This is a genomic window from Stieleria bergensis (genome assembly GCA_007745635.1).
GTDB classification, from domain to species: domain Bacteria; phylum Planctomycetota; class Planctomycetia; order Pirellulales; family Pirellulaceae; genus Stieleria; species Stieleria bergensis.
In genome coordinates this window covers 468,772-526,442 of the sequence record CP036272.1, presented here as the reverse complement: position 1 = coordinate 526,442, position 57,671 = coordinate 468,772, and the positions used below count along the sequence as shown (strand labels likewise).

At 55.2% G+C, this 57,671-nt stretch carries 42 protein-coding genes (1 of these 42 running past the window's edge); 23 read left to right on the top strand and 19 right to left on the bottom strand.

The features are described from left to right. On the top strand, positions 1–1,000 hold the 3' end of the coding sequence (locus tag SV7mr_RS01675; RefSeq protein WP_145268628.1) for a tetratricopeptide repeat protein. It extends 1,421 nt beyond the left edge of the window; 1,000 of the gene's 2,421 nt are visible here — the last part of the coding sequence; its start codon lies beyond the left edge, outside the window; the stop codon is at positions 998–1,000. 38 nt (positions 1,001–1,038) lie between these two features. Here the strand turns inward: SV7mr_RS01675 and SV7mr_RS01670 are convergent, their stop codons facing one another. Continuing rightward, positions 1,039–1,518: a Dps family protein gene (locus tag SV7mr_RS01670; RefSeq protein WP_145268626.1), complete on the bottom strand. Its 480-nt coding sequence runs from the start codon at positions 1,516–1,518 to the stop codon at positions 1,039–1,041. Positions 1,519–2,086: 568 nt separating this feature from the next. On the opposite strand from SV7mr_RS01670, the gene SV7mr_RS01665 reads away from it, so the two are divergent. Further along, positions 2,087–3,505: a sigma-54-dependent transcriptional regulator gene (locus SV7mr_RS01665; RefSeq protein WP_145268624.1), complete on the top strand. Its 1,419-nt coding sequence runs from the start codon at positions 2,087–2,089 to the stop codon at positions 3,503–3,505. A 72-nt stretch (positions 3,506–3,577) separates the two neighbouring features. Next, positions 3,578–4,342 carry a VIT1/CCC1 transporter family protein gene (locus tag SV7mr_RS01660; protein ID WP_145268622.1) on the top strand — a complete coding sequence of 255 codons (765 nt, stop codon included), beginning with the start codon at positions 3,578–3,580 and terminating at the stop codon, positions 4,340–4,342. An 18-nt stretch (positions 4,343–4,360) separates the two neighbouring features. Here SV7mr_RS01660 and SV7mr_RS01655 read toward each other — a convergent pair whose 3' ends face one another. Beyond that, positions 4,361–4,744 (bottom strand): group I truncated hemoglobin, encoded by a 384-nt coding sequence (locus tag SV7mr_RS01655; protein WP_145268620.1) that lies wholly within the window; start codon positions 4,742–4,744, stop codon positions 4,361–4,363. 516 nt (positions 4,745–5,260) lie between these two features. On the opposite strand from SV7mr_RS01655, the gene SV7mr_RS01650 reads away from it, so the two are divergent. From SV7mr_RS01650 to SV7mr_RS01640, 3 genes are all read left to right on the top strand, one after another. Next, positions 5,261–6,196, top strand: coding sequence for a universal stress protein (locus SV7mr_RS01650; RefSeq protein WP_145268618.1), 936 nt, complete (start codon positions 5,261–5,263; stop codon positions 6,194–6,196). 218 nt (positions 6,197–6,414) lie between these two features. After that, positions 6,415–7,503, top strand: a complete 1,089-nt coding sequence (locus SV7mr_RS01645) for a beta/alpha barrel domain-containing protein (RefSeq protein WP_145268616.1) — start codon at positions 6,415–6,417, stop codon at positions 7,501–7,503. A gap of 105 nt (positions 7,504–7,608) precedes the next feature. Further along, entirely contained in the window at positions 7,609–8,466 is an 858-nt protein-coding gene (locus tag SV7mr_RS01640) for a phytanoyl-CoA dioxygenase family protein (RefSeq protein WP_145268614.1), read from the top strand. 61 nt (positions 8,467–8,527) lie between these two features. On the opposite strand, the gene SV7mr_RS01635 is transcribed toward SV7mr_RS01640, so the two are convergent. After that, the gene (locus SV7mr_RS01635) at positions 8,528–9,157 is read right to left on the bottom strand and encodes a hypothetical protein (RefSeq protein ID WP_145268612.1); all 630 of its coding nucleotides are present in this window, start codon (positions 9,155–9,157) and stop codon (positions 8,528–8,530) included. 337 nt (positions 9,158–9,494) lie between these two features. On the opposite strand from SV7mr_RS01635, the gene SV7mr_RS01630 reads away from it, so the two are divergent. Further along, positions 9,495–10,355 carry an ABC transporter ATP-binding protein gene (locus tag SV7mr_RS01630; protein ID WP_145268610.1) on the top strand — a complete coding sequence of 287 codons (861 nt, stop codon included), beginning with the start codon at positions 9,495–9,497 and terminating at the stop codon, positions 10,353–10,355. Between the two features lie 125 nt (positions 10,356–10,480). After that, the gene (locus SV7mr_RS01625; RefSeq protein ID WP_419187966.1) at positions 10,481–12,160 is read left to right on the top strand and encodes a hypothetical protein; all 1,680 of its coding nucleotides are present in this window, start codon (positions 10,481–10,483) and stop codon (positions 12,158–12,160) included. Between the two features lie 1,626 nt (positions 12,161–13,786). On the opposite strand, the gene SV7mr_RS01620 is transcribed toward SV7mr_RS01625, so the two are convergent. Next, positions 13,787–14,644 (bottom strand): OmpA/MotB family protein, encoded by an 858-nt coding sequence (locus tag SV7mr_RS01620; RefSeq protein ID WP_419187965.1) that lies wholly within the window; start codon positions 14,642–14,644, stop codon positions 13,787–13,789. A gap of 393 nt (positions 14,645–15,037) precedes the next feature. On the opposite strand from SV7mr_RS01620, the gene SV7mr_RS01615 reads away from it, so the two are divergent. The 3 genes from SV7mr_RS01615 to SV7mr_RS01605 all read left to right on the top strand — a co-directional run bounded on the left by SV7mr_RS01615 (position 15,038) and on the right by SV7mr_RS01605 (position 18,793). Beyond that, a complete protein-coding gene (locus SV7mr_RS01615) occupies positions 15,038–16,534 on the top strand; it encodes a multiheme c-type cytochrome (protein ID WP_419187964.1) in 1,497 nt (498 codons plus the stop codon). 621 nt (positions 16,535–17,155) lie between these two features. After that, positions 17,156–18,388 carry a DUF1559 domain-containing protein gene (locus SV7mr_RS01610; protein WP_145268604.1) on the top strand — a complete coding sequence of 411 codons (1,233 nt, stop codon included), beginning with the start codon at positions 17,156–17,158 and terminating at the stop codon, positions 18,386–18,388. A 204-nt stretch (positions 18,389–18,592) separates the two neighbouring features. Then, a complete protein-coding gene (locus tag SV7mr_RS01605; RefSeq protein ID WP_145268602.1) occupies positions 18,593–18,793 on the top strand; it encodes a hypothetical protein in 201 nt (66 codons plus the stop codon). A 103-nt stretch (positions 18,794–18,896) separates the two neighbouring features. Here SV7mr_RS01605 and SV7mr_RS01600 read toward each other — a convergent pair whose 3' ends face one another. Further along, the gene (locus SV7mr_RS01600) at positions 18,897–20,702 is read right to left on the bottom strand and encodes a tetratricopeptide repeat protein (protein ID WP_419187963.1); all 1,806 of its coding nucleotides are present in this window, start codon (positions 20,700–20,702) and stop codon (positions 18,897–18,899) included. Between the two features lie 191 nt (positions 20,703–20,893). Further along, a complete protein-coding gene (gene yaaA, locus SV7mr_RS01595) occupies positions 20,894–21,658 on the bottom strand; it encodes a peroxide stress protein YaaA (RefSeq protein WP_145268598.1) in 765 nt (254 codons plus the stop codon). A gap of 202 nt (positions 21,659–21,860) precedes the next feature. Here yaaA and SV7mr_RS01590 point away from each other — a divergent pair, with 202 nt between their 5' ends. Together SV7mr_RS01590 and SV7mr_RS01585 are read left to right on the top strand one after the other, a co-directional pair. Beyond that, positions 21,861–22,649: a class I SAM-dependent methyltransferase gene (locus tag SV7mr_RS01590; RefSeq protein WP_145268596.1), complete on the top strand. Its 789-nt coding sequence runs from the start codon at positions 21,861–21,863 to the stop codon at positions 22,647–22,649. A gap of 528 nt (positions 22,650–23,177) precedes the next feature. Beyond that, entirely contained in the window at positions 23,178–24,509 is a 1,332-nt protein-coding gene (locus tag SV7mr_RS01585; protein WP_145268594.1) for a Gfo/Idh/MocA family protein, read from the top strand. 155 nt (positions 24,510–24,664) lie between these two features. On the opposite strand, the gene SV7mr_RS01580 is transcribed toward SV7mr_RS01585, so the two are convergent. Then, positions 24,665–25,381 carry a hypothetical protein gene (locus SV7mr_RS01580; protein WP_145268592.1) on the bottom strand — a complete coding sequence of 239 codons (717 nt, stop codon included), beginning with the start codon at positions 25,379–25,381 and terminating at the stop codon, positions 24,665–24,667. Positions 25,382–26,430: 1,049 nt separating this feature from the next. Further along, positions 26,431–27,480, bottom strand: coding sequence for a YybH family protein (locus SV7mr_RS01575; RefSeq protein WP_145268589.1), 1,050 nt, complete (start codon positions 27,478–27,480; stop codon positions 26,431–26,433). Between the two features lie 240 nt (positions 27,481–27,720). On the opposite strand from SV7mr_RS01575, the gene SV7mr_RS01570 reads away from it, so the two are divergent. Together SV7mr_RS01570 and SV7mr_RS01565 are read left to right on the top strand one after the other, a co-directional pair. Next, positions 27,721–30,477 (top strand): PSD1 and planctomycete cytochrome C domain-containing protein, encoded by a 2,757-nt coding sequence (locus SV7mr_RS01570; RefSeq protein WP_145268587.1) that lies wholly within the window; start codon positions 27,721–27,723, stop codon positions 30,475–30,477. Positions 30,478–30,479: 2 nt separating this feature from the next. After that, positions 30,480–31,931 carry a DUF1501 domain-containing protein gene (locus tag SV7mr_RS01565; RefSeq protein ID WP_145268585.1) on the top strand — a complete coding sequence of 484 codons (1,452 nt, stop codon included), beginning with the start codon at positions 30,480–30,482 and terminating at the stop codon, positions 31,929–31,931. A gap of 148 nt (positions 31,932–32,079) precedes the next feature. On the opposite strand, the gene SV7mr_RS01560 is transcribed toward SV7mr_RS01565, so the two are convergent. Continuing rightward, a complete protein-coding gene (locus tag SV7mr_RS01560; protein WP_419187962.1) occupies positions 32,080–32,799 on the bottom strand; it encodes a LuxR C-terminal-related transcriptional regulator in 720 nt (239 codons plus the stop codon). Positions 32,800–33,013: 214 nt separating this feature from the next. Here SV7mr_RS01560 and SV7mr_RS01555 point away from each other — a divergent pair, with 214 nt between their 5' ends. Continuing rightward, positions 33,014–34,348 carry a cytochrome-c peroxidase gene (locus SV7mr_RS01555; protein WP_419187961.1) on the top strand — a complete coding sequence of 445 codons (1,335 nt, stop codon included), beginning with the start codon at positions 33,014–33,016 and terminating at the stop codon, positions 34,346–34,348. A 96-nt stretch (positions 34,349–34,444) separates the two neighbouring features. Here SV7mr_RS01555 and SV7mr_RS01550 read toward each other — a convergent pair whose 3' ends face one another. The 3 genes from SV7mr_RS01550 to SV7mr_RS01540 form a co-directional block, all read right to left on the bottom strand. After that, positions 34,445–35,206, bottom strand: coding sequence for a hydroxypyruvate isomerase family protein (locus SV7mr_RS01550; protein ID WP_145268579.1), 762 nt, complete (start codon positions 35,204–35,206; stop codon positions 34,445–34,447). Positions 35,207–35,272: 66 nt separating this feature from the next. Continuing rightward, positions 35,273–36,457, bottom strand: coding sequence for an amino acid aminotransferase (locus tag SV7mr_RS01545; RefSeq protein ID WP_145277898.1), 1,185 nt, complete (start codon positions 36,455–36,457; stop codon positions 35,273–35,275). 246 nt (positions 36,458–36,703) lie between these two features. Next, on the bottom strand, positions 36,704–37,930 hold the full coding sequence (locus SV7mr_RS01540; protein WP_419187960.1) for a hypothetical protein: 1,227 nt from the start codon (positions 37,928–37,930) through the stop codon (positions 36,704–36,706). A gap of 316 nt (positions 37,931–38,246) precedes the next feature. On the opposite strand from SV7mr_RS01540, the gene SV7mr_RS01535 reads away from it, so the two are divergent. Beyond that, positions 38,247–39,617: a putative sugar nucleotidyl transferase gene (locus tag SV7mr_RS01535; RefSeq protein WP_145268575.1), complete on the top strand. Its 1,371-nt coding sequence runs from the start codon at positions 38,247–38,249 to the stop codon at positions 39,615–39,617. A gap of 340 nt (positions 39,618–39,957) precedes the next feature. Further along, positions 39,958–40,239, top strand: a complete 282-nt coding sequence (locus SV7mr_RS01530; RefSeq protein WP_145268573.1) for a hypothetical protein — start codon at positions 39,958–39,960, stop codon at positions 40,237–40,239. A 100-nt stretch (positions 40,240–40,339) separates the two neighbouring features. Here SV7mr_RS01530 and SV7mr_RS01525 read toward each other — a convergent pair whose 3' ends face one another. After that, positions 40,340–42,181, bottom strand: coding sequence for a mucoidy inhibitor MuiA family protein (locus SV7mr_RS01525; protein ID WP_145268570.1), 1,842 nt, complete (start codon positions 42,179–42,181; stop codon positions 40,340–40,342). Between the two features lie 191 nt (positions 42,182–42,372). Here SV7mr_RS01525 and SV7mr_RS01520 point away from each other — a divergent pair, with 191 nt between their 5' ends. Both SV7mr_RS01520 and SV7mr_RS01515 read left to right on the top strand, forming a co-directional pair. Then, positions 42,373–43,368: a hypothetical protein gene (locus tag SV7mr_RS01520; RefSeq protein WP_145268568.1), complete on the top strand. Its 996-nt coding sequence runs from the start codon at positions 42,373–42,375 to the stop codon at positions 43,366–43,368. A gap of 254 nt (positions 43,369–43,622) precedes the next feature. After that, positions 43,623–44,099 (top strand): 6-pyruvoyl trahydropterin synthase family protein, encoded by a 477-nt coding sequence (locus SV7mr_RS01515; RefSeq protein ID WP_145268566.1) that lies wholly within the window; start codon positions 43,623–43,625, stop codon positions 44,097–44,099. A gap of 99 nt (positions 44,100–44,198) precedes the next feature. Here SV7mr_RS01515 and SV7mr_RS01510 read toward each other — a convergent pair whose 3' ends face one another. From SV7mr_RS01510 to SV7mr_RS01495, 4 genes are all read right to left on the bottom strand, one after another. Then, positions 44,199–45,221, bottom strand: coding sequence for a serine/threonine protein kinase (locus SV7mr_RS01510; protein WP_145268564.1), 1,023 nt, complete (start codon positions 45,219–45,221; stop codon positions 44,199–44,201). After that, entirely contained in the window at positions 45,221–45,535 is a 315-nt protein-coding gene (gene rplU, locus SV7mr_RS01505) for a 50S ribosomal protein L21 (RefSeq protein ID WP_145268562.1), read from the bottom strand. The genes SV7mr_RS01510 and rplU overlap by 1 nt, the downstream gene beginning before the upstream one ends. A gap of 501 nt (positions 45,536–46,036) precedes the next feature. Continuing rightward, positions 46,037–47,464 (bottom strand): DUF1501 domain-containing protein, encoded by a 1,428-nt coding sequence (locus tag SV7mr_RS01500; protein WP_419187959.1) that lies wholly within the window; start codon positions 47,462–47,464, stop codon positions 46,037–46,039. A 145-nt stretch (positions 47,465–47,609) separates the two neighbouring features. Further along, on the bottom strand, positions 47,610–50,081 hold the full coding sequence (locus tag SV7mr_RS01495) for a PSD1 and planctomycete cytochrome C domain-containing protein (protein ID WP_419187958.1): 2,472 nt from the start codon (positions 50,079–50,081) through the stop codon (positions 47,610–47,612). Between the two features lie 156 nt (positions 50,082–50,237). Between SV7mr_RS01495 and pgi the strand changes: the two genes are divergently transcribed. Next, positions 50,238–51,863: a glucose-6-phosphate isomerase gene (gene pgi / locus SV7mr_RS01490; protein WP_145268560.1), complete on the top strand. Its 1,626-nt coding sequence runs from the start codon at positions 50,238–50,240 to the stop codon at positions 51,861–51,863. A 2-nt stretch (positions 51,864–51,865) separates the two neighbouring features. Continuing rightward, the gene (locus SV7mr_RS01485; protein ID WP_145268558.1) at positions 51,866–53,296 is read left to right on the top strand and encodes an aldehyde dehydrogenase family protein; all 1,431 of its coding nucleotides are present in this window, start codon (positions 51,866–51,868) and stop codon (positions 53,294–53,296) included. Between the two features lie 126 nt (positions 53,297–53,422). Here the strand turns inward: SV7mr_RS01485 and SV7mr_RS01480 are convergent, their stop codons facing one another. Further along, the gene (locus SV7mr_RS01480; protein ID WP_145268557.1) at positions 53,423–53,926 is read right to left on the bottom strand and encodes a GrpB family protein; all 504 of its coding nucleotides are present in this window, start codon (positions 53,924–53,926) and stop codon (positions 53,423–53,425) included. 189 nt (positions 53,927–54,115) lie between these two features. Continuing rightward, a complete protein-coding gene (locus SV7mr_RS25000) occupies positions 54,116–54,859 on the bottom strand; it encodes a hypothetical protein (protein WP_419187957.1) in 744 nt (247 codons plus the stop codon). Positions 54,860–55,624: 765 nt separating this feature from the next. On the opposite strand from SV7mr_RS25000, the gene SV7mr_RS01465 reads away from it, so the two are divergent. Then, positions 55,625–57,532 (top strand): sensor histidine kinase, encoded by a 1,908-nt coding sequence (locus SV7mr_RS01465; RefSeq protein WP_145268553.1) that lies wholly within the window; start codon positions 55,625–55,627, stop codon positions 57,530–57,532. Positions 57,533–57,671: the final 139 nt, after the last annotated feature.

Below are 57,671 nucleotides of genomic sequence, written 5' to 3'. Positions count from 1 at the left end.
AATGACCTTGGCTCAGATTTACTTGCGTCGCGATCAGGCCGACAAAGCCATCGAGTTATTGGACACCAAGACCGGATTGCTGAAAGACATCGCCGACGGAACAAAGATGTCCGAAGCCTTCGTCACTGCGGTGCAAGAAATGCTGCTCTCGGCTTATCACAGCAGCGGACAACTGAATGAGGTTCAAGCCACGCTGGCTGAACTTGAAAAGCAATACGGTCCAGAAGCGACGAAAAAACTCGCCAGCCGCTACAAGAGCTTAGCCAGCAACCTGACCACATCGCTGCAATCAGCTCCGATCGTTACTCTGACCGATGCCAAGAACCTTGATCGCATCCTGCAAGAGTCGCTTCAATCCAGTGGTGATCGCCCCTCGGTGCAGGCGTTGCTGCGAACCGCCGAGGCATGGCTGCCGCTGCTTAGCAAAGCAGAAGATGAAGCCTGCCGAAACTTCATGTTCAGTCAAGCCGACCAAGCGCTCGGGCAAGCGCTGAAGGACAAGTCACTCTCTGAAGGCGAACTGCTTAGCCTGCAACTAAAACGCATCGACCTTGCCATCAATACAGGAAACACCACCGAGGCGTTGGGTTCGATTGGCAAACTCTTGCAAGACAATCCAAACATCATTCAACTGCAACTCATCGCCGCTAAACTCCTGACGGACACGGCGCGAAAGAATCAAACCTTTGCGGATTGGTCCAAAGCCATCAATGGCATCCCCGATCAATCCATTTGGGGCTGGGGACGCCTGAATCAGTCACTCACGCGTTTACATTTAGACAGCGACGATCCAGACCGCTACTTCGAACGCATGATGCAATCAGCGGTCAGCCTAAATGAATGTCGCTTGGTCGCAGCTGGAAAAGCCAACGACTCGCAAACCCAACAGAAACTGGTCAATGATGCCCGCAAACATGTCAAGCAATTGACCAGCACGCTCTCCCGAGAAGGCAACCCCTTTGCGCCCGAACTCAAGTTACTGCAAGAACGATTGCAGTGATCGCAGTTGCCCGACGGGGAAATGGCTTCCTCGTTCGCTCACTCGCATTCTTGAGCCTGCAACATCCAGAGATGCTTTTCGAGGTCTGCAGAGATGCCAATGCAAAGGTCTTCACCGATCGGATCCAGGTCTCCTAACGCAGCGATCGCGAAGCGCAGCACGTCGATGGTGCACTTGACGGCATCGGACGTCAACTGAATCGTGGCCTCGCCACCTTGAAAGCCCTCTGGAAATGCTGCCAACTTACTGTCGCCGGCCACCGTCGCGGCACGTCCATCGGGCGACACGCCAAGCTGCACCAAACGCTCGGCGATCGAATCGCTGGCTTCCTGTACCGTGTCAACAATCTCGTCAAGCTGCTCGTGAATCGGATGAAAGTGCTTGCCCACGACGTTCCAGTGGGCCTGTTTGAGCACCAGGGCAAGATCGACCAACGTTGACAACGCAGGCGACAAAACACTGGCACAGCCGTCGGTTGCTTGCTGATCAAGAATGCTGCGTTTAAAGGGCGACGTCATTAGGGGACACTCCTCGGGGAACGATCAATTTAAGGAACAGACTGGTCATCACCTGCTAGCCATCATGGACCGGCAAGCGATGGAGCTCGTTGAAGGTTCTCAACGAGCTGGCTGCCCAACGCAGGCTGCCAAACGCAGGCCGCCCGTTTCCGGGTAGCCGCTGTTCGATTCCTGTGGGCGATCTCTCGTTGGGCCACAGGTGTTTTCATTGGGATGCATCTAGCTCACCACGGTCCGCCCGCCAGCAGGATTGCAGTCCTGGCAACGAAACTTGACCGGCATCCATCGCATCGGCGGGCACAGAATCAGACGCTTCAACACAATTCGCATGATCGAATGTGACTTGGCGCATGCTTTGCATCATCAGTGTTGTCGCAATGCGGGTTATCCCGATTCCGTCAGGCAATGGCGGCCTAATGACCGGGCACTGGCGGACTGATAACCAGATGCTGGCGGCAAAACCGCTGTATCGGACTGGATCTTTCGCCCCAACAGCGCGACAATCCGCCCACGCAGCGAGACCATTCGCACACCTCTGATTCCACACAATTATCCTCTAGGGTCAACGATGACCGTTTCTCCGATCCGTATTCTGCTTGTTGAAGACGAAGACGATTTCCGCGAGACCTCCGCGCGTTGGATGACTCGCAAGGGCCACCACGTGCTGACAGCAGCCAATGGCGCTGAGGCTCAGGAGTTACTGCGAGAGCACAGCTGCGACGTTGCCGTCTTTGATTTGAATCTGCCCGGCATGAGTGGCATTGAGTTACTGCAACGGGTTCGCCAAGACAAAATCGACATGGAAGTGATCATGTTGACGGGCCAAGGCACCATCGAATCGGCCGTGACAGCCATGAAATTGGGCGCCTGTGACTTCCTGACCAAGCCTTGTTCGCTGGGCGATTTAGAACACCACTGCGCGTTGGCAAGAGACCGTGGGAAACTGCGACGGGAGAATTCGCAGCTCAAAGCCATCATCTCACGTTCCCGGCCAACTGTGGAAATCGTTCATCAAAGCGAGCCTATGAAACAGGTCGTCAAGATGGTTCAAAAAGTCGCTCCAACCGACAAACCCGTCTTGATTCAGGGTGAGAGCGGAACCGGCAAAGAAGTCGTGGCACGAGCGATTCAACAGCACGGCAGTCTTGCTGACAAACCGTTTGTCACGATCAACTGCGCGGCGTTGCCGGAACAACTTGTCGAGAGCGAATTGTTCGGGCATCAAAAGGGGTCATTCACTGGTGCCACCGCCGACAAGCCCGGCTTGTTTGAAATCGCAGATGGCGGCACGCTGTTCATTGATGAAATTGGCGAGCTGCCACCGGCGCTGCAGCCGAAACTGCTGCGCGTGCTAGAAGACGGTTCGATGCGGAGGATCGGATCGCATAAAGAACAGGTTGTCAACGTGCGGATCATTGCCGCGACCAACCGCGACTTATCCAAGGAAGTCCAAGCGGGTCGGTTTCGAGAAGACCTCTACTACCGCATCAATGTTTTGACGTTGACGCTACCGCCTCTGCGTGAGCGCCACGGGGACCTGGATCTGTTGATTGATCATTTCCTGCCAGTGCCTTGGCATGTGGATGCCGCCGTCCGTCAAGCGCTCAATCAGTACTCTTGGCCGGGCAATGTCAGGCAACTGATCAATGTGGTGCAGCGAGCAACGATCCTCTCTGACGGCAATGACATCACGATGGATGATTTACCTCGTGAAATTGTTGACTTCGCTGACTCGGGTTCAGGTGGCACCGGTTCAACCGGCAGTGGCGGCGATCAACGCACCAGAGCCGGTCGTTCGTTGCGACTGGATGATGTCGCCAAATCGCATGTTCTGCATGTCCTGGAAAGCAATAAGGGAAACAAAGCCCAAACCGCTCGCGTGCTAGGAATTCACCGACGTAAACTGTATCGACTGCTGGAACGGTTTGCACAAAGCGATTCGCCTGAGCAAGACTCCGAGAGCCAACAAGAAGCCATCGTGGACTAGCCAGACAATCCCCACACACGCCAGCGTCAAAACCGATCAGGAACACAACACGCTAACACAGATCGTCGAGCCATGGCCGAGAAAGCTCCCACCCGAGAACAACTAGAGCGCCGGCACACACGTTCCAAGATTGCAGCGTGGCTCAATCGCCCGCGACACAGCGGTTACCTGTCTGACTTTGTCTATGGTGGCATTGATGGTGCCGTGACAACCTTTGCTGTGGTCTCCGGATCTGCGGGCGCCGGTCTATCGGCTGAGATCATCATCATTTTGGGATTTGCAAATCTGATCGGCGACGGCTTCAGCATGGCCGCAGGAAACTTCCTGGGCACTCGGGTCGACCAGCAAATCCAACATCGCATTCGCCAATCCGAAGGTCACGAAATCGATGTTTACCCGGAAGGGGAGCGTGAGGAGATCAGGCAGATCTTTGCCGCCAAGGGATTCTCGGGCGATGACCTTGAGCGAGCCGTTGAGATCATTACATCCAATCGCGAACGCTGGATTGAGACCATGCTGGTCGAAGAACACGGCTTGTCGATTGATAGCCGCAGCCCTCTGAAAGCCGCCGGGATGACGATGTTTGCCTTCGTCCTGATCGGCTTGATTCCGTTGCTGCCGTTTGTCGCAAGCGTAGCGCAATTGAGCCCAACGAACACGTCGTTTCAGCTGAGCACACTGTTCGCGGGAGTGGCCTTCTTTAGCGTGGGAGCCATCAAGTCACGTTTTGTCCAGCAACGGTGGCACTGGGCAGGCTTGGAAACCTTAGTCGTCGGCGGAGTGGCCGCGGCCCTGGCGTACCTGGTGGGCATCTACCTGGGACACCTGATCTCTTAACCCTAGCTTCTGGCTCGATCAGCCGTCCACGGTGGCATCGCCGGTGATCCGATCTTTGTACATGGCCAACCGCCCCAGGACGTCATCGACTTCACGCTGACCGACACTGTGATCCTCCAGAACGTCTGCAAACAGAGAACAGAACTTCGCGAAATGCGTGCTCTTGATGCCACGATGAGCATGAATCGCCGTCAGCTCTGCTCCCGAGTATTCAACGGGACCTCCAAAGGCGGATGCCATGAAGTGAAACTGCATGTTCCGCAATCGCTCCAAGGAAACCTCGGCAAAGAACGGTGCGAGTTCCGCGTCCTTTAAGACACGCAGGTAAAAGTCGTCCAAAATCGCTTTCAGACTGCTCGCGCCGCCCAAACGCTCAAACAAGGCTCGTGAATCATCGCTCATCGTGCAATCTCAGGCATGTAGAATCTCGGGCATCCAGTAATCAATGCTGCCTACGTTTTAACATGCAACGAGTCCGTTGTCAGCAATGATCCCTGCCCGGATCGAGCGTTGGCTAGCAAACCGTCATTATCGACAGCGAACGTCGCTGATGACCGTTTCTGCCACGCACATCAGCCCCACCGATGCCTAAGAATGCCTGGGCAACCCTTCGAGCAGAATCCGTCAAATTCCCAAGCTTTGATTACCATTCGGCACGCGCGCTGCAACAGTCACTCTGTAGACAACGTGCTAACATGCCTGAAACGCTGACGATCTTGACGCAGTGGCAAATTGTTCCGCCTAGGAATTTTTTTCCGCCACAAGCCTCAACGGAAAGACGCAATCATCGGCCAAGCAATACAGCTGCAACCACAGGTCTGTGGTGACACAACGGGTGACAACGCACTGCCTGTGACACCTTGACACATCCACTTTCCGTGCCCAGCATTACGGCTTCATCTGAAGGGAGCGACCGAGATGTTATCAATTAAAAAAATACTTGTCAGTGCTGAGGGCGAGCATTCCATCGCCGCAATCAATCGTGGCTTTGCCGTTGCAAAACGAGCAAAGGCAAAAGTCACTTTGATGAATGTCATTAAACCAATCCCATCGAGCCTGAGCTGGTGGACCGATGCGGCCAGCCCCGCTGAGATCCAAGATCTGCTGATTCAAGATCACGAGGCCAAGCTAAGGCACCAGATCATTGAGCATGGCGGAGATCCCGATGAGCATGAAGTGATCGTCAAGGTCGGCGACACGGCCGGTCTGCTGGCACGCGAAGTCGTTGAACATGACTATGACTTTGTCATCCGCTCAGGCACCGCTGGCAAAGAACGCAACTACCTGGACAGTGTCAGCCAATCGCTGATGCGGAATTGTCCATGCCCTGTCTGGATCATGAAGCCAGAAATCTTTGGCTCCTTCGATCGCGTGATGGTTGCCGTGGACGTGGAAGCCGGTGACAAAACCCACCAGTCGCTCAATCAAGAAATCCTCGAGTACGCCGCTGCGATCGCCGCCAACGACGATGCAGAACTCCACGTGGTCTGCGTTTGGGACATCTGGATGGAAGCGGCCCTCAGGCGGCGGAGCGGAGACCAAGAAGTCGATGAGATGCGAGCCAAGCATGCGGCGGACGCCAAAGCGAAACTGGAAAGTTTGGTCAAAGAACATGTTGACCCGGAAGTTCCCGTCATCCTCCATGTGGCTAACGGGACACCTGCCCCTCAAATCCTGGGGCTGGTTGAACACGTCCACGCAGATCTGCTCGTGATGGGCACGGTTTGCAGAACGGGAGTCGCTGGGTTCCTGATTGGCAACACTGCCGTCACTCTGCTTACCCAAGTCCCCTGCTCTGTGCTAGCTGCCAAACCCGAGGGATTTGTCTCCCCGATTCAGGCATCCTCACCGTGAAAATCGAGCTATGCTTGAGAGGTCACGCATGCGTGTTACAACGAGAAAGCCATGTAACATTAAGATGCATAGTTTTGTGGATTGACGCGGTTCAGGCGATATTTCCGGCGACGGTGAACCAGCATCGCGATACGATAGAGGGTACTGAAACACGATTCGATCATCATTGTCTGACCGATTGATGATTTTTGCGCCCAGTAAACAGGAGGGACCATCTAATGAGCGTCGACCTAAGCACCAATTACGGTGGCCTCCAACTCGCCTCGCCGATTGTTGTTGGTGCGAACCCGCTGACAAGTCGCGAAGCAATGCGACTGGCCATGGCTAACGCTGGCGCTGGCGCCCTGGTGTTGCCGTCTCTCTTTGAAGACGAAACGGTGCGTTGGTTTGAAGACTTAGGCATCGAGTTTAGCGTCTACGACCTGGCGGCTTCCAACAACAGTTCATCCAGCAGTGTGGCCAGCATCGAACACGACAGCGCGTTAATCTGCACCGACACACAAAGCTACTTGGACTTGATTGACCAAGCGGCATCGCGTTCGCCGATCCCAGTGATCGCCAGCCTGGGTGGCACACATGGGGAAAACTGGCCCGAAGCGGCCTGCCTGATCGAACAAGCTGGCGCTCAGGGCATTGAGCTGAACTTTAACTGGGCCGCCTGCTCCTTGAAACAAAGCGGCGAACAGATCGAACAGGCGATCATTGAAACCTGCCAACGTGTTCGCGCTTCCACCTCGCTCCCCTTGTTTGTCAAACTTCAGCGAGACTACACCAACATCGTCAACATGGCCGAACAGATCAGCCACTGCTGCGACGGCTTGGTGATGTTTGGCTATGGTCCAGAAGTCGACATCACTCTGGACGATTGCAAAATGCGAATCCACTGGGGCGGCGGTAACTCTGGGAGCACTCGACGATCCCTGGGACGAATCCTACGCGTGCGTGCAGCGCTGCCTCAGTTAGACATCGCTGCCAACGGTGGGATCTCCGAGGGTCAAGCGGTGATCAAAAGTTTGATCGCGGGCGCAACGGTCACAATGATGGCTTCAGCACTGTACCGGAACGGCCCTGATGTGATTCGCCAGACGCTCGACAGCCTGCGTCACTTTATGTCTCAACATCAATTGACCAATCTTGATCAGCTTCGTCAGATGAGCCCGTTGAAGCAGGAAATCAAAGCCCCCCCGGAGCCTCTTCCCGCGACGGTGATGCCACCGCAAGAAGGTCCATTACCTGGAACTCCCCCCGGTGCCTCACCCTCAAACGCTCCCTGGTGCCACAGCGACCGTTACGGACATGTACAATAGAGATTGAATCCTTTCTGTTAGCCACGGCGGTCGATGTGCTCGGCACTTGACTGCGTTACAGATCGGATGGTCGGCCACGCCCCTCTCGACTGCAACCGTCTGCACATGCCCAGCCCTGCAAACAACTCACTCTCTGATTCCCAGCTCCAGCAGTATCACGATGCTGGCTTCCTGCTGCAGCGCAATCTCTTCGATGCCGAAGAGATTGGCTTTCTGCGACAAGCCGCCAAACAAGATCGCCAGCTCGACCAGCATGCGTTTGGCCGCAATGACGGCGAAGGTGGCTCAATCCGGCTTTCCCTATGGAATCATCCCGGCCACGGTATCTACGGTGCTTTTGCGCGCTGCCACCGGATCGTTGACACCGCCAGCGCGTTGCTCCGTGACGAACCGTATCACTACCATAGCAAGATGATCATGAAGGACGCCAAAGTCGGTGGCGCCTGGGCCTGGCATCAAGACTATGGCTACTGGTACGCGAATGCTGTCCTGACCCCTAATCTTGTCAGCGCCTTCATCGCCGTTGATCCTGCGACCAAACAGAATGGTTGCTTGCAAGTCATTGAAGGCTCGCATCACTGCGGGCGAATCAATCATCAACTCACCGGTGATCAAGCCGGCGCGGATCCGCAACGAGTCGCTGCAATTGCTGAACGCATGCCCTTGAAATTCATCGAGATGGAGCCTGGCGATGTGCTGTTCTTCCACAGCAATCTTTTGCATCGCAGCGATCAGAACCGATCCGACCACCCGCGTTGGTCAATGATCTGTTGCTACAATGCGAAATCCAATGACCCTTATGAAGCGTCACATCATCCGAACTACACACCGCTGAATGTTCTAGCTGACGATCAGATCAAACAGATTGGCCAGCAACAGACCAGCGATGACCATGACTCACTGTCCTTCCTGGACCCCAACCACGACGCGAGCGCCCGTTCGCTGGATGATGTCAATCGGTGAGCGCTCACGCAATCCCCAAGCCTGCGAGTTGTCCTCGGACATCGTTCTTCGTGTTTAGTTCTTAGTGTTTCGTCAGCGAGTCTCTGGCTGCATTCCTGATTCTGAATCGCAAGGTTTTCAAGAGCGTCCTGAAATCACCGCTGATGAACGGCGCGCTGGCTGGCAGATACCAAAACTTGTTCTTTTCAGTGATGATCAACAGGCCGCGTGTCGTGCGAGCAACGTTCAAGTCTGCAACGCCGTAAGCAAATGAACCTTGCATGCTTTGCACATGCAATTGATTGCCGTCCAGAGACAACGCAATCGAGGCTCCTGGCACCATTCCCACTTGTTCCATGTAGGATCGAGCGTCCCGGCGCACGCGGACGGTCACTGCTTGGTAACTGACAATCGCGACCGCCATCACCATCAGCTCTCTGATCGCGATCATCAGCAATGGGCTCTCAGCATGGGCGAATTGCAGTTTGGCCGGAATCCAGGCCCAATCGACCATCGACAGAACTGCGAAGGCAATCATCAGAACTGAGACCAAGCCGATTCTTCCGCCGCTGCGATGCAAGCAGAAGTACGCCTGAGCGTTGCTGAGCTGTGATTCGTTCATAACATACTCGACAGCGATCTCAGCATCACTCTCGCTAGCGCTTTGCAAATCACTTCGCGGAGCTCGATAGGGATTAATCTCATCTGGCATGGCAATCGGTCGTCAACGTCATGAGGGAATGGATCAGCAGTTTACGGTACAAGCGATACCTTTGGATCAATCATCACGACAGGCGCAATCCCACCTGCTCTGTTAAATCATTGGCAGGTAGCCCGTTGCAGGGAGGCATTAAAAAATCCCTCAAAAATGTCCGCGTTGTGTTCATTGACACCGCCGTTATCCGACCTTTGCCAATCCATGACGTAGCCTTGCAAGGGGCAGATGGTGAGTGAGAGGCTTTGGAAGTCTAGGATTTTAACGTGAAGTCACACCATCGCCTGCACCCGTTCCTTTTCTGACCTCTTTGGCAACCGGATTCACCGTCTTGATGATTGATCACCCCCATTCAATCGAGCCGCAGATTCACTGCAATGAACTCAAGAAACTGTACGACGACTACCTCGCGGTAGACGGGGTCAGTTTCGATTTGGCGTCAGGAAACATTGGCGGATTGGTCGGCCCCAACGGGGCTGGGAAGACCACCACGATGCGTTGCCTGGCAGGGCTGATTCCGGCCACCTCGGGCCAGCTTCAAATTGCCGGTTGTGAACTCTCCGACGGTAACCCAGCCAACGTGATTGAGCTGAAGCGTCGTTTGGCTTATGTACCAGATGATCCGCCGCTGTTTGACGACCTGACCGTCGCCCAGCACTTAGAATTCATTGGGCGGATCTATGATGTGCCTGACCATCGACGCAAAGCGAACGAGCTACTGGATTATTTTCAGTTAGCCAGTAAAGCCAACGCAGGTGCAACCACTTTGTCGCGCGGCATGCGGCAGAAACTGGCCATTAGTTGCGCCTACTTATTCGACCCAGCCGTCTTGCTGTTGGACGAACCGATGACAGGTCTTGATCCGCCGGGAATTCGTCGGCTACTGGAATCCATTCAAGTCCGCGCGAATGCTGGCACCACCATCATTATCTCCAGCCACTTGCTGGCCATGATCGAAGACATCTGCACACACTTGCTTGTGATGGATGACGGCAAGCTGCAGTACTTTGGACAAGTCGAAGAGCTTTGGAATCGGTTTCCCAACGCGAAGTCGCTGGAGCAAGCCTATTTTGAAGCCACTTCCAAGGATGCCACTGCTTGGGAGATCACTGCACAGGAGACGACTGTTCAGGCGAGTGCACCTCTCACGGCGGCATCGACAAGTGACTCGCTGCCGGCGACTCCGATCTGTTAGCGAGTCTTCACCGAACCACACAGCCACGACACTCATCATGACCTCGTGCGCATGAACCATCCGAGTGACACAATGGGCGCTGGTGACAGTGACCTGCCTTGCCTTTCATACTTATCCTGGCAACGATGAACCTCTTGAACCGTCATCTGATTTGGCTCACCTTTCGCCGCACATGGTTCCGCATGGCGCGGACGATTAGTCGTGTGCAATCGCCTCGTCGCGTCACCGCCTCACTGCTGGCGATGATATTCATCGGCATCTATATCGTCAATGGCGTTTACATGATGAGCCAACGCGACGGAGGCGACCCAGAATCTCTGCGCATGTGGCTTTCCGGCGGCATGGTGCTGTATTTGATTTACCATGCGACGCGCTGTGCTTGGACACGCAAGCAAGCCGACATGGAATACACCGAAGCCGAGCAGCTATGGCTTGGTGGCGCACCGATCTCCCGAGCAACGTTTGCGTCATACAAAGTGATCGGGATGATGATTTCGGCCTTGCTGAAGACGGCATTGATTATGGTCGCCTTGGCGCCGGACGTTTCCTATCTGGGCTTGCTAGGCATTGGAGTGTTTGCAGCGATTACGTTGCTCGAAACCACGCGTATGATTTGGGCGCGAATCATCACCGGGCTTTCTCAGCGGCATCACATTGCTGTCAAGACGGCGATGACTGCGATCGGTTCGGCAACGTTGATTGCATTGCTGACACAGATCTGGTTGATCACCCCGCACGGATCGCCTCCACCGCAATATGCCATGAACGTGTTCCCTGCCCTTGGTGCTGTCGCGACGAGCAGCGTGATTCAGTGGATGTCGCTCGCATGGCAACCCGCTGCTTGCCTGGCGACCACGATCACGTTGACCTCATGGAGCGCCCTGCAAGCGATGGCAGCCATCACCACCGTACCGATCGCAATCTTCGTTCTGGTAAGGGTGGACCAGTGGTCCGCAGATACAAAACTCGCAAACGAAAAACAGCGATTGCAAGAAGGCAACTACCGCATTCCCACATCCGCAGACACGCTGTGCGATGCCTTGCCCGTGACCGGTCAATTGATGCACCGGATTGAGCGGTTTGTCCCGCAGCAGTTTCAGGACTCAGTTGCATTATTGTGGCGGCAAGCGTTATCGATTCGTCGCTACAGCGGCACCATTGCCTTTAGTTTTCTGGTCCCAACCTTCCTTTGCCTCTCGCCGCTTTTGACTGGCAGGGTGAACAATCAATGGATCTTTATCATTGGCGGGATTGCCATGTGCACCATGATGCTGGCCCCACCGGCGCTAAGACTGGACTTTCGCAGAGACCTGAAACGAGTGTTACTGCTGCGTGGGCTACCGGTGCGTCCGATCGAGGCGGTTCTGGGGCAACTCACGCTGCCTATCTTGATCACCATCTGCTTTCAGTGGATCACGCTGGCGATCGCGGCGCTGATTCTTCATCCTGGTTGGGAACAGTTCATTGGCTGGGGTGGCATGCTGGCAGCACTGGCCGTGTTCACCTTTGCACTAGAGAATTCAGTGTTCTTGGTCTATCCACACCATGAGAACGCCCAAGGGTTTGCGATGGTGGTCCGTGCCAACATCATGTTCCTGGGGAAGATTCTGGTGATCGCCACCACCATTGCTGCATTGCTCGCCTGGGTGTCGATCTGCCGATCGCTGTGGGGTTCGGAGGTTTCTTCGTCGGTCTATTTATTGGGTGCGATCACTGGCACTTGGGCGGCGGCCATCGCAGCGCTCATGATCACGGCCAGCTGCTGGCAGCGTTTCGATCTAGCGACCGACCTGCCACCCGAATGACCAACTGGGAACCGAGCACAAATGCCTGCGGTGGAGGCACGAACAAGCCACAGCGCAATGACACTGCCACAGCCATCGAACACAGAACCGCGCCAGCCCCATCTCACAGGGACAGTCCCCTGCAATTTGGAACAGTGATCCACGCTAGCAAGAATTTCCCACGGGGACTGTCCCCAGCGGATCAGGACAGTTACCCCTGCTAGCAAAACACATCTCACGGGGGACTGTCCCCAGCGGATCAGGACCGTGACCCCTGCTAACACATCTAACGGGGACTGTCCCCGGCGGACCTTTCTCACGGGGACTGTCCCCAGCGGATCAGGACCGTGATCCCTGCTAACATATCTAACGGGGACTGTCCCCAGCGGATCAGGACAGTTACCCCTGCTAGCAAAACACATCTCACGGGGGACTGTCCCCAGCGGATCAGGACCGTGACCCCTGCTAACACATCTAACGGGGACTGTCCCCGGCGGACCTTTCTCACGGGGACTGTCCCCAGCGGAGCAGGACCGTGATCCCTGCTAGCAAAATTTACCCCACGGGGACTGTCCCCAGCCGGAACGGTGTTTCTTGCTAGCAAAACACATCTCACAGGGACTGTCCCCGGCGGATCAGGGCGGCGACCCCTGCTAGCAAAAGATTTCTCACGGGGATTGTCCCCGGACGGAACGGTGTTTCTTGCTAGCAAAACACATCCCACAGGGGACTGTCCCCGGCGGAGCAGGACCGTGATCCCTGCTAGCAAAATTTATCCCACGGGGACAGTCCCCAGCCGGAACGGTGTTTTTTGCTAGCAAAACACATCTCACAGGGACTGTCCCCGGCGGATTAGGACCGTGATCCATGCTAGCAAAACATTTCTCACGGGGGACTGTCCCCAGCGGATCAGGGCGGTGATCCCTGCTAGCAAAACACATCTCACGAGGGACTGTCCCCAGCGGATCAGGACCGTGACCCCTGCTAGCAAAACATTTCCCACGGGGACTGTCCCCGGCGGATCAGGACGGTTACCCCTGCTAGCAAAACACATCTCACGGGGGACTGTCCCCAGCGGATCAGGACCGTGACCCCTGCTAACATATCTAACGGGGACTGTCCCCGGCGGATCAGGACCGTGATCCCTGCTAGCAAAATTTATCCCACGGGGACTGACCCCAGCGGATCAGGGGACATCTCACGGGGACTGTCCCCAGCGGATCAGTCCCCATCGGATCAGGACGATGTTTCTTGCTAGCAAAACACATCTCACGGGGACTGTCCCCGGCGGATCAGGGGACATCCCACGGGGACTGTCCCCAGCCGGAACGGTGTTTCTTGCTAGCAAAAACCTATCTCACAGGGGACTGTCCCCGGCGAATCCGGGGACTGTCCCCGGCGGATCGTCCCCGGCGGATCGTGATCCCTGCTAGCAAAACATTTCTCACGGGGACTGTCCCCGGCGGATTAATCGGTCCCTGGCGGATTAATCGGTCCCCGGCGGATTAATGGCACTGCGGGCGTCACCCGCAACGAGAACCTGCTAACCCCTGCGAGGTTAAGCTTTCGGATCCCTACTGGGGACAGTGAGGCTTGTTTTCGAAATGAAGCCCGGAAGATGGTTGAACGCCAAACTGGCTCTTGCGACTAAAAGAAATCCGGTCGCACGACGAGCTCAATGCGACGATTGGCTGCCCGACCTGCTGGCGTCTCGTTCGAACCTACCGGCCGAGCAATGCCTTCACTCTTGACCGAAAACTGCGCCGCCGGCATGTTGGCTCGCCGCGTCAATGCATCCAAAATTGCCGACGCTTGTGCGGATGCCAATTGATGACTGACCGCCGGACCGCCCATCGCTGCCGGCGTGCTGTCTGTATGCCCTTCGATATCGATGCGTTGCTTTGGAAACACCGTACGCAACTGAGCAGCAACAGGCGCCAACATCTGATCCGCACGTGGCAACATTCGCGCTGTATTGGGCTCAAATAACTGGTCGCTTGGTAGCACAATCCGAACGCTTCCTCCATCCTGCTGAACCACCAATGGATTGAGCTGCAAACGTGCGGCCGAAGCGGCCAAATTCGTGTTGGGCTGAATACTCGCCCCGCCACGCTGCTGAACAGAAGCCTGCAAGGTCCGCGCTTGGCTCTGGAAGTTCTGCGCCAACGCATTGGCTTCATCTAAACGCTGAACGGTCAGATTCAACTCTTCTTTTGTCTTCTGCAACTGAGCCGCATTCAGATCGCGCTGCGTGATCAGGTTGGCAACCTCCATGTGCAGATCTTTGTTGTTGCGATCCAGTTCGTTGACGCGGCGCGAGAGCTCGGCAACCTGAGCGTTATTGCCAGCGGCAACCGGAACCCCACCAATCGTCTGCGCAGGAACGCCGGGTCCACCGGGCAAATACGGGGTCTGATGACAACCCAAGGCAGGCAAACCAACCACACCGAAGGCAACCCAAACCGCCAAGCGTTGCGTTCTCGTAAAGGGATTTGTTGTGGTCATATCCATACTCTGTTCTTGATTGAACGCCCAATTTCCATGCGATTTAGCGGAGTTTCACGTCGCTACTGTTTAGACATATAGCCCCAATAGGCCTGCGGCAAGATCAATCCGAACGGAAAATCAACGCTGAGGGTTCGGCGCATGACGCGATTGGCTTGTTCCCTTGCGATGACGCGACTAGCAAAACCCCGCCCCACGGAATAGTTTGCCTAGCCCACACCAGCGAATGCGTTGATCCCATTCGACTCCAGGCCCAGAAATCGACCAGCCGACGCTGCCTCACTAGGCGTTATCGCATCGGAAACCATGACTCTGGAAACCGAGCGACTGGGAAACGGTACATTAGTAAGCCCAGCTTCTTCCCCATTGCTCTCCTCTCCACCACTTCCAATCATGGCAAAAAAGATTTGCTTGGCCGGCGCATTGCTCTTCATCCCTCTCGCCCTGCTAGCCTGGAATCGCAGTGCGGAGGGACCGGATGATGCGGTCACCCAACTGCGCAAACGCCAGCAACAGGCCCAGCTTGATCGCGGCCCCATGAAAACCGATGAGGAAAAGATCTCGATCCTGATGGACCAACTCGCCAAGGCCGGCAAAGTCCAACCCTTGCCGTCTGACTTGAAAGCCGATTCAATCTCCGATGCCTATTGGTTGATCACGCGTCCCCAGCAAAAACACGGAGTGGAGATCCCATTTCCCCCCAACCGTCGCCCCCGCTCCCCGCAGGACCTGGAATCCGCCAACGGCGAATTGAAAACCACGAACTCCGCCCCAACAACCCAGCAAGCGGGCTCCGCCACGCATTCGTTTGTCGGCCCGGACGCCTGTGCCGAGTGCCACCGAGACAATCACAACACCTTCATTCACACGGCACACTACTTGACCAGTCGGCCAGCAACCAAGGCCGGCATTGCAGGCTCATTCGAACCCGGCAAGAACAAGCTCCTGACCAGCAATCCCAACCTGGACTTCACCATGGTCTGCCGCGAAGACCAGTGTGCCCAGCGGGTCCGCTACTACGACTGGCACTTCGAATTCCCCATCGACATCATCACGGGCAGCGGAAAACTGGGCCAGAGCTACTTGTACTGGGACGATGACAAACTCTTCCAAATGAACGTGTCATTCATTAGCGAAACCGGCCACTGGGCCAACAGCCCGGGATTTGTTGACGGAGACGCCGCCTATGCCAGACCGATCAAACGCCGCTGCCTCGAATGCCACACCACCTTCGCTGAGCATCGCGAAGAAAACAACCAGTACGACCCGCAATCGATTATCTATGGCGTGACCTGCGAACGTTGCCACGGCCCAGGAAAAGAACATGTGGAGTTCCATCGCAGCCAGCCAGCCACCAAAGAAGCCAAGCACATTGTGTTACCAATCTCATTGACCCGTGAGCAACAACTTGACATCTGCAGCCAATGCCACTCCGGAGCCACACCCGGCAAAACCGAGCCCTACCAGTTCCGTCCAGGCGATCGCGTCCAAGACTTCTACCATGCACCTCCGAGTGAACAATCCGGGACAGTCCACACCAGCAATCAACGCTCCAGGCTTTCGCTAAGTGCTTGCTTCCAGCAATCAGAAATGACCTGCGTTACCTGCCATGACCCACATCAATCTCAACGTAACAACGCCGCCTGGTTTACAAAACAATGCCTGCAGTGCCATCAGATACAGCATTGCGGATTTAGCGAAAAAGCTCACCCAGACCTCCTAACCGAGAACTGCATTGCCTGTCATATGCCGAAAAACAAAAGCAATGCAATCTGGATCTCGACAACCCAAGGCGCCATTTTCCCAGCTCTACAAGATCACTTCATTCGTGCGGACCCTGCGATCGCTGCCGAAATTTTGATGAGAAAACAGAAGCAAGTTAAACCGTGAACAACCGATAACGACTCTTGTCACGATTTCCATGACCCGCAAAGCGGTTCGGCAAGCCGCAGCCCGCATTGAGCAATGCATTGAGCGATGACCTTGTTTCCCTGGCCGTTCTTTAAATACCTTGTTGCAACGGCAGCTGATCTCTGCAATAGTGGGGGAGTCTGGGCACCTACCCTTACCTTATCTGCGTTACTTTTCAAAACCTCAAAAACACTTTAGCTGTCGCTTGACCAACGCAACAAATCACTCGGTAGCGTTGAACCATTCCGGATCATGCCCGCAAAGATGATTGCGACGGAACGCCCTTGCGGCCTTGAACCTCAATCACTGGACCGCTGTTAATGGGCCACCACTAAGTGGACCACCATTAAACGGGGTCAATGCAACTCTACTGAACACATCCACAGAGTCGCAGCTCACACCGCTTCACCATGACGCGTTCGCAGGATTAATTCAGCATTCCAACGCATCATGACAGCATCACAATGTGTACTCCCTTGCCGTTGAATTCAAAAATCCGCTGGCGAGAGATTTTATAGAGCGTACGAACTTGCCGTTGGCTGAAGAAGCCGCTGGTAAGTGTTTTATTTTGTTTGTCATTAAAGATGGATGGAGAGACTTATGACCCAACCAACGAAGCGACAGGGTTTCACACTCGTGGAACTGCTTGTCGTGATTGCCATCATTGGCATCTTGGTCGGCCTGCTTCTTCCCGCCGTGCAAGCGGCCAGAGAGGCAGCTAGACGGATGTCGTGCAGCAATAATTTCCATAACATTGGAATTGCGATGCACGATTATCATGCGGCGTTCAATCAGTTGCCTACCAACATGACCGGCACTGGCCGTTCCTATGTGAACCCGATCAGCAACCTAAGTAACCGAATGCGATTAAGCTTCATGGTTCCACTGCTGCCGTACATGGAACAGCAACCGATGTGGGAACGCATTAGCAAAGGCTACGGCACCTGGCCGCCGATGGGACCGGCTCCGTGGATTCGCCAGTTCGATCCCTGGGCATCGCAGATTCCACTGCTTCGCTGCCCCAGTGACCCTGGTGAAGGCGCCCAACTTGGCCGCTGCAACTATGCTGCGAGTTACGGTGACACGTTTAACTATGCGTGGAGCGGTGGTAAAAACGAGCGAGGCTATTCGCAGAACAACAACTCCACAAACACCAGTCAAGACTTTGACGAAAACTGGATGGTCACGCGAGCACTTGCCGGTCAACGTGGCTTCTTCCGCGCTCGTACCAAGATGCGATTCCGTGACATTCTGGATGGCACGTCCAACACCATCGCGTGTGCCGAGATCTGTACCTCGCTGGCGCAGCGTGAAGTCAAAGCGGACTACGCTCGTAACCTTGGCTCCATCCTCCAACCCGGTGCTGGCGAGCACATTGGCGTGCCAATCAATTGCCGTAATGGAGGTCACATCGATCCAGAACGCCCTGCGTTTTACGATCCATCGGCCACGATCAACAACGGCATCAACAATGGACGGGGTGCTCGTTGGGCGGATGGCCGCATTGCCTACATGGGTGTGCAAACCATCTTGCCTCCGAACTCGGCCAGTTGCGTGCGTAACAACAGCGACGGCAACCACGGCTTCTTCACCGCCGGCAGCCGTCACCCTGGCGGGTGCCATGTGCTCTGGGGCGATGGTGGCGTCACCTTCATCACAGAAAGCGTTGACACTGGCGACTTGAATCAGCCGACCGTTTGCCGTTCTCCAAGTGCAAGTCCCAACGTCCAGGGCGTTGAAAGCCCGTATGGATTGTGGGGCGCTGCGGGAACCCGTGCCAACGGAGAAACCAAACAGCTCAATGGCGACAGCGGCGACCAAATCGTCAACTAAGCTGCACTTCGCTTGACAAGCATTTGCAACGCCAGGGCAAGCAACCACACTTGCCTTGGCCGTTTCCTTTCACACCCACAACAGATGGCTAGCCATCTGCATTCAACAACAGGGCCAGGACTATCGAAGCATTGCTGTTCTGGCAATTTAAAGCTCCTGCCCTAAACCTTACCTACCTTGATTCGAATAACCACGATCCTCACGATGAAACTCACCCAATCATTTGCCGCTTTCCTGTTCACTGTCGCTACGCTAACGCTTCCAGCCCTCGGCTGCGGCGGCAAAGAACCGACGGTCATTGAAAGCAAGGAGACCGAAGAAGAGAACGCTCAGATGGACGCGGATTATGAGGCAGAAATGGAAGCCGCTGAGAACGATACGGACCCCGGCGCGGGAGACGAATAGTCTCTCGCGACGAGCATGACGCTCCATTGAACTTCAAACGCCAGTCCGCAGGTTGCGGATTGGCGTTTTTTCATGTCCATGAATCAGCCCTGCCCAAGCATGGTTAAGGTGCCGCTAGCGTGGCGTTCAAGCGACTGAGCGCTGCCGCCGCACGCGCATCAACAGGATTGACACGCAGCGCTTCCTCATAGACCACCATCGCATCAGCAACCTGCCCCATCTGCTCTAGAACCTGGGCCAGTGGCACATAAGCGTCAATCAAGTCAGGATTCAAGTGCAACGACCGGCGATAGGACTGGAGCGCCAAATCAGGGCGTCCCGACAACTGCAGTGCTCGACCAAGGTTGAAATGAGCCTCTGGCAAGTCTGCGTCCATTTGCAACGCGGTCTCAAAATAGCGAATGCTCTGCGGGTAGTCTTGCTGGCGCCCCGCTGCAATCCCTGCATTCATCCAGGCACTCGCTTGCATTGCCTGGCGATCGTATACCGGCAATTTCCCAACCAGCACACTGGCAACAAGGATCAGCGACGCAGTGATCAACGGTCGCCAACGACGGTCGCCGATAGCATCGACCAGTGTGATGACTCCGACGGCTGCGATCGGCATCAGCAACACCGCCAGTGGTTGTCGGTAACGGCCCAGCAAAAAGAAACCCACAATCGCAGCCAGCATTGCCAAGTGAAGCAAGTAATACCACCACAGCGATCGCCACCGGCCAACGGTGGTCAACATGCCAATCCATGCAAGCGCGAACAACCAGCCAAAACTCCAAATCGGTGACAGCACCATCAATGCGACACTAAACTGCGAGAACAACTGATAACTATCGACATCGGGGACTTCAAAATCGTTGATCACCATCAGCGACTTCGTTGCCAACAAACGCACCCAGCGTCCTGGGGCTTCGCCGATTTCAGCGAACGCCTTGTCGAACCAAAACTGTGACACTTCGGCCGCCGTCAACTCGCGACCGGTATTCTGTTCCGCCAACTGAATTGCATCGCTGCGTTCGTACAGCGGCGTCTCGCGTCCAGAGATGAGTGGTTGGTAGACGCCTGTCGCATGGGCATGATTGCCAATGTAAAAGTTCGACCCAGCCTGGAACGTTGTCGGCGACCAAACGCCGCCCAGCAACCCATTGCGCACCACCACGGGCAAAAAGACAACGATCAGACCAGCGACAAATGCCAATCCTTTTTGAAGCGAGCGTCGATCTGGAATCCACGACTTCCCGTTCGTTGCTTGAACGTCATCTGTCACCGCAGGACTCTGTTGTTCGCTGCCGCTGCTCCACAGAAACCACAGCACCAGCACGGGTGACCAGATCAAAGCGTTCTCACGAGTCAAGCACAGCAACCCTAAGCAGGCTCCACAGGCGGTTGCAGCCATGACTTGCCAGCGGCCAACATTTGCCAGACTGATCAAGTACAGCAGCGCACAAAGCAAAAAACTGGCCAAGGCGGCCTTTTGGATCAATCCATCATAAAAGATCGCCGGCGGATACAGCGCCAACGCCAACCCTGCGGCAATGCCATAGCGGATTCCAAACAGGCGTTGCGTTGCCAATCCGACCAACAGCACCGCAGCGCTGCCAAGCAGCGACTGGCAGACTCGAATCGCGGCGACACTGTCGCCGAAAACCGCCTTGAGCAGCGCCAGAAAGTAGGGATACGCCGGAGCTTGATAAAACGGTTCAGTGCCGCACCAGTTTCCGCCAACGATCTGGTCTGCCCATTGCAAGTAGCCGCGACTGTCGCCGAGCGGACTGACGACGGTCGGCAGCGCACTGGTCTGATAAACATTCGCAAGACGAAGCAGCAGCGCGAATGCCGAAATCAGCAGCAACCAGATGAAGCCCGGCCAGCGACCGGAGAGTGGACGATCTGCGTCGCCCAAGTCCGTTGGCACAGAGAACCACCATCGTTGCGACGTGGCTTTTGCATCAGCCTCCCGACCGGATGACCTTTCAGTGCGATCGGGCTTGGTCTGTGAAGCGGTGTTTTGCTTTGACTTTCTTTGACTCAACGAACGCCCCATCACCCGAGAATCACAAACGACTCACCAACCGAACTGCCATCATCCAAAACGAACCGGCTCACTTAATCTCTCAAGAACACCGGCTTGGACTCTGTGGATGATGCTTCATCATAATAGTAACCATCTTCGGCAAAGGCGATCAGCTTCTGAGCGCTCTTGATCTTTTTGCGGATCATCCATGCCGCCATCGTACCGCGAGCCTTCTTCGCGAACACACTGACCATGCGATACTTGCCATTGCTTGCGTCTTTAAAGACCGGAGTCACAACGTCAGCAACAAGGCGTTTTACCTTCAATGACTTGAAGTACTCATTGGACGCCAAGTTGACTAACCGTTTGGATTTCGTGGCTGTCAATTGAGCATTGATCGAATCGGTCAATTGTTCACCCCAAAACTCATACAAGCTCGCGCATTGCGACGTCTTCATTTTCGTCCCCATTTCCAAACGGTAGGGCAACATGGCATCGAGTGGTCGCAACACACCGTACAAACCACTGAGAATCCGCAGATGGTCCTGGGCATACTTGAGCTGGGAGGCGGTCATTTGTTCGGCGTTCAGGCCGGTATAAACATCGCCTTGAAACGCCAAGATCGCCGGCGGCGCCGACTCGGGCAGCGGTGCCTGCCAGGCTTGATAACGCTGATAATTGAGCTGCGTCAATTTCTCGCTGGTGCCCATCAAGACTTGCAGTTTCTGTGCCGTCAACTTCGCTAACTGCGCCACCAGCACGGCGCTCTGATCAAGCAACTCCGGCTGCGAGACCGGAACCACGGGCGACTGAGAACTTTCCTGGATGGTCTTTGACGGAGACAAGATCAGCAGCATGACGAAACCGGGCGATGTAAAAGCGTGTACGCAGAGATTCCCAACACCGTAACATGATAGCCTCCGACAAGGCAGGTCTTGAAGGCCCGCCCGGTTGTCTTCGGGGTGTGCATTGTGCCAACTCAATGGGCGTTCTATCCTGTTGGGCAGCGTTGAAAGACACCCACATTCTTATTTGCGTCTTCTTAGGCTCGACCAATTGATGGAAATCCTGCACGAATCGATCTACGACCATCCCAAATACTACGACTTGGTTTTCGGTGCGGATTGTGCTGCGGAGACAAAATTCATCCTCGGCTGTGCGCACATTTTTCTGCCTCGTCCGGCGAAGCGTTTCTTTGAACCGGCCTGCGGGACCGGCCGCCTCCTGTATGCCTTGGCACGTCGGGGTTATGACGTCGCGGGGCTTGATCTGAATCCGAAAGCCATTGAGTTTTGCAATCAGCGTTTCGAACGCCATGACATGCCGCATCGCGCAAGCGTGGACGACATGTCTGATTTCCGCAGCAAACGCAAATCAGATGTGGCGTTCAATACCATCAATAGTTTTCGCCACTTGTCCAGCGAAACCGCCGCCCGTGATCACTTCGCTTGCATGGCAGACACGATCAAGCCGGGCGGACTGTATTTGCTGGGTGTCCATCTGACGCCGACCCAATCCGAACCAAGCGATGGCGAATCATGGAGCGCGAGTCGAGGCCGGCTCACCGTCAACACACACATGTGGACCAACGATCGCAATCCCAAAACTCGCGTGGAGCGGTTCGGCATCCGCTTTGACATTCACCGGCCCAGCGGCAGTTTCCGCATCGAGGACGAATTGGTCCTGCGCAGCTACACCAAAAAACAAATGGACGCGCTGATTGGCTATGGAAAGCAATGGCAATGCTTGGCCACGTTTGACTTTGGCTACGACCTGAATGAACCGATCGAAGTCGATGGCACAACCGAAGACGTTGTCTATGTGCTGCAGCGAAATCCAGGAAAGTAGCTTACGCCAAGTCGCTCGCGACAGCTGCATCTGAAATCTCCCCGCCCCCACGGAACTCCCATCTAGCAGGCAGCCAAACAGGGGCGGCTGGCCCACACACCGGCATTGCGCCGCGTTTTTGGCTCCGTTTCACAGCGTGGGGACACAGGAGCGGGATCGTCCCCCCCCTCTAAAAGCCTCGGGAAGACGAAAAATCGCGCTACAATCAGTTAAATCCGCACAGAATCCCACTACAATAAACCGATGGGGATTTAGTCACCCTCACGTTCCCTTCCCCCTCGCGGCTGACTCCCTCTACAGTCGGCCAAACATCACCGAAGCCACAGCTTGATGCGAAACGCTGCGTACCGATGGGCCAGCGAGTCGGGGAGCCTCGAGAACAGCGATCCAGCACCTTCAATGAACCGCTGAATCGCCACGCCCGAGCAAACGTGAAGCACCTCCTGCTTCACAGTCGAACCACTTGAAATCATTTCGTCCTTGGACGAGAGACAACTTCGTAACGAGATAGCCGAAAAGGATCACCTCATGGATAACCAGCCGACACGACGAAACTTTCTGAAAAAATCTTCTGCCGCAGCTGCAGCGGGAACCGTCCTCAGCAGCACAATCGCCCGTTCGGCTCACGCCCAAGGAAGCGACGAAATCAAGTTCGCGCTGATCGGCTGTGGTGGTCGCGGTACTGGCGCCACCATGAACATTTTCAATAGCGGTGGAAAAGTCAAACTGGTCGCTGTTCACGATGCGTTCGAAGCGAAGGCTTCCGGAGTGGTCAACTCTCTGAAGTCTCGTGAAAAGGGCAAGTACGCTGACATGGTAGACGTGCCAGCTGAAAACATCTTCAGCGGCTTGGACGGCTACAAGAAACTGCTGCAAGTCGATGCGGACTTGGTCATCATCGCCACGCCTCCAGGCTTCAAGCCGCAACAGTTTGAAGCAGCGGTCAACGCTGGCAAGCACATCTTCATGGAAAAACCTGTCGCTTCGGATGCCACGGGCGTTCGACGTGTTCTGGCTGCCGTCGAAGAATCCAAGAAGAAAAACTTGATGGTTGGTATCGGGCTGCAGCGACGCCACGAAAACCAATACAAAGAAACCATTCAACGGATTCAAGATGGCGCCATCGGTGACGTCCTCTGCACACGCGTTTACTGGAACGGCGGCGGCATCTGGTATCGCAACCGTACCGAAGAACAAACTGAAATGGGCTTCCAGTGCAATAACTGGTACCACTTCAACTGGCTCTCCGGTGACCAAATCTGTGAGCAACACATCCACAACCTGGATGTTGGCTGCTGGCTGAAAGGTGAATACCCCGTCGAATGTAACGGCATGGGTGGACGTGAGCTTCGCATGAATGGCGATGCAACCAAGAGCCAGATCTTTGATCACACGTTCTGCGAATACACTTTCAGTGACGGCACCAAGATGTACAGCCAAGGTCGTCACCTAGGCGGCAAATCGTTCAAGCATGTTGCCGAGTACGCACACGGCAGCAAAGGTACCGCGAACGTTTCCGGCAGCAGCATTGACAGCTCGGCTGGCAACTGGCGTTTCGAAGGCCAACGCCAACGCGGACACCAGCAAGAGCAAAACGACTTGATCGCTGCTCTCTCTCGCGGTGACATCTACAACGAAGGTGAATACGGTGCGATGTCGACGTTCACCGCAATCCTGGGTCGTGAGGCTTGCTACAGCGGTCGCATCCTGAAGTGGGACGACCTGCTCAAGAACGGAACCGAATTGGCTCCCGGTATCGATGACTACACTCTCGATACTGTTCCACCAGCGTCTCCGGGCGCCGACGGCAAGTACCCCATTCCAGTTCCTGGACAGTACGACCCATTCGCGAAAGCCTAAGCGAACCTGCTTCACAGCACAGCCAAAGACAAAGCCAGCCGTCGCAACTTGCGATGGCTGGCTTTTTTCATGATTACTTGACTAAACATCAACCAGCCATCGGCTGATCTTCCGAACAACGATTCATTCCGGTTAACGCATGATCGCGGCGTTCGCTAATCCAGAACGCGCTCGGTGCCACCTTCCTGACTGTCGCTTTGCTTGTTCTTCTCTTCTTCATCCAATCGGAATAGGTACCACTGCTGTGTCTCCGACTCAGAAAAGTGGATCAATGCACTGCATTGGTTTTCTGTCAGATTATACAAACCTGTTTCCATAATTGGCCAATCTTTTCCCCTTGGGCCCCAGGCAGCACGCTGTGAGTCCTTGTCGATCGTCCCCTGAACTTCGAAGGATTCATCGGACGTGGTGTTCTGGACCGTGCCGGCGATAATGCCTTCTTTGCTGATCGCCAATTGTAAGAATATCGTGGCATCTTCGGCAGTCTCATTACTCTCAGTGAGCGCAAAGACGCCTAGCGGCAGCCACTCGATTTGGTCCGATTGCACGTCGGGCACATTGTCGGCGATCTGCTGGGCCTGCTGCGCGTACTCGGTCGTGCTGGCGACGGGCTGCTCGTTGTAGTAAACCGTGTCTCCTTCGTAGTACAAGTTATCACCGTAGGAGTAATAAACGGGCTGCGCTGTGTCAAACCAAGCTGTTCCCAGCCAACCAGTAACAGCACCTGCGGTCGCCCAGGCCCACCAGTTGCAATCGTGATTCCCCCATCCCCAGTGCCAGGGATTGCGATTCCAATAGCCCAAGCCATACGACGGCCAACGAAAGGATGGCGGTGGTCGGTAAGCTGGCGGCCGATACCCTGGTGGTCGCATTCCGGGTGGACGATACCAGGGCGGTCGTGTTCCTGGAGGCCGATGATAGGGCGGCCTATACCCTGGTGGTCGATAACCAAACCCGGGATCAATCGGACGATTGCCAAAACCGGGTCGGTCTCCACCGCCAGGTCTGTCACCAGGCGGACGTTGTCCGAAACCAGGATCGACCGGACGGTTTCCATTGCCAGGACGATCACCGGGTCGGTCTCCACCGCCGGGTCTGTCACCAGGCGGACGTTGCCCGAAACCAGGATCGACCGGACGGTTTCCGTTGCCAGGACGATCACCGGGTCGGTCTCCACCGCCAGGTCTGTCACCAGGCGGACGTTGTCCGAAACCAGGATCGACCGGACGGTTTCCGTTGCCAGGACGACTCACGTTGCCAGGACGGGGGAAGGGGCTCGCACCGCCCGACTCCCGGCTCAGGAATGCTGCCGCTGCCCCGCCGCCTGCGAAAGCTCCTGCCGACATTGCGCCGCGTCCGCCTTCGAGGAAATGATTCAACTGTGAATCAGTGGGCCGCCCCCCCTGACCGAAGGCACCGCGGTTGAAGTTTCCGGCCCCTTGCTTAGTCCCGGGGCGACCTCCCAGACCGGACTGAAAAGGGTTACCTTGCACGGAGTCGCCACCAAGACTTCCGCGTGATGGAAGGTCCCGACTGCCACCGAAACTTCCCTGACCTAACGATGGGCGACTAGAAGGAAAGTTTGAGCGAGCAATGGATCCAGGTTGTGAACCACCCAGGGCTGGCGAACTGGGGCGAAAACTGTTCGGTCGCGAAATTGATGACGAGGGACGATTGAAAGATGGAGACGGCCGGCTAAAAGACGGTGACCGACCAGCCGACATACTGGGCCGCGACATACTGGGCCGCGACATACCACCGCTCCGGAAACCGCCACCACCGCCGAACCCGCGTGCCTCTACTTCAGGGCACTCCATGCCAAACCATCCAACTAAACAGATCCCGCACGGTATCCAAAGGAGTCGCTGATACATCGTTGTCATCTTTTTCTCTTTGTTGTGAAGCGGCCAAGGAAGCCGAATTACTCCGGCAAACGCTCAAACTGAATCTCAGAAACATTTGGCAGCAGCGTTGCACCGATACTTCGATTGAACTTTCGCCAACGATAAGTGTTGGCATCCACTGGAGTGATCGCGACGCTAAACGTCCCCTGTTCAGAATCGCCTAGTGTCGCGTTCGAATGCACGGTCCAATGATCGCCGACCTGCTCCCAGTTACCCTCGACGACACTGCCGTGCGAATCAAACAACCAACTCTTAATTCGCTTGTCCGCTGGATCCCAACCAATCAGCTGTATCCCCACAGACTCCAATTCATCACGTCCCTGAACGATGTACTTGCGAACGAGAAAGTTAGAGTTAACTGACCGGTGACAGCGCAGATCAATTGCCAAGTCATCGGCCTGATACACCCAACGACCGACTAAAAACCCAAGACCATGGAGTTCCCAATCTCGGCTGGGCGCCTTAAAACGCACTTGCTCATTGACTGAATCAATCAACCACTTACCAGCTTGTTTGACATACACCGTGCGATAGTCACTCTCGGTTACTTTGCCATCGACCTGTACGGAGGCCTGACCGGTTTCGATTGCAACCTGCGGTGACACAAATTCCAGCGACTGAGTGTCGACCAACAACTTAAGATCGCCTGAGTGATCAAATAGATTCTTGACCAACTCCGTGAGTGCCTCTCGACCTGCGACTGGGGAATCACGATCGTCAGACCGATACAGCGCCTCCTCCGTCCAAAGTGCAACAAAGCGTTCAACATCACGTTCATTGAAAGCTGCAACGTATTGTTCTATCGCTTCCTGCAGGGCCACTCGATCTGAATCTTCCTGAGATCCCTGTTCCTCTTTCAAGTCCAGCACCGCATCATCACCAGGCTGTTCGATCTCCACCACCACCGGTTCTTGACCGATCTGGTTAATGGCCTCCTGAGCATCGACCAAGTGGCCTGTTTGCCCGTCAGCAGCACCGAACAGGATGGTGCCCAGCGTCGCTGCACAAACAATTGGGGGCAGCATGTGTAATCGCACCAGGCGTTTCATTCCAAGCTTTGTCAGCATCGAGCGTTCTCCGAGAGAAACAAGAGACAGGAATACCTAAAAACCTAGACTCCCCTCCGGTCCTCACAACGAAATCCGGCGACTTTGAGTCATTTACCTCACCGACTGGAGAGGGCATTCCATCTCGAGAAACTCTGTTCAGTTGAAAGATTTACCAACGCCACGTTTGCACCTGAAACAGACGAGGGAGTAAACTAAAGGCCCCTCCGAAACGCTTTCCCTTTTCCCTGCACAGAACGAATGCCACCCTTCCTACGCTGTGTTCTCGCTGCCTGCGCCGCTTTAATCGCATTCAACCGCATCCATTCGGCAGCCGCACAACAAGCTTCGCCAGAGCCGGCTGAAAACGTCACCCAGGAATCTGAAACGACGTTCAGCGAAGGCGAGAAACTCTTTGCCCTTCATGTCCAGCCACTGATCTCGGAAAAGTGCTTGGCTTGCCATGGCGCCGATCAGGATGCCATCGAAGGTGGCTTCGACCTGCGCAACCGCGAGAGCATGCTTGCCGGTGGCGACAACTTTGAAGACAAAGTCCTGGTCCCTGGGAATGCTGGTGCCAGTGCCTTGTACCGCACCGCGAAGCGTAGCGAAGAAGGCTATGAAATGCCTCCCAAGGAAGCAGAAGCCCTCAGCCAGGAACAGTACTGGCACCTTCGTGACTGGATCAACGCGGGCGCTCCTTGGCCGGATGAACAACGCAGCACGCTGATCCGTCAACAGTTTGACCAGGGCATTGTTGTTGACACCAGCAAAGCGCTCTCCGATGACTGGCAATTTCGACGATACGAAGCGCAGAACCTATGGGCTTATCGACCACTGCAAAAAGTCTCGGTGCCCAACAACGCACACCCGATAGATTACCTGATTGACCAATCACTTAAGCAAGCTGAATTGCCAGCCGCCGGTCAGGCCAGCGCCACCACGATCGCCCGACGTTTGAGCTTTGGCTTGACCGGACTGCCGCCGCAAGTGGAGGCGGCCGATGCATTCGTACAGCAGTATCGCAATGACCCTGGGCAAGCGATCAATGATTACGCTCAGCAACTGATGGCTTCACCACACTATGGCGAACACTTCGCTCAGCGCTGGCTGGACGTGGTTCGCTATGCCGACACGGCTGGATTTGCCAACGACTACTCCCGGCCCAACGCCTGGCGTTATCGAGATTACGTGATCCGTGCATTTCAAAACGACGTGCCCTTCAACACCTTCGTTCAACAACAACTTGCCGGTGATGAGCTAGATGACCGCAACGGCGAGAACCTGATTGCGACTGGCTTTCTAAGAATGGGGCCGTGGGAACAGACCTCAATGAGCGTCTTTAAGGAAACGCGTCAACAATGGTTGGACGACATCACCGACACCGTCGGCCAAGCTTTCTTGGGGCATGCTCTGCAATGTGCAAAATGCCACGACCACAAATTCGATCCGGTTCCAACACGCGATTACTATCGCATGATGGCAGTCTTTTCGACGACTCAATTTGCCGAACGCGATGTCGCGTTCCTGTCGGCAGAAAATCAGGCCAACTTCGCCAACTCAGACAACTGGGTCAATGAAAAGATTCAAGCCTATCAACAGCAGTCTAAAGAACTGAATCAACAGGTCAGTCAAAAACGCGAGCAAGAAACCGGAGATGCAAAAGTTGGTGACAACGGGCTTGCGCCAGGGGACGAAGCCTCGTTAGCTCGCATGAACAAAAACATGCAGCGTCATCGCTTGGAACTTGATCGCACCAAACCCATTGCACTGACGGTCTATACAGGAAAGACGATCCAATACAGGAATGTCAGCACGCGACTTCTGATGCCAGCCAATCCATGGAACAAAGGACAGTTCGACACCGATGCGATCCTGGCAGGTGGCAACATCTACTCGCCGACCGATCCGGTGACGCCGGGAGCCCTCAGTGCCGCCGAATCGCTTGGCAACATGAACCACCAGCCATTCCCGGCCAGCCGAGGCAAACGCCGACTCGCGCTGGCACGCTGGATCACCTCGCCCGACAACCCCTTAACGGCACGCGTCATCGTGAATCGCGTTTGGTCCTGGCACTTTGGTTCCGGCTTGGCTGGCAATCCAAACAATTTCGGCGCAACCGGCGCGGCGCCCACACATGGCCCACTGCTGGACTACTTGGCACGCTGGTTCATGGACAACGACTGGTCCGTTAGAAAATTGAACCAATTGATCGTGTCCTCTCGGGTCTATCGTCGCAACAGCACCCATCCCCATCCAGAGCTTGTCGCGCAGCGCGATTCACAAAACAAACTGTATGCTGTGTTTCAACCTCGCCGGCTGACAGCCGAAGAAATTCGCGACGCCATGCTGGCCTGCAGTGGCGAACTAAATCGGCAGGTTGGCGGCATCCCATGCCGGCCTGACCTGAATCTGGAAGTGGCCTTTCAGCCTCGCCAAATCATGGGTGGAACGGCATCCGTTTATGAGCCCGATCCGTTGCCCAGCCAGCGCAATCGGCGAACGATCTATGCTGAAAAGATTCGTGGCCTGCGAGATCCATTCATGGAGACCTTCAATCAACCCGGACCGGACAAGTCTTGTGAACTGCGAGAAACATCCATCATCGCGCCGCAAGCATTAACCTTACTGAACTCTGAGGAGGTCTTGCAGCGAGCCATCGCGATGGCAGATCAACTGATCCAACGCCAGGCAACGCCCAAAGAAACCATTCGCCAGGCCTTTGAAATCTGCCTGGGCCGGCAGCCTGACGAAGCAGAAACAATGCTGTGTCTGCAACACTGGCGACAACACGCGGCACTGCCCGCGCCACCAGAACCGACGGCTATCGCCGATCAACTGCAGCGTACTGTGATGGCCGAAAAAACGGGACAGCCCTATTCGTTCGTCGAACACATGCCTGCCTACAAGAACTACCAAGCTGATCTGCAGCCCGCTGATATTAGCGCAACGACCCGTGGCCTAGCAGCTGTGTGCCTCGTGCTTTTTAACAGTAACGAATTCCTTTACCTTGACTAATCATGAACTCAGCACAGACACACCATCGAAGGGCTGCTCAAGCATGGGTCACTCCAACGCGCCGCGAAGCGTTGTATGGCATTGGGGCGGGTTTAGGAGCCGTCGCCCTAACGAGCATGCTGGCAGCGGACAACCCATCGGCCGCCCCAGCGAAAGCTGCATCCGCAAGCGTCTCCGGCACGCATCATCGCCCCAAAGCGAAACGCTGCTTATTCTTGATGATGGAAGGTGGTCCATCACACCTGGATACCTTTGATCCGAAACCGGAACTCAATCAACGGCATCTTCAAGCGTTCACCCGCAGCGGTGAAATGGAATCCGCGATGTCGTCGGGCAAACGCTACTTCGTCAAAAGCCCGTTCAAATTCATTCAGGCAGGCAGCAGTGGCATTAGCCTTTCCGAACCTTGGAAGCACCTGGCCAAGCATGCGGATGATCTTTGCATTTACCACGGCGCCCAGGTCGACTCGGTGAATCATCCTACCGCCTGCTATCAACTGAACACCGGCAATCAATTTGGCGGCGATCCGGCAGTTGGATCATGGGTCAACTATGGACTAGGAAGCGAAAACGACAATTTGCCGGGCTTTGTTGTCCTGCCGCGTTCCAGCTATCCGCAAGGTGGTGCCGGCAACTGGGGAAACGGCTTTCTGCCAGCGAAATTCCAAGGGACCCCCTTAAGAGCCGCCGGCAGTCCGATCTTAAACCTGAACCCACAGCAGGCGATTCTTCCTCAGGCACAGCGCAGCAACTTGGATCTGCTTGGCAAACTAAACCAGAAACACTTAGACGCTCGTCCCGGACGCAGCGACTTAGAGGCGCGGCTAAAAAGCTACGAACTGGCCTATCGCATGCAGACGGAGGTACCTGAAGTCCTGGATCTTGCTGGCGAAGATCAACGCACGCTGGATGCCTATGGCATTGGCAATTCAAATACCGATGCCTTCGGTCGCAAATGCCTGCTGGCACGGAGACTGCTAGAGAGTGGCGTGCGATTCGTCCAAGCCTATGCTGGCAACTGGGACAGTCACGACTACATCCAAAAGGCTCACGGCGCCTTAATTGAATCGGTGGATCAGCCGATCGCCGCGCTCCTGGCAGATCTCAAACAGCGTGGCCTGCTGGAAGAGACACTGGTGGTTTTCTGCGGAGAATTTGGCCGCACACCAGACAATGGGCTGCGAGGAGGCGGCCAGTCCTACGGACGCGATCACAATGCAAAAGCCATGTGCATGTGGTTTGCTGGCGGAGGCACCAAAGCCGGACACCGGATCGGAGCGACCGACGAGATCGGCGCCGAGGCCGTGCAGTGCGTGCATCATATTCGCGACGTCCATGTCACACTTTTGCACCTTTTGGGCTTAGACGATAATCACTTAACGTATTTCCATGCTGGTCGACACAAACAGTTATCACAGTTTGGCGGCGAAGTGATCCAAGAGTTGCTGGCCTAAGGAATCATGCTGCGGCCAAAACGAACAAGGCATGCTCCATCGAATCCTGCCGTGCGATGCACGGCACCGGGATATCGACCAAGCATGCCTGAACGACAATGAATCAATCACCACGTGACGCGAAGCGTGTTAGCAAGCTTGCTAATGCTTAGTGCATGTGTTCTTGAACGCCACGGCGTCCAGCGATCGCTGCAGAGTTTTTCGCGGACTGCCAGTTGCCTTCTGAATTGTTCTCCATCAGCGTTGCCAACAGATCATGTTCGACCAACTTGGAAACCAGCTGTGGAGTCGTGGCAGCGTTCAAGTGTTTCATGATCGAAGCCCGACGACGCTCGATTGTCCGGTCGGAAACCTTCAACTCACGAGCAATGTCACGATTCATCATGCCTTGCAGCAGACGCTCAGCGACATCGCGTTCCTGAAGCGTCAACTTACGAGTTTCCACTTCCAAGGACTGCAAGCGTGACATCAACTCACGATGCACTTTCACGCTATCGGTCACATCGCGAGCGATGTGGTGACGGCGAACTTCCGGACCACCAGGCGTTTCGGAAACCGCAACGGTGTTGATTGACAAAATACGACGTTCGCCGTAGATGTTTCGAACACTACGCAACGCGTGCAAGCTTCCGCCGCCGGAGAGATCCGTTTGCTCACATTCGTGAATGTCTTCATTCAGTGGATCACCTTCAACCAAGTAGGTTCGGTAATTTGACCCAGTCACTGAATCGGGGCCGTAGCCGAGTACCGATCTCACCGAAGGGCTCACATAGGTCACCTCACCCGATGTGCGAGTGGCATAAAAAAAGTAAGGTGCAACAAAGTCTGCCGCACGTGGCAGGTCGTAAGCGGTATGCTGAGTTAACATGATGTTCTTTGCCTCCATCAAGTGTATTGCCTGAATTCCGACAAAGGCAGATCAGTGCGTGGAATGCGTTCTGGTCGCCGACTGTCGTGTCCAACACCTGTGTTGGTGTTGTCGTGTGTCACAGAGTCACGCGTCGCTAATGACGGCACTCCGCATCAATTGCCAGGAATTTGTCAGGATTTTGCCAACCCGTTGTCGGGATCAAATCAATACGATGAAGTATGAAATTGCTGAGTTGCTTGACCATCCGCCACAGAACACACCCACTCTCGTGGCGGAAATGAACCACCACCGCAGGCATGAAATAGCCAACTTGAAATCGAAGCCCGCGAGTCTAGTTCATGGACGTTCTACCGCCATTCCCTCTGTTGGCCCACTTGCGACCATCTATTTGCTACTGGCCCTTTGTGCCGGTAAACACACCTTTGCGCAACAACCTGAAACACATTCATCGCAGCCGGCCATCAACAGACAACTGCGTCTGCCTGACCAACCGTTTGACTACGGCAAGGTTGATGCACCTGCTAGCTTGAGAAAACAGTTGCAGCCACTAGACAATACGCCCGCTGACAACCCAATCACTCATCAGGGGGCCACGCTCGGCCGAGTGTTGTTCTATGACACCAAGCTCTCGGCTAACGGGACCACATCATGCGCTAGCTGTCATCTGCAAGCGGCTGGCTTCGCCGAGCCCAAACCGACCAGCGTCGGCTTTGAAGGCAAACCGGTGGCACGCAATTCCATGGCACTGATTAACTTAAGATTCTTTGCCAGTGGCAAAATGTTTTGGGACCAACGCGCAGGCAGCTTGGAAAAGCAAGTTTTGATGCCGATCGAAGATCCAATTGAAATGGGACACCATTTACCAACCTTGATCAGGCAACTTGCTCAAGACCCGCTTTATCCACCACTGTTCCAAAACGCTTTTGGAGACAAACAGATTACATCGGACCGAATTGCCAAAGCACTCGCTCAATTTGTGCGATCGATGACTTCCTTCGGATCTCGCTACGACCACGGACTGGAGCAAACGGGCGACCCTCGCAAGCCGTTTCCAAACTTCACCGATCAAGAAAACCTGGGGAAAGAACAATTCTTTGGACGAGCCCTTTGTGCACACTGCCATTTGCCGAAACACGATGACCCACAGTCGCCTCAGTGGCTGATCTTTCAACTGCAGACCGCCAGCAACAACGGGATCGACTCTAGCGATGCGCCAAATACCGACCCGGGGGTCGCGACAACAACCGGGAAACCGACCGACCAAGGAAAATTCAAAGCCTCGAGCCTGCGCAACCTCAAGCAGACGGCACCCTACATGCACGATGGCCGTTTCCACACGATCGACCAAGTGATTGAACACTACAACTGGTCGGTGCGTCCGCACCCAAACCTTGATCCATTGCTGGAAGACTTTGCCGCCAACGGGCTGGCGCTTCCTGAGGTACCCAAAGTTGCTTTGGCCGCGTTCCTGGAGACCTTATCCGACGAGGAGTTTTTGGCAGACCCTCGGTTCAGCGACCCCTTTGTTCGATCGCCCAACGAGTAGCATGATTAGACGAGTCGCATTCCCCAGGACGCACCCTCTTGGTGCGCTACATCAACAGGCCAACGGCGTTGCGATCAAACTGTCGCCGAGCGAACTCTAAAGCGCGCCGAAGACTTCGCTAGCCTGCTTCAGTCCCGTTTCGACGTCATCCAGCGGCCAGTATTCCAGGCCAACATACTTGTCGTAACCAGTCGCAGCGATGGCAGCCAGGATCTGCGAGAAATTCAGTTCGCCGCGAGTCAACTCATTCCGCCCGGGGTTCCCCGCGGCGTGGAAGTGCGCGATCTTGCCAATGTTCTCTGTGGCGTTGCGAATCACGTTCCCTTCGCTGATTTGCTGATGGTAAATGTCAAACACGACCTTCACGCAATCACTGCCAACTTCATCAACAATTTCGAACGCTTCATCACTGCGCACAAGATAGTAACCCACGTGATCGACCAGCTCATTGAGCGGCTCGAACACCAAGGTCACGCCAGCGGCTTCCAGCAACGGAGCTGCCTGACGTAACCCTTCAACCAATGACTCATGCTGTTGCTCGCGGGGCACATCAGGCAAGAAATCACCGACTTGCGAGATCAGGGTTGGGCAATTCAAGCTCTTGGCAGCCTGGATGGATTCAGCCAGTCCCTCCAGGTATTCAGAACGCTTGGCAGCGTCGACCAATGAAATGAACTTGGTGCAGCAACTGGCGATCTGCATCTGACATTCAACGGCCACATCTTTGATGGCAGGCAAGTCCTTGTCCCACCAGCCCCAGAATTCAAAGGCGTCAATGCCACAAGCTTTGACACGACGGACCGCATCAACGGTCGCAACACCTTCAAACACCGCATCAACACAAACACTCGCGTGCATCGCCACACCATTGGCAAGAGTTCAATTCATTCAAACCAGAAAAGGCAACATCAGGGATCGCTTCGTTTAGATCACCGACGCCACAGCATCGCAGAAGACATCCATTTTGCTTTCAATCATCCCAGCAACGTTAATCCGCCCGCTGCCGACAATGTAAATTCCATGCTTGCTCTTCAGCTCATCGACTTGCATCGGATTCAAACCACTGAACGAAAACATGCCTTTTTGCTTGAGCAGGAACCCAAAGTCATGACCGCGCTGCTGCATTGCAGACACGAACTGCTGGCGCAACTGAGTGATTCGCACCCGCATGGCTTCTAGTTCTTGTCGCCATTGAGCCGTCAACTCTGGATCGGACAAGACCGTTGCGACAATGGCAGCTCCGTGTCGTGGTGGATTGCTGTAATTGCAGCGAATCACTCGCTTCAACTGGCTAAGCGAGGCATCGCGAGCGGCCTGATCTGCGGCGACCAATGACACCGCACCGACCCGTTCGCTGTACAAGCCAAAATTCTTTGAAAACGACGTGCAAACCATGGCTTCATCCACGGCATTCAAAATCGTTCGCAAGCCAGCAGCATCCTCTTCGACTCCGTCCCCGAAACCTTGGTAGGCGAAATCGATCAATGGCAGCAACTGCTTTTCGGCAATCACGCTAGCGATCTGCTGCCAGTCTGCTGGGCTTGGATCGACGCCTGTTGGATTGTGACAACAACCATGCAATAGAACTGCGTCACCGGGCGCTGCCTGCTCACGCAAGGCCTGCAACATCCCATCAAGATCCAATGAGGTGCGATCGTCTCCCAAGTAGCGATAGGTGTCACTTGGCAATCCCGCAGCAGTAAAGATGGCAGGATGGTTGGCCCAGGTCGGCGATGGAATCCAGATGCGAGCCTTCGGCAACTGGGCGACCATGAAGTCCGCCGCGACTCGCAGCGCTCCGGTGCCTCCCGGTGATTGCAACACAGCAACTCGATTGGCATCAACGGTCTCGCCAAACACCAATTCGCGAACTTGGTCACGATAATCGGGCATCCCATCGATGGATAAATAGCCCTTGGTGGTCTCTGTCTCCAGAATCACCTTCTCGGCAGCTTTCACGACATCCAGGATCGGAGTCTGCCCCGTTTCGTCTTTATACACCCCCACCGATAGATTCATCTTGGCAGGATTGGTATCGGCTTTAAAAGCTTCCGTCAGCCCAAGAATTGCATCTGGTGGCGCTGTGGGAACAACTGAAAATCGATGAATCATGATGAAGCACAACTCGCCATGCGAGCTGGAAAATCAGGACCTGTTGGCGGGGAATCAGAACGAACGGATTCAATGTGAGCCCTGTGGGCAGCTGAGCGAACAGCAAGCGATCGATTCGAAGAGCCAAAATTGGCTTCAAAATCGGCTCCAGGCGCAAGGAAATCCGCCGAGAAGCGTAGTCCACAACCGGCAGCGCTGCCATCCTGGATGAAAATTCTAAGCCGATCCGGGCAATTAAACCGCTTACTTCTCGGCTGCAGAGGGATAAATGCCTACTGCCTGACTGGCAACCTTGCCTGAAACGGCCAACTGCCAACCCGAATGCGCTTGCCGGCGGCTTTGCTCGCTGTCAAATCCCAAACTATAGGGACGAAAGATCAGCACCGGGTCAGACACCAAAAGCTTGAACCCATGTTCGCGCGGATCGAGTCCAGACCGGTGCATGGCCAACGCCAGAGCGACATCACGAATCTGCGTCCGCCGTGGAGCCTCTGGCCGCAGTGAAGAACGCCAAGCATGGCTCACGCGCGAATCACTCAAGAATCGCCCCAGCCACCGGTCCACCTGCTGATCGTCGCCATCAACAGCCGAAGCGATCAACAGAGCATTGACAATCCGAGCGGGGGACTGTGTGGGATCATTTAGCACTGACAGACAATCACGCTGGACCAAGTCATGACAACCGAACCGAGAAGCAATCACCAAGCGCTCGCGCAAGTCCACTCCAGCGTCGATCAGGAAAGCTTGCACCAGATCCGTGATCACAGGCTCCATCAATCCGGACTCGACATTCGGCCCCGAACCATTGCAGTGCAAAATCGCGGTCATTTTGGACGCCACCTGCCGCCCCCGATCCGCACCCACGGAAACTCGCCGCTCGATTCGAATCTGACGATTGAGCTGAGCCTGGACGAACAAATGGCCCGCCCAGCCGACTGTATCGTCGCGTCTTAACCGGTCAACGTCTTCCATCGAATCGAGTAACTCCAGATCAATTCCCTGAATGATCTGTGGATAACGTTTGATGACTTGAGCATACAACTGGCGAGTGCGAAAGCGATCACCAACGGCCTGAGCAAACTCCGGCCAGGGCCCCAACAGCGTTTCCTTAAACGGACGCTGGGTTTTGAACGCTTGCAAGTTGATGTCCAACCACTCTTGCTGCAGTTCTTTCAACAGCCAATCCACCGAGCGACTTCGCTCCAAATCGCTGACCGTCTGCGTGGAGTCCGCTTCGTATCCTTCCAACGTGCCACGCACACGCTGCAGACTTTCGAAGTCGCGCATTGCTTCAACGAACAAGCATCGATAGGCATTTTTACGACGCACATAAGATTCGCTACCGAGCTGATCGATCCACTGCACCAACTGCAGTTCGTCAGCCTTGCCGGTCGCATGTGTGGCCTCAGCAAAGTTTACCGTCTGCGCATGCAGATTTTCTGCACCTCCATGAATCATGAGAGTCATCATGCAGACGAAAAAAAATCGATATCGGTCAATAAGTGGCCGGCCGTCGGAATAGACCCCGGGCCGTCGATGAGTGTGGGGCATCATCACAATTCAACAAAGTGGTAAGTCTTGAAGCATTTCAATCTAGCTTTCCTTGAGCAACGGTGAGGGTCTAGGTATCCTGCGATGACCGTGTTAACCCAGGTGAGGCCAATCTAGCCCTCACCACCTTGCGCAATCGCTACAAGCTAACCAGATAGAGGGCTCACCCTCACATTGGAACGCTTCCTCAGCCGCCTTGCCGAGGCGAATCAACCCTTTCTTGGGCTCCATTTCGATGCACATCATCTGCTTTGAAGACGATTTGGTCAATCTGATTTTTCCGATTACGTTGGCACGACCAGCCTATGCCATCACCTGCGCAAGCCGACAGTTAGTTGACTGGCTCAAGCTGCTTGACGGATCGCTAAGCGTCTCCATCCGCAGCTACCTGGCAGAGATTCAGCGTTTGGATCATGACCTAACCGCCGCGAACATCGATGATGTCACCGGCAGCGATGTGCTGCTTGTCAACGCGCGACTCGTCCCCAGCATCTCGGCCTTTGAATCTCTGAAGACGCTGATTCAAAGCAACCGAGCGCAGGTGATCCGCTGTGAAACAAGTGGCGCCATTCTGGCCGCCAGACTGACTCCGCAACTGACTCAAGCGATTTCGCTGCCAAAAGAAGCCCAGTCTTCCGAGCCCGTGCAACAGGCAACCTCATCGCCCTTTGCGCCTACGGTAAGACAGCCCACAACAAAGCCGACCCAAATCGCGACAAACTTGACGACGCCCAACGATGGCGGACTAGCGCGGCAATTGATCGCAATTGCAGAAACCATTGGATCTGCGGAAGATTTGCCATCGCTCCCCGCTTTCAACTGGCCACACGAAGTGATCTTGCATCACATGCAACTGATGCCGGAGATGATGCAGTGGCGACTCACCCAAGGTGGATACAAAGAGATCCAAGACGGTCTGTTCGTTGGTGAAGACGTCACGATTGGCCAGTATGCAGTCGTCGAATGTGATGACGGCCCAATCTTACTGGATCAAGGCGTTAACGTTGGCCCCTTCTGCTTCCTCTCCGGCCCCGTTTATGCCGGACCGAAAACACGCGTCATTGAACATGCCGCGTTAAAGGATGGCGTTGCTTTGGGACACACCGTCAAAATCGGTGGCGAAGTCGAAGCATCGGTCATTGAACCCTACACCAACAAGCAGCACCACGGCTTCCTAGGACACAGTTACCTCGGTAGCTGGATCAACCTGGGCGCCGGCACTTGCAATAGCGACTTAAAAAACACCTATGGCAAAGTGAACATTCAGTACAACGATCGCAAAATAGCCTCAGGCATGCAGTTTTTAGGCTGCATCATGGGCGACTACAGCAAGACAGCAATCAACACCAGCATCTTCACGGGCAAGGTCATTGGTGCATGCAGCATGCTGTACGGTTTTGCCACCGCCAACGTCCCCAGCTTTGTCAATGATGCCCGATTGTTTGGCCAGCGAGCATCCTTGCCAGCCGAAGTCATGGTCAATACGCAACAACGGATGTTCGCTCGGCGGAAAGTTCCACAACGCCCCTGTGACATTCAATTGATCCAAGACATGTATCAACTGACGATCAGCGAACGAGAAATCGCCTCGGAGAACAACTACTGATCGGCCACTCAAACTGGCGCCGAATCCGAATCGCATTCCCGCAGTGAGTGGCAGCGCAGGAAACGCATCTGGCATGCCTCCGCCGCAAACCAACCGGGGCGACCTCATCTTGAAAACGCTGGACGCTTGCGTAGGCGATCCTCTGATTTGGCTGGAAACTTGCTCTACGAGCGATCGTTTGCAGACAAATCCTGGGGCCTTGTGCGTCGCTCGACAGAGCACTGCGTCACTCGACAGCGCACTGTGCCTGTCGATAACGCACTGTGGTCTCTGCCCGTTGTCCAGTGACTTCAAACCACACTGCCTCAGACGTCACTCCCCCAAACAACATCGTGAGCTCATGGCCGACCTGACGAACCCTCGCGTGATTTGGTTCAAGGGAATTCTGTTCGTCTGTGTAGGACAGCTTTCGTCAGCGTTGCTGCTGATTCAGTCTGCCAACCTGCGTTCTGCGCTGCTTCTGGCCATCACCATCTGGGCGTTCTGCCGCGCGTACTACTTTGCTTTTTATGTCATCGAACATTACGTCGACCCGAGTTTCCGCTTCGCGGGCTTGATTGACTTTGCAAAATACGCCATCTACGGCCCGCAAAGAAAGGGCGATCAGCCGAACGAAGAGTGACGCCGACCGGGAAAGTGCCGGCTTTGACTCCGTGAACTTGCCTCACAGTGCCCGCGGAACGCGATGCTGCTGGCACCGCGTCCCAAAACTGATCAAGCGACTACTTACTCTGCTCTGGAACGCGGAAGACACCGCCTCCCATGCCGCCCATACCACCACCCATGCCGCCTTTCATTTGCAGAAACTGCAAGTCATCAGTCATCTGGTTCGCACTCGCTGACGCGTCCAAAACCTTTCCCGCTGGCAACTCGATCGTGTATCCAAACTCACGTTCAACGATGTCGTCATCAACAGATTTGGCTGGCAGCTCAAAGTCCCAACGCAGAATCCCATCGGGGCGACGCAATTCCAGATACCTGGCATCATCAGAGATTTCGCCTAGCGTACTCGCATCCGCCATGATGTTGAATGCGTTGTCGCTGGACGAGACTGGCAAACGATCGTACAGACGTACATCGGCGACGGAGTCCAAGTGATTGGCCAGCGTGATGCGATACTTCAATGTTGACAAGCGATTGGCACCCTTGGTTTTATCTTCGCGACCGATCAACTGTCGACGAGCGCGAATGTCCTGATCAATGCCCAAGCCAATGCGAATCTTTCCGGATGAAGCGGTGGGCGGAATGGTGCTGCGTCCCACAAACCGTCCGTCCAAGTAACTTTGGCAACCGCCGCCGACTAATCCGCGAGCCGTTGGGTTGTCAATCAAAGATTCACGGTACCCAAACTGGCTCAGTAGCGGCGTCACAACATGATGTGTCTTCGCCTCGGTGGCAACATTCAACAGCGTCACGGCCAACGAGTTGTCTTGGCTTGGTACTGAAATCAGTTGATCCACAGAATAGAATTCGTCACCAATGTTCTTGACGGCGTCATCGGCCAGCGTTGCGGGGGGAATCCGTTTCAGATTCACGTCGGTGATTTGGCTTTCCGCGGCGCTGGCATTGACTTGCAGATTATTTTGCATGATCGGTTGATCCTGCCAGCCACCGAAACCAAATTGATTCGCCGTGGGTTGGCCACCACCATTCATCCCCGGAACACTGACGCGTAACGGAACCAAGGTTGGGCTATCAGCCTGCAAAGAGGGCGAACCCGTGCTAAACGTTAGTTTGACGTTGTCCCAGTCCTCTCCGGTACCCTGCAACACTTGAGCATCCAAACGCAGCTGTAGCTTGACGGAGTTGGCTTGAGCGCTCTGAGCCTCGATGATGTACTGGGGTGTCCAAGCCACACCACTGACCCAGTAAGTGACTTCCAATTGACCGCCCTGCTCCGCCTCGACAATCAAATCAACATTGAAGCTGCGTTTAGGCCGCTCAAATTCCGCCGCCGCACCGACGCCATCGGTTAGGCGACGCAGGTCCCGATCTACATCCAACTTTGCGCGGCGCGCTTGCTGAAGCTCCGTGGCCAAGGCACGCCGGCGATTCGTCAGCCCCTCCATTAATTCCAATAACGAACCGGCATTCAATTGCCCTCGATTGAGATCTCCGTCTGCCTTGCTTGCCGAGAACTGCGCGAGTCGCTCAAGCGTTTCCAAGTCCTGCTCGATCACGGCAATTTGAGCCACAGCGTCGGCAAGGCGATCCTGCAGCTTGGTCACCTCTTCGTCAAGCGCTTCTCTGTCACCATTGCTGAGCGCTGGCTGCACATACAGCGAACGCACTATCACTCCCTCAGCCGATTCCCAACGCACTGACTGCTGGTCCATCAACTCCGGCAGATCAGACAGTCGCAAACGCTGCTGCTGAGCGTTTGCGGGGACCTGCAGAGAGCGGACGACCTTGGCACGATCCTGATAAACCGTGACCCGCGTGATCGTGCTGTCGACCACATTGACTTGACCTTCCGGTGGTCCCTGAGCCGCAGCACTGGATAAACTCCAGTTCACCGGTGCACTGACCAGTAACACCAACAAACCAACCTGTCCGAATCGCATCACCACACCTCTGATTGACGAGAGCTTAACTGTATCGTTTTGCAACACCTGGCTTACATGAGTGCAGCAAACCAAGACATCGCAGTGACAAACAAGTGTTAATCAACGATGATTGCATTTGGCATGCCAATTGCTCACTCAGCTTCGTAAGTCGCTTGATGTGATGTCGATTTTTCAATCCAGGAGCCAACATGCGTTACCTTGCCTTGCTCAGCATTGCCGCCCTCGTCTCAGTTTCGACGCCCCAAATCGCACAGGCGCAACTGCTTAGCTGGACCGGTCCCCAAAGCACCGACAAACCAACTCTCGGCAAGCGGCAACGAAGGTCCGTTCAAGGCAAGTACATTTACAGCGAGACCGTGGATCCGTTGATGAGCGCCGCTCAGGAGGCTGCCATCTTCCGCGCGCTCAATCAACCCTACACCCTAGGTCGCATCACTGAGAAGCCTCTGACTGATGTCGTTGACCAATTGAACGAGTTCCTGCCAATCGGAATCAATCATCGCGCCCTGGAAGACGAGGCACTCGATGCGAAGACGCCCGTCACGTACATACCGCCCGCTTGGTACTCCCGGCCACAACGCCGCCAGCCTGCGCTACCCGTCACAAGCGAAATAGACAACCGACTGCCAACAAGAAAATGGTGGCAGGAGGGCACGATCGCGACGCAACCGACTTCACGCCAACTGATTGATGGACAGCCTGCCGATAGCCTCAGCGTGCTCGTCGCTGTATCTGCCATCCTTGACGACCTGCAACTGACGTATTGCGTTCGCGCTGGCCAACTAACAATCACCACGGCATCGGAAGCCGAGGAAACGCTGGTCAAACGACTCTACAATGTCACCCCACTTGCTCCAGATCTGAACGCCGAAGGTGCAGCGAGCAACCCTGTGCTTGGCAACGCCTTGGGAGGCGGAATGGGATTCGGAGGTGGAGGATTTGTCAGTGGAGGATTCGGCGGAATCTATACTCCTAGGCAAACCTATGGATACCACGGGATCGTCGACCCAAGTGGAATGATGGAGCAGATTGAAAGACACATCGACTTGGATTGCTGGGAAAACATGGGTGGCGCCAGCACCATGTCCCATCAAACAATTGGCGATCAAATTTGGCTGGTGATCAGTGCCACCACCACCACGCATCTCAAAATCGAAGCCTTCCTTCATCAGCTAAATCTCTGAACCATCGAAGCACCTGGTCTCGTAGGTTTGCAGGGTACGTGGTTTCTGGGGATTTGGTGCGTGCAAGCACGGCAACCTACGGGGGGGTGTGGTTTCTGGGGGAACCGTTGGCGGCCAACCACCCAGTCGCACCCCAAGTCGCCGGGAACACTTGCCTGTTTTCAATAGTTCGTCAGAATAGTTTCCTCACACGAATCGCCCGACGGGCGAGTTTTTCGACTCTGAACACCACTCCTGCAACTGAGATCCCATCCATGTCCCTGACAATCATGCGGCGAATTCGTTTCTGCGCTGGACACCGGCTGATGCACCACGGCGGCATGTGCGAGAACTTCCACGGCCATAACTACGTGGCGGACTTCTACGTTGAAGGCGACAAGCAAGATGAAATCGGCCGAGTGATCGACTTCTCAGTGCTAAAAAAGCTGATGAAAACCTGGCTGGACGACAACTGGGATCACGGCTTCCTGATTCACCAAGACGACGACAACGCGCGTCAAGGACTGAAGATCATCAAACCCTGCCGTTACTTTGAAATGCCATACAACCCGACGGCGGAAAACATGGCACTTTACCTGCTCAAAGAGGTCTGCCCGGGACTTTTGGCGGGAACCGGCGCACGGGCCACGGGCGTAAGAATCTGGGAAACAGATGACTCCTTTGCCGAAGCCAAAATCGACGGCGAAAGCGGCGAAACCGTGGTCATGGCAGCGATGGCCGACGAGATCTAGTCAGGTAGGCGGCCTGCTTGCATGCACCAATGCCTTAAAAACAATGCGATTGCTGGCAATTTGTGCGTGCAATCGCATCCTAGACATCTGCTCGACCGCTTACTGGCTTAGCGCTGACAAGCCTGCGATGGCGATGGCGATCAAAGCGATCACGGCCACTGCAATTCCCAAGCGAGAGTTGCTGACGTCGCGCGTCACCGGTTCTAAGCGACGGCGAATCCGCTCGACAAGCTCTTGGCGACCGGCTGGAAAACAGAATTCATCTTCGACTTCACAGACACTCGAAGGATACTGCTTGGTGTACTCGTCTGACAGCTCGAGCATCACCCCCTGGACCTTCCGAGCGTTAAAGGGACGATCCTCTTGCTCCTTTTCCAGCAAGTGAAAGATCACCTCTTCTAAAGCTTCGGGGCAATCTGCAAAATCCCGAATCGAAGGCGGCTTCTGCTTAAGATGCTGATCGAACAGCTGAGCATAATTCTCCCCCAAGAAGACCTTGCGTCCCGAGAGCATCTCAAAGACACAGCATCCCAAAGCGTACAAGTCTGCCTTGCCAGAGACAGATGGGTCGCCCGTGATTTGCTCCGGCGCCATGTAAGCGTGGGTTCCCACCGTGATCCCATCGCTGGTCAGATCACTAGCCGTCAGGTCGCGAGCGATGCCAAAGTCGCCCAGCTTGATCTCCCCGTCACGGGTGAGAAACAGATTGCTGGGCTTGAGATCACGATGCACGATGCCAATGTTGTGAGCACACTGCAATGCACTACAGAGTTGCCGAGTGATCTCAACAACAGCGGTCCACGGCAAGGGGCCACCGAACTCAAGCAGATCAGCCACGGTGCCGCCATCAACCACTTCCATGGCATAGAACAGCGATTGATCATCATCGTCGCGACCGCCGCCAGAGTAGGCAACGATATTGGGATGACGGAGACGTTCCAGAATGGTCATCTCACGTTTAAACCGCGCCCGTATCAACGGGCTTTGACTAACCCGCGGGTGCAATTTTTTAAGCGCGACGGAACGTCCCGATTCCTTTTCAACCGCCAAGTAGATGGTGCCGACAGTGCCAACACCCAGGACGTCGCCCAGCTCATAATCGTCGAGCCGGTTAGAAGGCATTAGACGCCTGCGATCTCGGTGATTTTAACACGAGTGTATTTTTGGCGGTGACCGATACGACTCTTGCTGTGCTTACGGCGACGGAACTTTTGCACGTAAATCTTCTTGCCTTGCTTTTCGCCGATAACGGATGCGGTCACGGTTGCACCGTCGACAGTTGGCGAGCCGAGCTTCAAGCCCTCATCGCCACCGACTGCCAAAACCTTTTCAAAGGTCAGGCTGGAACCGTCTTCCACTTCACGAAAATCCAGGTCGACTTCCATTCCTGGTTCGACTTTGTACTGGCGACCACCGTCAACGATAATGGCGTACATGGCTAACTTCTTACTTACGTTTAATACTTGTTATTGAATTCAATCGTGCGAATCACTGGCCACAACCAGGCGACTGAACGCGCGTCCGTGTCGTCAAATCTAGCCTAGCCAGCATTCACTGGCTGCCTCGCCTTGTCCATGCATTGAAAAATGCACGTGCGTCAAGCTTGGCTAGCGAATGTGCGGTGATTGAGACCAAAGCCGCCGAAATTCAGGCGTTTGCAGCCAAAACATGCGACAGATCGCAGATTTGGCCGAGGGCAGGTCCCAGTCGAGCCCCAGAGTCTAGCCGCTGAGCAGGCCATCGTACAGGGCTAAATTCGAGGACAAACGCCCCTGTTTGCCCCCCTAACTCCGATGCAAACTGCCGGATCAGCGCCACATCACCTGCCGTTGACGAGCCAACGGAGCGTCCTTTCGATCGCTCCGAAACGGGTAATTGGCCGCGTTTGCCAGCCGAACCCCTAAGCTTGGCCGCCAACAAGGCTCCGGCAGAGGCCTCTAGGTCAGCACATCATGCAGCACCCTGGCTGGTTCAACCCCCGTCAGTCGCATGTCCAAGCCCTGAAACGGATACGAAAAGCGATCGGGACGAATTCCCAATAGATGCAACATCGTGGCATGCAAATCGCGAACGTGCACGACGTCCTCAACGGCGCTGTAACCCAGTTCATCGGTTCCACCGTAGCTGATCCCCGGCTTCACTCCGCCGCCGGCCATCCACATGGAAAAGCCTTTGATGTGATGGTCGCGCCCGGCTCCGCCCTTGCCTTGGAACATCGGCGTACGGCCAAATTCACCACCCCAGATCACCAAGGTATCCTCCAGCATTCCCCGCTGCTTCAAATCCTGAATCAAGGCATACGTCGGCCGGTCGGTCAGCCCACTGCAGATGTCCATGTATTTGACCAAACCACCATGGTGATCCCAGCCACGATGGTACAACTGAATGAACCGCACGCCACGTTCCGCCAATCGTCGCGCCAGCAAACAGTTGCTGGCATACGACCCGTCCCCTGGTTTGGCTCCATACATGTCCAGCACACTCTGTGGCTCGTCTGACATGTCCATCAGATCCGGAACGCTTTGCTGCATCTTGAATGCGATTTCATAGGCGGACAGCCGGGCAGCAATTTCAGGGTCAGGAAATTGTTGCAGCCGCGATTGATTGATCGCAGCAATCGAATCAATCAGCCCACGCTGACCGGCCACGTCAACTCCCGGCGGCGGCGCCACATAATGAACCGGCTGACCAGAACCACTGAATTCAACGCCCTGATACTGACTTGGTAAGAACCCCGACGACCATTGCCGCGAGGCGATTGGCTGTGGATTGCGACCACCCACGCTGGTCATCACCACAAAGCCTGGCAGTTCATCACTTTGACTGCCCAGCCCATAAGTCACCCATGATCCCATGGATGGTCGCCCACTGATGGCGGTCCCGGTATTCATGAACGTGTGCGCAGGATCATGATTAATTTGTTCGGTGACCATCGACTTCATGATGCAAATGTCGTCGGCCATTTTTTGGTGCCAGGGCAGGAAATCACTAATGGTTTGACCGCTCTGCCCACACTTCTGAAACTTCGTCAAATGCCCCTGAACCTTCAAGGCTTGACCGGCCAACTGAGCGATCGGCTGCCCTTGGGTAAACGAGGATGGCATCGGCTGACCATCGAGCCGATTCAGTTCTTCTTTGTAATCAAATGTCTCCAAGTGCGACGGCCCACCGGCCATACACAAAAAGATCACTCGCTTCACCTTGGCCGGAAGATCGGGCAAGCCGTCTCGCCCCGGAGGCAAACCAATGGGCGTCGCAGCATCGGCAGCTAACCCATCTCGCGCGAGCAAACTGCTTAGCGAGGCAGCGCCCAGGCTAAGCCCAGCTTGACCTAGAAAAGCCCGTCGGTTTTGATCACTCATCATAGCGGCTCAATAAAGGGACAATAGTGAAGTCATCTGAAAATAGATTGACGCGTGGCAACAGAAACGTTCGAACAAGGATACTGGGGCTAAACTTTCGACGCGTCGCGGAAATTGACTCCCCTGCAACGCTGCCTTTCGCGGCCTGCTATGGACGATACAACGTTTCGTGCAGGTTCAAGACCACACGGCAAACGGAGCTAAATGCGGCACGCTGGGCCGGCGTCGATTCCGCTGGCCAAGGCAGCGACAAGGATTCGCTGAGCTTCAAGTTTTCTAATGCCGCGGCGGGATTGCCTTGGTAACGCGTCCGCTCTGCCAGCCAGTACTTGGCCAATGCTTGCTGCTCAATCTCGTTGGCATCCCGAGCCAAGGCGGCTCGAAAAAGCTGATCAATCGCTGCAGCGTTTCCTTCAGGCTGGATTGGCGCATCCTGCATCACATGAGCGGCCAACGATTGTGCGGCGACGACAAAGGTCGGATCGTTTAGCAGCGCCAAAGCCTCCAGCGGCGTGTTGCTACGAGCTCGCTGAGCCGTGCATTCCTCGCGTGATGGCGCATCCAAGGCCTTCATGGTGGGATGCAGAAACTGCCGCTGCCAGTGAGTGTAAACGCCGCGCCGCCACAGCATCGCGCCGCCATCCGGCTTGTAACGCCGAGTCGGAAAGTTGAGGTGCCGGTAATAACCGGCTGGCTGAAAGGGCTTGACGCTTGTTCCACCGATCGTTCGGTCCAGCATCCCTGAGACAGACAGCACCAGATCGCGCACCGTTTCGGCGGGCAAGCGATGGCCACTCTGCGATGCAATGTGATCGTTATATGGATCAAGCTTTTGCAAGTCCGCATCCATCACCACCCGCTGACGATACGTTTCACTGGTGACAATTTCTCGAACCACGACCTTGATGTCCCAGTTGGATTCAATCAAGCGGTTGGCAAGGTAGTCTAAGAGTTCAGGGTTACTCGGCGGCACACCCTGGCCGCCAAAATCACCGAGCGAGGGACTTAGCCCGCGACCGGTGTATTGATACCACAAACGATTTGCAAACACGCGCGCCGTCAAGCCACCGATACCGTTCTGGGTATCGAACAACCAATTGGCAAGGTGCAAGCGATTCGGTCGCTGGTCGGCTGACAATCCAGCCGACTTTCGAATGTCGCCCATGAACGTTGGAATCGCAGGCTGCAAGACGTCACCGCTATCATCAAGCCAATCTCCGCGTGGCAGGAGACGAATCTCACGCGGGGTGACCGCCTTAGTAATCATGGTTCGCACGGTCCGCTTTGCGACCTGCTCACGCTCCGCTTTTAAAGCGGACAGCAATGGCGAATCCGCATCCAGCGAAGCCATCCGGCGATCAAGCTCTGCTAAGCGATAGCGATCGGTGCGATCAAGCACGTTGATCTCAGGGTCACGACGCGTCGGCAGTGAGTTGGTTCCGTTTTTGAAGTGCGCCTGTTCATCCACATCCGCAAAGAACGAGGCCAGTGCATAGAAGTCCTGCGCCGTATAGGGATCGTACTTGTGATCATGGCATTGAGCACAACCAACGGTTGCCGCCATCCAGACCGCCGAAAAGTTCCGCACTCGATCCGCTGAATAGATGGCCAAGTACTCCTTCGGCTGCACGCCACCTTCGTGCGATGTCTGCAGCAAGCGGTTGTAAGCTGTTGCGATCTGCTGTTCAACCGTTGGCGCGTCCAGCAAATCACCGGCCAGTTGCTCGCGACTGAATTGATCTAGCGGCTTGCCATCATTGAAGGCATCAATCACATAATCACGGTACGGCGCGACATTGTGTGTTTGATCTCCGTGATAGCCAACGGTGTCTGCGAATCGAACCAGGTCCAACCAGTATTCAGCGAGGCGTTCCCCGAAGGCGGGCGAAGAAAGCAACCGGTCAACTTGCAACTGATAAGCCCCTGGGGACGGGTCGCCGGCAAAGGCCTGCACCTGCTGATCGTTCGCTGGCAATCCCGTCAGATCAAGCGATAAACGTCGCAGTTGATCACGTCGAGTCGCACGCGCCGCAGGGGCGAGGCCTTCAGCTTGCAACTGGAATCGGACCAGGCGATCGATCGGACCAGCGGCTGGCTGCACTTGGTGAACATCCTGAACAGAGACGGCCGCTGGAATTGCAACTTGCCTTGGCGTCGCATAGGCCCAGTAGGGTTCGTACTTGGCACCTTCATCGATCCAGCGGCGCAGAATCGCCAACTCGCCAGGCAGAATTTCCTTCCCCGTTTCCGGCGGCGGCATCAGCAGCTCGGGGTCTGATTCCAAAATCCTGGCAATCATTTCGCTTTCCTGCGACGATCCTGCGATAAAGGCAACATCGGCCGCTGATTCAGCCAGATCTAAGCGCAGATCCGCCCCCCGATGGTTCTGGTCGGGACCATGACAGAAGAAACACTTGTCAGACAGAATGGGGCGGACATCGCGGTTAAACGACAGCGGCGTCTCCGCGACCACTGGCTGACCGAGACCGCTTAACTGAATCGCGACGAGGGAAATCATCAACGCAATCCAATTGCGGCCCGGCGTCGTCGCGGATCGGCAGATCAGCCGAGAAAACAAAGCCTGCGGCAAAGGCTGATACTGGGAATCCAAATAAGTCATTTGGGTCGATCAATGAAGGCAGGGGATGATATGAAAGTCGGCAACGTATTATAGTCGTATGAACTCGTGCTGATAACAATCAATCTGGCGGTAGAATCAGCGCCCCCTTTATTGCTAGGCAATTCGCGCTCCTACACTCGAGACCCAAAGAAAACGATGGCTGACCCCTTGACCCAGCAATCCGCATGGAAAGACTTAAACACTCATTACGACCAGATCGGTTCGCTACATCTTCGTGAGTTGTTTACCGACGACCCCAACCGCGGACAAACGTTCTCTCTGGACGCGGTTGGCGTGCACCTGGACTATTCAAAAAACCGCATCAACAGCGAAACCATGTCGCTGCTGATCGCTCTGGCCAACCAGGCTGATCTGCCCGCTCGCATTGAAGCCATGATGAGCGGCGAAAAGATCAATGTGACCGAGAACCGTGCGGTGCTGCACACCGCGCTGCGTGCTCCCAAGGGAGCCGACATTCGAGTCGACGGCGAAAACGTGGTTCCCGGTGTTCATGACGTGCTCGAGCGAATGGGTCACTTCTGCAATGCGATCACCAGCGGCCAGTGGACTGGCGCAACAGGCAAACCCATCCGCAACGTTGTCAACATAGGCATCGGTGGATCAGACCTGGGGCCCGTGATGGCCTATCAAGCACTGCGGCACTACAGCAACCGCAGCCTGACCATGCGTTTTGTCAGCAACGTCGACGGGACGGATTTTGCCGAAGCCACGCTCGGACTTGATCCCGCCGAAACGTTGTTCATCATCGCGTCGAAGACGTTCACGACACAAGAAACGATGACCAACGCGATCACCGCTCGTGATTGGCTGTTGTCGGGGCTTAATGCCGACCAATCCGCGGTCGCAAAGCACTTCGTCGCGCTTTCGACCAACGCTGAACAAGTGACCGCGTTCGGAATCGACACCGATAACATGTTTGGTTTTTGGGACTGGGTCGGCGGTCGCTACTCCATGGACGCGGCGATCGGCCTGTCCACGATGCTAGCCATCGGTCCAGAGAACTTTGCCGAAATGCTCTCCGGGTTCCGCGAGATGGACGAACACTACCGCACCGCTCCACTGGCCCAGAATCTGCCTGTCATCATGGGCTTGCTGACCGTTTGGTACACCAACTTTTTCGGTGCTCAGACCACTGCGGTCCTTCCCTATGACCAGTACCTCCATCGCTTCCCTGCCTACCTGCAACAACTGACGATGGAGAGCAATGGCAAGTCAGTGCGTCTGGACAACCAACAAGTTGACTATGCAACTTCGCCTGTCTACTGGGGAGAACCGGGCACCAATGGCCAACACTCGTTCTACCAATTGATTCACCAGGGAACTCATTTGATCCCCTGCGACTTCATCGCCTTTGCCAAGTCACTCAACGCTATTGGCGATCATCACGACAAGCTGAACGCCAACGTGTTCGCTCAAGGTGAAGCGCTCGCGATGGGCAAAACGTTGCAAGAAGTCCTTGATGAAGGCACTCCGGAATCACTCGCGCCGCACCGCGTGTTTGCTGGCAACCGCCCCAGCAATACACTGCTGATTGAGAAGCTAACGCCAGCTGTGTTGGGCAAACTGATCGCGTTGTATGAACACAGCGTGTACACCCAAGGGGTGATCTGGCAGATCAATCCCTTCGATCAGTGGGGCGTAGAGCTAGGCAAGGTGCTAGCCAAACGCATCATCCCTGAACTGGAAAGCGACTCCGCAGACTTGCAACACGACTCTTCAACGAATCAGCTGATTGAACGATACCGCAGCATGAAGGGCTAGTCATGCAAGCAAGCTATCCGTACTACCTTGGCAATCGGCCCGTTGAAAGCTCCAGTGGACTGGACGTGATCGACAAGTTCACCGGCCAAGTCGCCACGACGGTTTCACTGGCCGACAGTCAAACCCTTGACCAAGCGATTGCGGAAGCCAAACAAGCCGAGGCCGCCATGCGTGGCCTGCCGGCCTTTGCTCGCAAGGCTGTCTTGCTGCAGTGCGTGGAAGCATTTAAAGCTCAAGCGGATCAGCTCGCACAGTCGCTGTGTGTCGAAGCGGGAAAGCCCATCAAGGATAGCCGTGGCGAAGTCGCTCGCTTGATCGACACCTTTCAGATTGCCGCCGAAGAGTCCGTGCGGATCGGGGGTGAAGTTCTGGAACTGGAGATTTCTCCGCGTGCGGCGGGATACCGCGGCATGTATCGCCGCGTGCCCATCGGTGCTTGCGGATTCATCTCCCCGTTCAACTTTCCGCTTAACCTGGCCGCTCATAAGGTGGCGGCAGCGATCGCCGCTGGCTGTCCCTTTATTTTAAAGCCCGCCAGTCGCACCCCTGTTGGCGCCTTGCAGATTGGCGAAATCCTCGCGCAGACCGATTTGCCTTCAGGGGCGTTTTCGATCTTGCCCTGCAGTCGCAGCACCGCGGATCAATTGGTGACCGACGACCGCATCAAACTGCTTAGCTTCACCGGTTCACCGAATGTTGGCTGGGACATGAAGGCTCGGTGCGGCAAAAAGGAAGTCGTGCTTGAACTCGGCGGCAATGCCGCCTGTATCGTTGACCATGATGCCAATCTTGATGATGCGACACAGCGGATCATGATCGGCGCTTTCTATCAGTCTGGACAAAGCTGCATTGGTGTTCAACGGATCCTGATCCATCGCGACATTTATCCGGCCATGAAACAGCGTCTGATTGATGCCGCCACCGCACTGCCCTGCGGCGACCCTAAACTTGAATCAACGTTCATCGGCCCGATGATCGATGTCAGCGAAGCGGAACGGGTAGAGGCTTGGATCCAACAAGCGATTGCGGTCGGTGCAAACCTACTGTGCGGCGGTACGCGTGATCACGCGATGATCCCGGCCACGTTGCTAGAGAATGTGGCTCGCGATCAACCACTCTGTGCCCAAGAAGCGTTTGGGCCGGTCGCGATCCTGCAAGCCTTTGATTCGTTTGACGAAGCGATCAACATCGCCAACGACAGTGCTTATGGGTTACAAGCAGGCGTGTTCACGCGAGATCATTACAAGGTCCAACAAGCTTGGGACGAACTGGACGTCGGCGGTGTGGTGATTGGCGACGTGCCTTCTTGGCGAGTGGACCACATGCCCTATGGCGGAGTCAAAGACAGCGGCCTAGGCCGTGAAGGAATTCGGTATGCGATCGAATCGATGACCGAAATCCGCATGTTGATCACACGGACGATCGATTCGTAAACCTGCTGCCTAAGGATTACCTTGTTGCGCTCGCCGTCGATGGATTGCCACATCGCCCCAATACTCGTCGTTCGTGCAGACTAAAATTGGGCCAGGTCCATGGAGTGCAGTCGCGGCCAGGCAACCTTAGAGTAACTCGCTAAAGTACGGGCTCATTTTCTCTGCATAGAGATCCACGTCACCTTCAGACTCCTTCCAGCAGCGAACCTTCTGTTCCTCAAACTGCAAGGCGAGTTCTCGATCCGACTGCAGTTGCTCACGGACTGCTAAGCTGCTGGAGACGAAAGGGCTGTTGGGGTACGTCAGGTAAACACGATGTGTCTCTAAGCCACGACGTGGCTTGACAAGGCAAATGGTTTCTGCGGCCCACATTGGTGGCACTTGGCGACCAAAGTTGAGCCCCTCGATCAGTAACGCGGCCTCCTGCATGGCACTGTCCGTGTCCGTTTGCCCATCGTCAACCACTGCCAAGACATCGATGACCGGACGTGCAATCAGGCCGTCGATTGCGGTGCTGCCGATGTGCTCGACCTGAGTGACCCAGCCTTGGCAACTATGCAGAAGACTGCTGCGTGTCTGCTGGAATTCTTGCCGCCAGCGCGGATCATAATGCATCAACCGAATACTCATGCGGCAATTCCAACAGAGCCTTGACTCGTTCGCCCGAGCACAGCAATCAGCGATGGCGGACTCGGGCGACCAATAAACGACAACATGAGAGTGTAGCAAGCCAACAAAAAAACGCTCCCCGTCAAATGATGGAGAGCGTTTATCGATGGTTCAGGCATGCGACGAGAATCGCCGCAGACTCTGGCGAGTTTATTCAGCTGCTGGAGCTGGTTCAGCCGCTGGAGCTGGTTCAGCCGCTGGAGCTGGTTCAACTGCTGGAACTGGTTCAGCTGCTGGAACTGGTTCAGCTGCTGGAGCTGGTTCCACTTTGGGAGCTGGTGGAGCAACCGGCGCTGGCTCAGCCTTTGGAGCTGGTGCTGCGGGCTTAGGCTCAGCCTTGGGGGCTGGCTTGGCGGGTGCAGGTTTAGCAGCGGGCTTTGGCTCAGCTTTTGGCGCTGGCTTGGCAGCTTCCTTTTGCTTTGCGGGAGCATCTTTCTTAGGCTGCTCCTTTTTCTTAGGCTGCTCCTTGGCTGGTTGCTTCTTAGGCTGATCCTTTTTGGGCTCTGGCTTTTTATTGTCAGCTGGCTTTTTCTTGTCAGCTGGCTTTTTCTTGTCAGCTGGCTTTTTGGGTTCAGCTTTGGGCTTCTTGGCGTCGGCTTTAGGCTTTGCAGGAGCCTTGGGCTTCTTGGCGTCGGCTTTAGGCTTCTTGGCGTCAGCCTTGGGCTTTGCAGGCGCTTTAGCGTCGGCTTTAGGCTTCTTCGCGTCAGCTTTTGGCTTTGCGGGAGCCTTTTTCTGAGCTGGCGTTTGCTTTGGGTCAGCCTTTGCTGGCGCGGGTTTCTTGGGGGCTGGCTTTTTGTCAGCTTTTGCTGGGGCTGGCTTTTTAGCCGGCGCTGGCGTTGCTGGCTTGAGCTCAGTCATAGGCTTCGTGTCAGCGGCTTTGGGCGCTGCTGGCATCGCTGGTTCTGCCACGGCGGGCTGATCGACAACCTGAGCCGATTGGCAGGGGTTGCAACACGAACGTCGATGTGAAAACAGGCCGCGAACACGTGCCTGCAGCGGCTGGCAGCACGCTGACCTTTGGCAACTTATTCGCTTGAACAGCTGGCATCCAGATGCAGTGGGCGCGTTTACAAAGCAAATTGCAACGGCCAAACTGGTCAGGATGACTTGAACCTTGCGATTCATGAATCAGTAACTCCTGATAGGAAGGGGTAAAAATCGACATTGGGTCGTGGTGACAACAAGCCCCTTTGAGCAACAGCGAGGTTGCCATGGCGAGCAGAATTGCGTCAATCATCAACTGGGTCATCCCCAATGCTTCGGCGGCAAATCGCCCTCACCAGGCTGTCCGAGAGAGGAAACCCTTCATCAATAACCCGCGTACTGCTAACAGGGGACGCTGGAATATGAAAGAATCCTTTAGAGGGACTGACTGGCGGGACGATCCAAGACGAGGGAATCGGCTTGGACCGCGGGAACATGCTAGTCGGGTGTCAAAAGACAACAAGCGGCAAAAGTTGCTGGTCTGGCAAAACAAAACTGATTACAACAGTTTGGCAGACAGGCGACCTGATCACCTGGAATGACCCTCCGTTTCGATCCAGGCGGCACCTGCTATTTGGGAATCCCCCTGACGCTGTTTTGCCTACGAGCTACGATGCAGGCTAGCGCTGTTGACGAACCTGCCCCCCGCACGCTGCCCCCCAGACAATCACCGCTATGATTCGCTTGGTCCAACGACTGTTTTCCTCGATGAGCCTTGAGCGGAAGAGTCTGCTATTTTTTGGATCAGCCTTCACAATTCTGATGTGCGGTGCTTTTCTCGTTGTTCAGACGCTTGGTAAGCGACTGGTTCGCCGAACGGCGCAGCAGCGGGCTCAAGACCTAGCGGATTTCGAGCTGCTGCTCTTGCATAGCGGCGTGGAGCTATCGAATTTGCAGCCAGCTGATCCACGGGCGAAGGACTTGCAACCGGCTGACAGCGCCATCGCGACGGACGCTTCTGACGACCAAGCTGACTGGGACAATACCATCGTGCCGCTAACAGACCAGTTGCGTGCTGAGGTCCAGAGTGACGACGTTCAGTTCACGCTCTTGGGCAGCGACACGAAGCTTCGTTTTGAGAATCTACCTGAGCATCCCACTGAAGATCCACAGCAGCAGCAGATCTTGCAGGACCTCGAGCCTCAGTTTCGCCAGCAGCTCACACAGCGTTTGGAAAGCTTGCTTAGCGAGGAGCCTGTTGCTGAGATTGATGCAGAAGAAAACGCGATGCCGTCGATAGGGCTGGCGAGTCTACCGGTCCATCAAGAGGTTGGTCCCGTCGATGGTCGATACAGCTACTATCGTCCAATTTTCCCGACTGCGTTATGTGTTGATTGCCATCGTCCGTATGGAGAAGAAGCGTTGGTGACACAAGCATTGGAGGGAACTGCAGCGGAGCGTGCGGAGTTAGCGCCGATGCGTGTGATGATGGTCACCATGCCGTACAAAGACACAGAAGACCAGACGACCTGGATCAGTTCCATCGTTGTTGCATTAGCGTTGTTTATTGTTGCGGCGACGCTTTACATCTTGCACGCGTTGATTCGTTACTTGGTGTTGGAGCCGCTTTACCACATTCGCGACGTCAGTGATGCCATTACGCACGGCGATGTGTCTCAGCGAGCCAGTATCGAATCAGAAGACGAATTCCGAGAGCTTGCTGACGCATTTAACCGGATGTTGCGTGGGATGCTAGACAGTCAAGAGAAAGAGCGTGTGATCAATGCAGAGCTTGATGAGCGTGCTGACCAGCTTGCCCAAATCAACCTGCAGCTTTATGAAGCAAACCGTGTCAAGAGTGACTTCATGGCGAATATGAGTCATGAGTTACGAACTCCGCTAAACAGCATCATTGGTTTTTCGGAGGTGTTGCACGGGATTGATTCACTGACGGATAAGCAACGTCGTTATGCGCAGAACATTCAGACCAGCGGCCGTCTGCTACTGGAGATGATCAATGACATCTTAGATTTGGCGAAGGTCGAAGCTGGGAAGATGGAAGTTCGTCGTAGTGAATTTGATTTACGGCGATTGATTACGGCGCAATGCGACATGATTGGTTCACTGACGGAGGAGAAAGAGATCCTTGTCACGACGGACTTTCCGGAGGACCTACAACCGGCATTCCAGGACCCCAACAAGTTGGGGCAGATTTGCAACAACCTGCTGAGCAATGCGATCAAGTTCACACCTGAGGGTGGGCGGGTGACGATTCGCGTGGCGGACCTTTCGGGTGGTCTATCGACGGGTCGGTTTCGGTTATTGGTGATAGACACTGGGGTCGGGATTGCGGACGAAGATCAAAGCATCATCTTTCAGAAGTTTCGTCAAAGTCGCAAGGTATTAGACGGCGAGGGTTTGACGCGAGAATTTGCGGGCACGGGATTGGGTTTATCGATTGTCAAGGAGCTCGCCAAGTTGCTTGGTGGAGAAGTAGGTTTTGAGAGCGAGCTTGGTCGGGGCAGCACCTTTTGGGTGGAGCTTCCGTGGCGATTAAGTGATGAAGCGTTGCAGGCGGCACAACAGCTAGCGGATCCATCCCGATTCGCGATCAAGAAAGACGCCCCCGACACGGACAGCTAACACTCAGCGGTCCCTCAACAACCCCATCCCCACGGGGACAGTCCCCGTTCCTCAATCCCCATCCCCACGGGGACAGTCCCAGTTCATCAGTTCATCAAGATCGCTTTTCTTCACTCCGGGGACAGTCCCAGGTGCGAAG

Bases quoted from the DNA above. Each gene is read 5' to 3' on its own strand.
- SV7mr_RS01555 (WP_419187961.1), top strand. From the start codon at position 33,014: ATGAAGTATGAAATTGCTGAGTTGCTTGACCATCCGCCACAGAACACA.
- SV7mr_RS01580 (WP_145268592.1), bottom strand. From the start codon at position 25,381: ATGCGACCACCAGGGTATCGGCCGCCAGCTTACCGACCACCGCCATCC.
- SV7mr_RS01540 (WP_419187960.1), bottom strand. From the start codon at position 37,930: ATGATGACTCTCATGATTCATGGAGGTGCAGAAAATCTGCATGCGCAG.
- SV7mr_RS01560 (WP_419187962.1), bottom strand. From the start codon at position 32,799: ATGTTAACTCAGCATACCGCTTACGACCTGCCACGTGCGGCAGACTTT.
- SV7mr_RS01500 (WP_419187959.1), bottom strand. From the start codon at position 47,464: ATGATGAGTGATCAAAACCGACGGGCTTTTCTAGGTCAAGCTGGGCTT.
- SV7mr_RS01485 (WP_145268558.1), top strand. From the start codon at position 51,866: ATGCAAGCAAGCTATCCGTACTACCTTGGCAATCGGCCCGTTGAAAGC.
- SV7mr_RS01575 (WP_145268589.1), bottom strand. From the start codon at position 27,480: ATGCTGACAAAGCTTGGAATGAAACGCCTGGTGCGATTACACATGCTG.
- SV7mr_RS01615 (WP_419187964.1), top strand. From the start codon at position 15,038: ATGGCAAAAAAGATTTGCTTGGCCGGCGCATTGCTCTTCATCCCTCTC.
- SV7mr_RS01525 (WP_145268570.1), bottom strand. From the start codon at position 42,181: ATGCGATTCGGACAGGTTGGTTTGTTGGTGTTACTGGTCAGTGCACCG.
- SV7mr_RS01655 (WP_145268620.1), bottom strand. From the start codon at position 4,744: ATGAGCGATGATTCACGAGCCTTGTTTGAGCGTTTGGGCGGCGCGAGC.
- SV7mr_RS01590 (WP_145268596.1), top strand. From the start codon at position 21,861: ATGGAAATCCTGCACGAATCGATCTACGACCATCCCAAATACTACGAC.
- SV7mr_RS01535 (WP_145268575.1), top strand. From the start codon at position 38,247: ATGCACATCATCTGCTTTGAAGACGATTTGGTCAATCTGATTTTTCCG.
- SV7mr_RS01645 (WP_145268616.1), top strand. From the start codon at position 6,415: ATGAGCGTCGACCTAAGCACCAATTACGGTGGCCTCCAACTCGCCTCG.
- pgi (WP_145268560.1), top strand. From the start codon at position 50,238: ATGGCTGACCCCTTGACCCAGCAATCCGCATGGAAAGACTTAAACACT.
- SV7mr_RS01660 (WP_145268622.1), top strand. From the start codon at position 3,578: ATGGCCGAGAAAGCTCCCACCCGAGAACAACTAGAGCGCCGGCACACA.
- SV7mr_RS01530 (WP_145268573.1), top strand. From the start codon at position 39,958: ATGGCCGACCTGACGAACCCTCGCGTGATTTGGTTCAAGGGAATTCTG.
- SV7mr_RS01635 (WP_145268612.1), bottom strand. From the start codon at position 9,157: ATGCCAGATGAGATTAATCCCTATCGAGCTCCGCGAAGTGATTTGCAA.
- SV7mr_RS01565 (WP_145268585.1), top strand. From the start codon at position 30,480: ATGAACTCAGCACAGACACACCATCGAAGGGCTGCTCAAGCATGGGTC.
- SV7mr_RS01650 (WP_145268618.1), top strand. From the start codon at position 5,261: ATGTTATCAATTAAAAAAATACTTGTCAGTGCTGAGGGCGAGCATTCC.
- SV7mr_RS01625 (WP_419187966.1), top strand. From the start codon at position 10,481: ATGAACCTCTTGAACCGTCATCTGATTTGGCTCACCTTTCGCCGCACA.
- SV7mr_RS01510 (WP_145268564.1), bottom strand. From the start codon at position 45,221: ATGCCTTCTAACCGGCTCGACGATTATGAGCTGGGCGACGTCCTGGGT.
- yaaA (WP_145268598.1), bottom strand. From the start codon at position 21,658: ATGCTGCTGATCTTGTCTCCGTCAAAGACCATCCAGGAAAGTTCTCAG.
- SV7mr_RS01620 (WP_419187965.1), bottom strand. From the start codon at position 14,644: ATGACCACAACAAATCCCTTTACGAGAACGCAACGCTTGGCGGTTTGG.
- SV7mr_RS01520 (WP_145268568.1), top strand. From the start codon at position 42,373: ATGCGTTACCTTGCCTTGCTCAGCATTGCCGCCCTCGTCTCAGTTTCG.
- SV7mr_RS01480 (WP_145268557.1), bottom strand. From the start codon at position 53,926: ATGAGTATTCGGTTGATGCATTATGATCCGCGCTGGCGGCAAGAATTC.
- SV7mr_RS01630 (WP_145268610.1), top strand. From the start codon at position 9,495: ATGATTGATCACCCCCATTCAATCGAGCCGCAGATTCACTGCAATGAA.
- SV7mr_RS01605 (WP_145268602.1), top strand. From the start codon at position 18,593: ATGAAACTCACCCAATCATTTGCCGCTTTCCTGTTCACTGTCGCTACG.
- SV7mr_RS01640 (WP_145268614.1), top strand. From the start codon at position 7,609: ATGCCCAGCCCTGCAAACAACTCACTCTCTGATTCCCAGCTCCAGCAG.
- SV7mr_RS01550 (WP_145268579.1), bottom strand. From the start codon at position 35,206: ATGCACGCGAGTGTTTGTGTTGATGCGGTGTTTGAAGGTGTTGCGACC.
- SV7mr_RS01570 (WP_145268587.1), top strand. From the start codon at position 27,721: ATGCCACCCTTCCTACGCTGTGTTCTCGCTGCCTGCGCCGCTTTAATC.
- SV7mr_RS01610 (WP_145268604.1), top strand. From the start codon at position 17,156: ATGACCCAACCAACGAAGCGACAGGGTTTCACACTCGTGGAACTGCTT.
- SV7mr_RS01665 (WP_145268624.1), top strand. From the start codon at position 2,087: ATGACCGTTTCTCCGATCCGTATTCTGCTTGTTGAAGACGAAGACGAT.
- SV7mr_RS01585 (WP_145268594.1), top strand. From the start codon at position 23,178: ATGGATAACCAGCCGACACGACGAAACTTTCTGAAAAAATCTTCTGCC.
- SV7mr_RS01670 (WP_145268626.1), bottom strand. From the start codon at position 1,518: ATGACGTCGCCCTTTAAACGCAGCATTCTTGATCAGCAAGCAACCGAC.
- SV7mr_RS01465 (WP_145268553.1), top strand. From the start codon at position 55,625: ATGATTCGCTTGGTCCAACGACTGTTTTCCTCGATGAGCCTTGAGCGG.
- SV7mr_RS25000 (WP_419187957.1), bottom strand. From the start codon at position 54,859: ATGCCAGCAGCGCCCAAAGCCGCTGACACGAAGCCTATGACTGAGCTC.
- SV7mr_RS01515 (WP_145268566.1), top strand. From the start codon at position 43,623: ATGTCCCTGACAATCATGCGGCGAATTCGTTTCTGCGCTGGACACCGG.
- rplU (WP_145268562.1), bottom strand. From the start codon at position 45,535: ATGTACGCCATTATCGTTGACGGTGGTCGCCAGTACAAAGTCGAACCA.
- SV7mr_RS01495 (WP_419187958.1), bottom strand. From the start codon at position 50,081: ATGACTTATTTGGATTCCCAGTATCAGCCTTTGCCGCAGGCTTTGTTT.